We start from the raw sequence: 57,671 nt of genomic DNA on the forward strand, positions 1-57,671 counted from the left end.
GATTCAGGGGGCCAGTCTAGATACGTCTCCCGCCCCTTACAACGTCGCTGACATCTCAGCCGACCGGGAAAGTATCAACACCGTTAAAGTTGAACAAACTGCCAGGGTGATCTGCAATAAGGGTCATACTCCTTTAGCGATAAAACGAGGCGCAACCCACTCGCATAAAGGAATATGGTTATTCTGTATACGGTTCCTTAATCACCGGGCATGATGCTGGTTTCAATCTTATAAGCATCGATTTAATAAAGACTTAATCAAGTCTCAGCACATCATGAGCACGCACATAATAGTAACGGCTCTTACTAAGTCCCTCTGATTAATTAAAATTAGAAACTCAGCTCGTCATTGCCGGGTGAGGTCTGATTATCCACGTCAAACATTATTCGTCAACCTAAATAACCCATAGTAGAACCACGGTCACTCGCGATAAATTTAAACAAATTTAAGATAAAGATGCCGCCGCGCCCTACTCTTCCCTCATGGTATCTTATTGTTATTGAAGAAGTATGGCTATAATATGCGCCAGCAATCTTAATTTATTGTTTTCCAAAAAATTAAGATTACGTATCCAAAAACGAAACCAATAATTTTTTTTCGTTTAGGAAGCATTAAAAAACGCGTAATAATATATTCTTTAAGAACAGTTCTCATCTTAGAGATAAGATTACACTTTTAAGCGATAAATTATTTTTTCTGACTAGTACTATAGAAAATTACGTTTACACCAGGTACATTCCAGTCATTGACGCAATCCAGATATCTTGCTGTAAAAATTATGTTCCTTAACGTTATTATTGTAGGCATACGCGCCAGGTTACTGAACGGGATATCACCCCAGCCGGGATTCGCTTAACGGTATGGATAATCTGTTCTTGCTCATACAATCAGGTAAAATGAACATGTTAAATAAGATCTGTCTTTTCTTTTCAATTTTAATAATCCCGATGCTTACTGCTAATGCCTCACCTGCTTACAGCCTGTTGGATAAACCGGTTGCCGCAGCGCCTGCGGTTGTTGAGTTTTTTTCCTTTTATTGCCCCCCCTGCTATCAGCTGGTAGAAAACTATCCGGTCAGCAAACGTCTGAACCAGCTGCTTCCTGATGGCGTAACGGTCAAGAAATACCACGTTAGCGCTATGGGTAAAATGGGCAGTGCGCTGTCGGAGGCGTGGGCAATCGCCTCGGTGATGGGAATTGCGGAGGATATTGAAAAACCGCTTTATATCGCCGTTCAGCAACGTCATGCCATCAACAGTGTTGACGATATCAAAACCCTTTTCTCCACGGCCGGTATTACTCCAGAGCAGTATGAAAGTGCCCGTCACAGCGTTATCGTTAAGGCAATGGTTGAACAGCAGGAGAGTATGGCAGAGAACTTTTCGCTACAAGGCACGCCAACCTTCTACGTCAACGGGCGTTATAAGATCAACAACGGCGCCTTCCAGGCCGCCACGCCGGAACAGTACGTAGAAACGTTCGCTCAGCAAGTGATAAAATTACTTCATTAAATCCCCCTTAAATTGCCTCGCCTGCGCCTCCTGTGATTTTTTGGCCCCGGTAATCAACTGCACCGAAAAAGTTGGACGCTCAACTGACTAAGGTGCAGTTTTTTATGAGCGGTACTACGTTTTTACCTGAGCGTCGGCTTCAGTGAATACGCCTTACCTCACTTCTACCCTGACAATGACATCGACTCATCATCTTTCGCTTTCTTAAATTCACAATATATAAATCGCTATAACCAAACTCATCTTGCTTTCCATTTATGAAAAGATAATTTTAAGAAAAAAAAGTTGTGCAGCGTCCAAAATTTACTATAGGGTTCAGTCATGTCGATACCTGACATTGTCGCCACCTGTAATTCATTGCGGTATCTTTTTTATTGCAATGTAAAGTGAAGGCTATTGACATAATTTTCACACGGAATTTCGATTTACTAAAAATACGTAATAAAAAGGTTTTTATACGATGAGGAAATATTACCTCCTTCTTTCTCCCTTCCTTTTGGGATTATGGAGCACGGCCTCTATATCAAACGAGTATGATATCAGCGATCTCGATGTACCTACGGTCAATGCTTTATCCGCCTCCAGGATGAGCGGAAAGGATATCGCGGCGCGTCTCGCGCAAAACTACAATAACATTGTCGCAGACTGTGGGGCAGGAAAACCCGCTTACCTGTGTTCAGGCATTACATTAAGAGGAACCAGCCCCGCACTTGACCGCTTTGCGCTCGATCCCAGCCCTTCGTCGGTAAAATCTGGAGGCGTATCCTTCTCCTATTTGAGAAAGGATACGGCTTTCTGGAGGCTGGCATATCATTATCAGAATGGATACATCCTTTATAACAAGCAGGCGTTACCAGACGAGGTAACTTATAATCTACAGAATTTATGTTACTTCCCAGAAGATGGTGGAACCGATGTCAGATCGGATGCCGGGTGTGGTGCAACCCCAGATTTTCCTGATATAAGTGGCCCTTGTCAGGCCCAGGGAGTCACGACGGCAGAACAATGGATAGCGCATTTTAATATTGCCCCCGCCGGTTCAAATAAATGGCATCATCAATGCGGATTTGATATCCGCGAAACCGGTCAATATGACAGCGCGGCCAGTTTCTATCAGGGACTGCTCACGCGCAATATATTGCATAAAGGCGGTCTGGTTGAACAAAATGAAATAAGGATTGCAAGTTGGGATACGAAAGAACCAGGTTACCCTGAGAAGTTTCCCGTCCAGGCGTTCTTTTATATCTATACCGGCGAGGATTCCGCGAAAATAACGGGCTCAGTGGTAAAAGGCATTGATGGCGCACGCTACGATCAGTTCTTATTTTATCAGAGAACAAAGATCTGGGTACCAGTGATCCGAATCACCTTACCTCAGAACAAACCGGAAGAGGCAAAGTTCCAGTTTATAGAGTCAGAGCAGCGCGTTCCTGTACACCTAAATCTGGCGCCCATTATGTATTTACTGCAATAATCTTTTTTAACGTTGGTCGAATCAATTTCTATTAAAAAACATTCTTAATTTAATTACCCACCAGGTTTAAAACCAGACACAGACTCAGGGAATTTATCGCATGTTTAAAAAAAATCTTATCGTTTTATCACTCATGGCACTCCTCCTGCCTTCAGCTTATGCTGATACAATGTCAGACTATAAGTGTCTAAATTACCCAGGTGAACGGGACGCATTTACCCTGAAAAAAGTGGGTCTGGGGGTGTCGACAAGCGGTTCGGACTCGAATTTTATTACTTTCTGCTGGGGCACAAATCCTGATAGCTGGTGTTATGCCAGTGAGAATAAAATCGACACGGCGGCGGGAAAAGCCGACTATGCGACCTTGCTGTCGGCGCTGACAACGGGAAGAAAAATAGGTTTCTATTGCGAACCAGGGGGCTATGCAAAGAACATTCATATTCAGTAATCGTGTATGGCTGATATTTTAAAAATTAAAACTGAAATTTTAAACCAAATATTTATTTTATAAAAACATTTTTCTATACTGGAATTATTTTTATATGAAAAAAAGCATCATTCCCTTTTTCCTTGCTGCAATAGTTGCAGGCACAACATCTTTTGTCGCCTCTGCCACAACCGTTCAAAATTACAAATGCACTGATAGTAAATGGAATAAGGGCCCAATGAAGGTGGTATCGGTAGGGCTTGGGGTTACCGATGGAGCGGCAGATTGGGACTCAATCGTTTTTTGTACGTCGGGTTCAGTTGGATGTTATGCCAGCAGCAATTACATAAATAGTGATGCAGGTAAAGCAGATTATGCCGGACTGTTAACTGCGCTAACGTTAGGATTAAACGTCAGCTTTTATTGCGAATCGGGTGGATATGCCAAAAACATCCATATACTGAGATAATTTATTTTATCATATCTGATATAACGACAGGGAAATAACCTTCATTAAGGTTATTTCCTGACGATATCTCTGCCGATATCACTCCGTAGCTGCCGATCCTCCGACCTTCCCTGCCAGGGTTTCACCGTCCGCCAGCGGCGTTCATCAGCGCCGCATTTTTTCGCACGCTTAGATCAAATAAACGCAGAGGCCAAACCGGTGGCAAGCGCGACGGTCAAAATGACCCCGATAGCTATAGCTCCACCTCCAATGGCAGCCCCCGTTTTCACGGTGGAAATGTCCTTTTTCTCCAGCATGGCGATTTGAGATAAAGGGAGCGTTGCATTTTTGCCCACAATTTCCTGCGCGGTGATTTTTTCTATTGCCAGCTCACCCTTTCTGCCATCCTTCAGCCGATACTTAATTTTATCGCCGACATAGAGTGGTGGCTCGGTGAGAAAATAGTGGCTATGTAAAGTGGGTTCCTGCTCAACCTTAACTTTTTTATACGACGAGCAGCCGCTTAAAACCATAACGGCGACCATTAATAGCGTCATTGCTGATTTCATTAAATTTCTCACGGATAGATCTCCATCATTGATGATGTTATCGCTGGCCGGTAACGTGCCATATAAATTTAAGGAAGCTAACCGATTAATTGTGCTGAATACTAATTCTTAGAATTTAAACAACGCGTAAACAGCACTTTTTTCCAGCGGTACTCAGGCGGCGGGGTGCAGCATCCCGGCTGAATAATATCGCGACCGATAACCAGGTGAGACTAAAATAAACAATATTTTCAGCAGGTTATAAAGCTTAAAAAACACCGCAATCGACGCATTAAGACTAGTCAGAATCTCTTTCACCATCATGTTTAGCTGGCCATCCGCCACGCCATGTCGTTTTAAAGAGGTTTGATTCGCACTGAGGGGATCAACCGTTAAGGCTGAAAAAGGCGGACGGCTGCTGCAAGCTAATCTTTACTCATCCGTTGCAGGGTATTTTTACGCTCTTGCTCGATCAAAACCCTGAAACGGGAAGTTAACGCATTAAGCTGTAGCCGGGATAACCTTAATGCAGGCGCGTTACCGGTCTGTAAGGCTGTTTCCATCTGCTGAACCTGAGTTATGCCGGGCTGAAACCCGGCTAAGGCGAAGCTTCCCTTTTGTCGGTGCAAAACCTGAGCAAGGATTTCACGCTCTGCCATACCGGCCCGTGCTATCTGTTGACCATCATGCTCACAGCTACGCTGCAGCTCATCCAGCACCGCCATAATCATCTGCGGCTGCTGGCCCGTCATGGCCTTAATTTCCGCCATCTGAAGTCGTACCTGCTGCTGTTCGCTAAACAGCCTGCGTAAATCCTGCAACGCCAGGGGTTTAATCAGTACCGCATCCATACCGGCTTCAAGACAGCGCCGCTGTTCATCATTAAAGGCATTTGCCGTGCAGCCAATAATAACCTGATAATGTTCTCCCTGTTTCTCGCCTTCCCGGACGGCCTTCGCCAGCTGATAGCCGTTTACCACGGGCATTTGACAATCAGTTAAAACAAAGTCGAAAGATTGCGCTTGCAGTAACCGTTGCGCTTTTCTACCTTCATTGCAGGTAATAACCTGATGTCCCAACGTTTCCAGCTGAAGTTTCATCACCAGCAGATTTGCCGGCTGATCGTCCACAACCAGCACCCGAAGCGATTCCCCTGGCATCTCTGCGGCTGAACATTCGCTGGTGATGAGGGGCTCTGCTGCGCTGTCCAGTCGCAAACAAAAGGAGAAGCAGGCACCTTTGCCCACAGCGGATTCTATTTCTAATGCGCTATCCATCAACCTGAGCAGTTGGGTACAAATCGGCAGGCCTAAGCCGGTACTCGCCGGCGCCGCAGGGTCTAACTGAATGTAAGGTTGCAGAATTTTTTGCTGTTGATCTGCGGCAATACCCACGCCGCTGTCTTCGACCCGAAAGACCAGCGTGTCTTTCCCCTCTGTTGCCGGGCTTACCGTCACCTGGAGGCTGATGTTCCCGCATTCGGTGTATTTGATCGCATTGCTCAGGAGGTTGTTGAGAATTTGCGTCAATTTGGCGCCGTCGACGCTATAGGTATGCTGCCACACGGATTCAATATCGCTATCCAGCCGCAGCCCTTTCTGTTCAGCGAGGATAGTATAGGTTTCGATAATCTGCGTGAGTAAGGGATAGAGCGCGCAGCTTTGCAACTGTAACTGCATTTCTCCGGCTTCAATTTTAGAGATATCCAGCACATCGCCGACGATTTGCAGCAACTGACGGGATGCGGTGTAAGCCACATTCAGAGTTGAGTCTGACGCGGTATGCTTGCGTCCCTCCAGCTCAAGAATCCCCAAAATTGCATTCATAGGCGAGCGTATTTCATGACTCATTCGGGCCAGAAAATCACTCTTTTCCCGGCTGGCAGAGGTGGCCTGCTGCAATGCACCCGCCAGCTCACGCTCCAGACGCTTGCGCTCGCTGATATCGTACCAGCCAAGCAGGACGCCCTGAGGGACAAGCCGGCTGTCGCTATATGCAACCAGCCACTGCGCAATCTCTTTTTCCTGCCCCTGAATGACGATGGTGCGGTCGGAAAACTGTGGATGGAGGGTACTAATCGCCGTCACCCATTCCTGATGGTTTATTGCCGGGGAAATGGGGCTGTGCGCCATCAAATTTTCTAAGCGGCTTCCGACAATCTCGTCGGTCGTCAGTTGCAAAGCGCTTAAAAGCGCCTGATTACAATGGGTAATTTCGCCGAGAGGGTTAGATACCAGAAGCGGCGTGGGGACGCTGTTTAATAGCGTTTGCCAGTAGGTTAACGCTTCACGCAGCCCGCGCTCAGCGCGACGGCGACGCAGTATCTCCGAGAGTAAAAAGGCAACCAGAAACAGCGACAGTATACAGCTGACCACCACCAGGATATCGAACAGTTCGTCCGTGGCGCCCGCTTCAGGGTGCCCGTCGTCCAGCGCCGAGCTCAACAGCCAGCGGGTCACCACCGATGCGGCCAATCCGGGCGGCAAAGAAGCGATAACCTGATTAACCTGCTTCAGCAACGCTTCGTTACCCGGCGCCAGCCACAGCCTCTGAACGCTGCTTATCCCCGGCAACAGCTCGCTGGCTAGCTGGTCAGGATACAAATTATGCACCAGCATGTCCGCCAGCGCGGCGTCGCTGACAATTCCATCCGCCGCGCCGGCGTTCAGCAGTTCTAACGCCTCGCCGAGCGTTTGTTTTTCCTCAATCACCACCCCGGGCCATGCAAGGGTTAAGGCCCGGCGAACCGGACTGCTTCGCAACACCAATATACGCCGCTGGTTCAAATTAACCGGAGGCGACTGTCGTAAGGGCAGATGATTATTTCGCGTGATAAGCGCCCAGTGCTGGAGCAGTAAAGGATTGGAGATCAATACCCCGGCAGGCGGCGCGGTGAGCGGCGGAGGCAATACCATCGAAATTTTACCGTCATAGAGCATCTGGGTCAGCTGTGCCGTGCTGTCGGCTGGCTGCAATGAAAAATGCAGGGAGCCGTGGACTTCGAGGGTGCTTAACAGCTCAGGCAATGCGCCGCCAGGCTGCTGCAATACGTTAAAGTCACTGTACGGCAATTTATCATCAAGCAGACCGACGGTGATGTCATCCGCCGCTGACGCCCACGCCGGAAGTAATAAAGCGAATAACAGCAATAACTTCATGCCGTTATAAGCCAACATTTCTGAGATATTCAAAAAGTTCAAGGTCTGAACTGACGCCGATTTTATTCATCGCGCTTTTTTTCTGCGCGCTGATGGTCTGTTTCGTCCGGCTGAGCATGGCGGCAATGCTGTTAACGCTATGCCCCTGAAAAAGCAGCCGTACCACCTCAAGCTCGCGTGGGCTCATCAGCGATTTTTTCTGCGTTGTTGTTTCCGGGAGAGCGGCGTCACGCCCCTGAAATAAGCTTTGCAGGCAGTGAGTAAGCTCAGTCGCCAGGCTCTGCTTATTAATGACCGCATAAACACCCGCCGCTAAAATAGAATTCACCAGCCCCTGATTAGATAACACCGAGATGACAACGATCGGCAATGAGGGGTATTTACGCCGTAAGGTTGAAATCAGCCGCAAACCGTCAGATTGTTTCTCGCCGGGCATATTGAAATCCGTCAGCAAAACGTCAGGCGTTTGCTTTTCAAGGATCTTCAGCAGTTGATCCACATTCTGTGCTTCTCCGGTGATGGTATAGCTCTCGCTCAACGTGGAGGAAATTAGCGCCCGCAGGCCCATCAGAAACACCGGATGATCGTCAGCAATAAGGATCTTTTTAAACACGGAGCGGCCTCAAAAATGTAATAAGCTAAGTATAGAGCATCAGTATGCCAAGGGTGCCAACCTGCGGGTGCGCATAAACCAGATTGCAGCGTACCTGATGATATTGGCAATCCGCCAGCATTAACCTGAATACGCCTTTTCTGAAGGAAGCGGGCTCAGCGTGCTCCGTTGGCAGGCAGGCGGCAAAGTTTTCCCGGTCCTGCGGATGGATACGCGCCTGAAATAACGGCAATGTGAGAATTTGCGGCAGCGGGATGCCGAAAACTGATGTGCTATCCAACCAGATTAGTTCGGCCTCACCGGCTGATAGCTGGAAAAAAACCGGCTGTTGCGTCGTCAGCAAATTATCAAGTAATCCCAGCTGCTGCCGTATTTTCGCGTTCAATACCAACTGTTCTTTTTCACGCGTCGCCACAATCAGCCCCAGGGTAATCACCGCCAGCAGATAGAGCTGAGACGCCTGCACGCCTTGCTGATCGCCCGTCGCTAAGGGACCGTAACCATAAAATGTCGCCAGGCTGACCACAAGCGTCAGCCACATAAAATAGGCCGACAAGGCGCGCAGCGGCCACCAGGCGGTCAGGACGAGGGATATTCCCAGCACCAGATAGAGCTGAGCCTGACTGAGCAACGGGTCCCGCTGTAGCTCTGAGGGCAGAAAAAAAATTAAGGTCACTGATACCAGAGCCGCAGCGTGGGCATATGAAAACGATACTTTCTCTTCTTTGACAACGCGCCGGATGATAAAAAACGGTGCGCTGGACAAGCAGCCTGTTGCATTAGATAAAGCCCAGGTGAAAGAGTGGGACAGAATGACCGGATAATCCAGAAACAGCAATGCAAGCGCGCTCAGGATGCCTCCTAAAGCGCTGGCGAAATAGACGCCCGTTAATAGCAGGAGCGTTTCGCTACGGTAAGAGAGGTGATTGAGATAACGATGCACGCTATGCCACATCATGGCTAACGGGAAAAGAACGGCAAGATCAACCAGGGCAAACGTCAGCGCAATGTCGATGGTGCGGCCAAACAGCACGCTGACCAATATATGTAGCAGCGCTGCGCTTACGCCCCATATCGGCCAGTATATGCGAGGGCTGGTACACAGAATGCCCAATACCAGCCCGGCAGGTAGCCAGACAGCGCTGGATAAACTCCACGGGTCGCGGTTTTCCATGCTGATCGTTGCCAGCACAAAGTAGATAGCCACAAATGTCAGCCAATATCCCATACCTTTGCGCCAGTTGACCATCTTCGCTCCCATTGCTCATGCTGAGTACTGAATCGTTTTCTGATTATAAGAATCCGCGCACACGCTTTCAGAAGAGTGGGACTTTATCATGGGAGGGAGGCTATTTTCACCCAAAGGAGCTTATAGTGTAAATGTAGGCATTTATCGCTGTCATGCTGGTTTCGGATGGGGTCGCTGGGGGGAGAGTCGTCTGGCGAGCAGAGCCTCTGAAATGTCAGCCTCTTTCACCGTACACAAAGCCTCCCCATCCTGATATTGTCTACAGTGCCTTTTTACAGATAGTAAAAATTACTCATCAGCAACAGCACATCCATTGTTTCAGGCACGCTTTGCTCCATTTTTATATACTCAAATTGCACCTCTTCCGACGCTGACTGAGGCAATGTTATCCTGATAATCGGAACCCACACCCCGGTTTTCTGATAAAAGGAGCGTTGATCGTATTGAGCGCCCGGTAATCCCCACGCAATAGAGTCGGAAGCGCCTGTCGGCTTGCTTGAGGTATTAATATAAAAAAAAGCCTGCAAGGGGAAGTGTTGCGGATATCCTGCTTTTGTTTTATCCCACGTACTGATTCTTATTTCATTATTAAGTTCAAGCAAACCGTTCCCATGTAATTTATTACCTGCCAGGATAGCCTGATAAAATGTGTCGGCATTATTATATTCTCCCTGAAGCAGAAAACCACACTGATGTTGATGTCGGTGATAGCTTCCAGGAACAATGCTGTTGAAATGGGTGACCCATTTCCCCGCAGTGGTAATGCCTTGTAACTGACATGAACCACTCTCTTCCGGAAAAAAAGTGCTGGCCCCGCAGCCATTTCCCGGCCGGTGTGATGAAGCTGCATCTTCAGGGTAATAGCAGAGATAATCCATAGTATTGTTGATATTTTTTGGCGTATCGTCTTTATTGAACAGAACAAAGCCATTAAGATAATTAAATACCAGCCCTTTAAATTTCGCATCCTTCCTTAACCAGGAAAAAGATACGCCTCCTGAAGCAACCGACGATGGGCTTGGATCCCACGCATTATATCGGGCAGTGGGCTTTGTTGCCCTCAACGTAATTCCTGAGCAGAAATAGGCTGGCGTCCCTTCATTACAATGCGTCACAACATTGTTATAGTTTTTAGTCATCATTGAGGCAACATCGTTGCCATTACTTCTGACTGGAATTAACCCCTGAAGACGATAAGAATCCACTACGCTTACATCAGAGGAAACCGAAGCAGAGACTCCACTGCATAGTGAAATGCCTGAAAGAAGGATAATATATAATAACCTTACCATGAAAAACCTTATTTATAACATTATAAAATTCTTTAAATAATATGGCGACATTTTTCAATCTGAACCTACCACCATTCAGGCAACCACGGTTTACATTAACCAGCAGATTCGGCCCATTCAATCCCCAGTAAATAGGGGCCGCCCGGGCTAGTCTCGTCGACGCAAATATTCACTTTTTCCCCAGTCAATCTGGCTGTTTTCACCATATCAAACAGCATCGTCTGATTCCAGGGAGCGGTACTCCAGGTTAAACCTGAAGCATCGGTAAGAGTATTAAACTTGTTAGTGATTGTATTATAGTTATACTTCACTATTCTTACGTTTTCTCTCATTTTTCCAGGACCGTGTCTTGCACATGTTTGCCTCAGTGATTCTCCTGCCGATTCCACGGCAAATGAAGAACATGTAAAAAACAGCCCTGAAACTACAATAAGAGAAATTAACTTTTTCATTTTAATAAAACCCTTCACCTGGACACTCTGTAAATTCAATAAAACCAGGAAATAAAATTTATCCATAAATAAAAATTCATGGATACACGGTCATACTCAGATCGCTTCGAAAGCGTGAAAGAGCACAGCTGTATCAATTGTGGATAAAATGCAACTAGCGGGAGACACAGATCGTTGATAACATGTTAATATTGCATTCAATCACATTAACGTAAAAAATCATCTTCACCAGGCGTAATGGTAGGCACCGCATCCATTTTTATAAAATATTTTATTAAGTGAGGAAAATAAACTTAAAAAACCTTAAAAACTCTTAAATACAGGCTGGATAGCATTGATGAGCCGCAACATAACGCGCCTTCAGGGTGTCCGACGCTGCTCCGTTGATGTTATGTCGCAGGCGCTGCCAATCTTTGACTAAAATATCTGTCAGAAAAAGCGGGAACGGGCGAAGTGCGGTGAGGCGCAGCCGTTGCTATCATACATTCATGACGCAGATATCATCGCGAGCAGACGTTCAACGGCCAGGTGTGCTATATTTTTCCTGTTTCAGCTTATCCGTAGAGCATTAGCCAGCCACGGCGCATACCGTTGGCGCCAGCGTTGATGCAAGATAGGGTCTTTGAGAGAGTTGAGAGCGCAACGCGTATATTCAGGCATCCTGTTCTCCTGTCTCTGAGAGTTTACCCCCCACGTTTCCCTGGGTGGTTAAGTAAACTGGCATCGTTAATTTGCAACGCATTGCATATTATTCCATGCTATTTTTTTAAACTCATTTAAATTTATTATTTTTCAGAGGCCGTTAATGAAAAAGTCAGGATCAGAACGATATTATCTTGTGCTTTATTTGTCTGTCTGGTCCGTGCTGTACTTTGCGCTTGGTTACTTCTCATTATTGATTGACGATCCAGCCAGCAGGGTCGCACTCGTCTGGTTCCCAGCCGGTGTGGCGGTCAGCGCGTTTCTCTCCTCGCAAAGGAAACACTGGCTTTTGATCTATATTGTGCTTTTTCTGACCCGAACCCTGCTGGATGTGGCGGTGAGGCATTCCATCGGCACCTCATTTGCTATCTCGCTGGTGTCCCTGACCTGTGATTTGTCGGTGGCCTGGAGCGTCGTCCGCTTTGCTGGTCATGCGGATGACTTGAGAAAGGCGGTGGTCTGGCTGATTGCCGTTTGCGTATTCAGCGCCGTCGCGGCGCTAGCGGGAACCAGCTGGCTGTCGATGCAAAACGGCATTTCAATCGCCCATTCAATCAGCATCTGGTGGGCCGCCAACGTCGTCGGCAATATTATGGTGACGACCGTGCTGACGGGCCTGCTGCGAGGCGGCGGCCCGTCGCTGAAGCTGCGATGGCGCAGCGCGCTGGCTGGCGCGCTGTTAACGGCCGTCAGCACCGTGCTGATCTTTACCCTGCCGCCGTTCCGGGAAGACGAGGTGGGGCTGATATATACCCTTGCCTGTCTGCCGGTTTTAATCACGGTCATTATTCCGGTGATTAGCGGCAACCGGGCGGGCGCGCTGGTGTATACCCTCTTCTGTAGCATCGCGATTTATTTTTCCTGGCAGCAAATCGGGCCGTTTTTTATCAAGGGGCTAAGACACGGCGAGCCGCTGCTGGTCGCACAGTGTTATCTGGCCGGTACGGCGCTGCTGATGATTTTTATCCGCATTCAGACCGACAGCGTGCAGAAAGGTCAAGCCGCCGCGCGACATGCCGTCGGCGAAACGGCTTACTGCCTGGATACGACCACCGGCGTTATAAACTGGGACCCGATGACGCCGCCCGGCATGGAAAAAATCATTTCAGCCGTCGGCTCCCGCGAGGCGCTTTTCGCGCTGGTCAGCCCATCCGTTAAGGCGGATATTGCCTCCCGCTGGCAGTCGGCGCTGACAGCGAACAACATTGACGAGGAGTATCGTTTCCCGCTGCCACTCGCCGACGGCGAGGAGCTGGCAATTACCGAACGCAACCTGGTCTGTCTACCCGGCCCGCATGGCACCGTGCTCATCGGCTACTGGTCGCTGTCGCAGCCTCTGATAACCCTGAAAACCGGATAGAGAGGCTGATTATGCTACAGATCGCACTTCTGCTTATGGGATCCAACTTTGTTCGTCGCAACGCGCCGATGCTCTTTCTGTTCAGCCTGTTATGGTGCGCTGCGGGCACCATGGTCTTTACCGACGGCATGGTCGAGGAGAGCTATTTTCCGCTCCATGTATTTGGCTATTTTATGCTGGCGGAGAGCCTGCTCACCTTGATAAGCGCATCGGGCACTCACGGCGCCCGCCGCGCCATATTTTGCTTTAAGGGGGGCGTTTTTGGCTTTATCGCGCTGCTGATAGTGTCAGGCCAGCACAACAGTAACCTCCTGATGGCGATTATTTTTGGTTTTGCCTGCTTTATCACCGGCCTGTTTGTTATCGCCTCCGCCTGGATAGTGCGCTACCCACACTGGCGCCGGGCGATGTTCGGCGGCGTTTTACAGCTTATCTTCGCCATCTTTCTTTTCCTGCCCTATCCCGCCAGACATGACGGCACCGTGCCGCAATTTATCGGGATGCTGATGATGCTGAGCGGCGTACAGTGGGCTGTAATGGCGTTCAGACTGCGGCGAATGCGCGACGGTTACCGGATTTTTAATATGTTTGCGCCTAATGACTTGCTGACGCCGGACGAGGTTCCGCCTGAAGTCACCCAGCCGTTCACCGCGCAAGACGGACAGCGGCTGACCGTTCACGTCTGGACGCCGGTTGGCTCTGCGGAGGCCACGCCAATCCCCAGGCCGGTGTTAAACCGCTATATTGCGGCGGTAGACAGCAACGGGGTGATCTCTACAGGACATGCCGCGCTGGAAATGACGCCGGATATCTATATCAGCCTCTACCCTGCCGCTGATATTGACCGCTCACCGTCGGAGTTTTTCAACACCCTCAGAGCGGTCAGGGATAATGATGTCTCTGGCGAGTTTAAAAAAAGTTATTCTGTCGAAGCGGCGGAGTGGTGTGAGTCGGACCGGAAAGTGGTGTTTTTTGATTTCAGCCCGGCGTCGCTGGAACATTTCTGGCTGCGGTATCGTAAATATGAAATCTACAACCTCACCTGGCGCAACTGTTCGAGCAGCGTGGCCTACGCGCTGGAAGCGGCGCTGGATGGAGTTCGCGGCGAAAAAGCCAGCTGGAGCCACTTTCTGCGGCTGTTTTTTGTCCCCGAACTCTGGATAGCCGCGCAGCTGCGTAAGCGCGCCACCACCATGGCCTGGACGCCCGGCCTGCTGCTTGATTATTCTCGTGCGCTCCATGCCATTGTTCATCCCGTCAGGCTCAGCTGGTTTAAAAAAGGGTCTCAGCAATCATCAGCCAGCAAGGACCGCGTCAATGACCGCTGAGCACGACCTCTGGCTGGCGGAATACCAGCGGCTACCCAGCGTCACCCGCAGAGAAGACGGTTACCTCACGCTGCATAATATCCGCAACTTTCGCTACGGCCCGGACGGCAACCTGCGCCCGGACTGGTACGACCGAACCTTCCGCTTAAGCGATGTGCGGCAGGTCGATCTTATTTTGTCATACTGGGCCAGCCCGCATATTGCGCACGTTTTTCTCAGCTTTGGCCTGGCGGATGGCACCTGGATCGCTATTTCCGTCGAGACCCGCCGCCGGCTTTCGCAGCCCTGGTCCGTGCTCAGAGGGTTTCTTTTTCAATACCCGGTGATTTATATCGCTGCGGATGAGCGCGATGTGATTGGCGTCAGAGCCTCATTACGTCAGGAGCGGGTTTATGCCTACCCTCTGACGCTGGAACCGTCAGACGCCGCCTCGTTGCTGAATAATTATCTGGAGCGGATTGCACGTCTCCATCAGCACCCGGAGCGATATCACACGCTGTGGAATAACTGCACGACCAATATTCTGCGGCACGGGCGAACGCTCAGCCCGGCAATCCGCTATCACTGGCGAGTGTTGCTCAGTGGCCATGCCGACCGCTACTGTTACGATCATCAGCTACTGGATAACCGGCTTGCTTTCGACAAACTGAAAGAACAATGCCGGGTTAAGCTCGCCGACCCCGGCTCGCTGCGCGATAGCTTTTCTGCTGATATTCGTCAGCATCGCCTCACCACCCACGATGATCAGGAGTAGAAGCCATGCCCGTCAGATTATGGAAATGGATCGCGTTCAGTCTTCTTTTGGCGGCAATGTCCCCGCGCGCCGATGACTTTTCGCTGGGCGCGCAGGCGGGCGCCTACGGCACGGCCTATCATACCCGACATGCGGATTACTGGGGGCTTCCCTACATTGGCCTGAATGCGGGCCGCTTTTACATTGACGGGACGGAGGCCGGCTGGTGGCTGGCGAAGGATGACGCGTTCAGTTTTGCGGCCACGGCCTGGTATGCGGATACCCACTTTGATGCCGCCGATGGCGCAACGCCAGCATTAAGAGCAGTGGACAGCCGGCGCAGCACCATGATGGCGGGATTTTCCGCACAGTACATTACGCCGTGGGGCGCCCTTGCCGGCAAGATAGGCCATGATGCGCTGAATAACAGTAACGGCATCGCGGCCAACCTGTCCTGGATTTTAATGAAAGAGTTTGGCCAGTTCACGCTGGTCCCTGCCGTTGGCGCTGACTGGTGGAACGCCCGTCAGACGCGCTATTACTACGGCGTAAGCCGGCATGAAGCGGACAGAAGCCAGCTGCCGACCTATCGCCCCGGCTCGACGATCGTTCCCTTTATGCTGGTCGGCTTTAATTATGACTGGAAAAACAGCTGGAATACGTGGGGACAAGTTACGCAAAGGTTCTATCCCCATACGGTCACCGCCAGCCCGCTGGTAAACCGTCAGTCGGTTACCGAGCTGACGCTGGGTGTCAGCTACAGTTTCTGACCTGCCCTGATTAGTGCGATACCGATTTAGAGAACAATTGAATAACCACCACGCCGATAATAATCAGGGCGATTCCCATTATGGCTGGCAGATCCAACTTTTGCTGATATAACCACCAGGAGAGGAAAGAGACCAGGCAAATCCCCAGCCCTGCCCAAATGGCGTAGGCCACGCCCAGGTTCATGACCTTAACCACCTGCGACAATCCCCAGAAAGAAACCGCGTATCCGGCCACGACGCACAGCGATGGGATAAGGCGCGTAAAGCCGTCTGAGGCTTTGATCATTGTTGTTGCGAACGTTTCCGCAGCGATAGAAATAAACAGAATAATCCAGTTTTTTAACATAGCGTGTCCTGAAGGTATTTACTTGAAAAGAAGGAGATTAGCCTGGTTTCACAAGATTATGGATCATCAAAGGCAAAATGCCACGTTTCATTTGCCCGCCGCCGCGATGCGGCCCGACCCCGTAGCGTCATTCCAGCAAACGCCGAAAACAACGTCCCAGTATCTTGGGAGGAATTTTTCTCTGCCGTTATTTGGCGAGAAGGTAAATTCGCTAAAATAGATTTGGTCTTTAGTCAGGTACATATCAACACGACAATAATCAAATCCATGACTCAATTGCCTGGCTAAAAAAAGCATCCGGGAAAATTCGTCAGGACAGGGAATGCTCAGCGGCGTATTTTCACGCTCATTGATCTGAACAGGCTGAACATTCCAGTCCGCATCATAAATGTTCGTATACTGGTTACTGTCAGCGTCCCGGTACTCAACCTCGATATAGACAGGGTTTGCAGAAAAACAATGAATCCGGTAGATTTCAGAGTAAAACCCGAAGTACTCAGCCGAAGAGGTATCAATATACTCCTCGCACAAAATGCAGGGCTGTATGTTTTTATACTGCCACTCTCTGGTTTTATAATACATGTTCATGCGTAAATGACGCGACAGTTTTTCTTTGGCCTTATCCAGATCAAAGCTATTTTTGTCCGTACAAATAACATAGCTACCGCTGTCGTGATTACACTTAAGAACAAATTTATCCGGGAACTGATGCAGTGCGATATCATCCACATTATTAAAAACGCCGTACAGCGTGGGCAGAAGCCTGCCATCAATTTTCTCAACTCTGGTTCTTGCCTGTAACTTATCCGCCAGCCGGGTCATCTCCTGCTCGTCAACCGGCATGACCATGCGGCGAAAAATTTTCTCATTAAAAGTTATGGGGTTATATAAATCAGGGTAATAGCCAAAATCTCTTTTGAATTTATTCTCCCGATATTTTTTATTGCTTGTAAAATAAAAACGAGAAACGCGCAGGATATATTTAAGATAACCCAACTTTAACTTCCTCTAAAACAACAATAGAATTAACGAAGAAAATTATCTTTGCAGCATCAGATGAAAAATAAAAATATCAACGTGGGAAGGTTGTAAAGTAGATAATTTCATCATCAAGATGAGCATAGAGTTTTCTCAGATCGTTAAAGTAATCGCTCTGATTATCATGTTCATTAAGGCATTCTTTTATTTTATCGCGTAAATAGGTCAGTTCGCCGACCCCCAAAGTGACATCGCAGATCATATGCAAAAAGGTCAGCATCATTCCACACTCAATAAAACCATAATGGCTAAGTCTGTCAATCAGCGCCTGGCGACTTAAAGACTCGATAACACGCCTCTCTAGTTTCTGCTCATTGGTTCTGTTAAATTGTCTCATTCATTTTCCTTAAAAAGTGATATTTATAAGCGTTACCCCCTGCTGCATTGCTCGCAAATTATCCATGCTGGGTTTTAATCGTCAACTCAGCGCCATATTAAAAAACCTTAAACAAACCTTAAATTATGATAAATTAAGTATTGCCGCCCTATATGAATAAACCCAACCCGTTGTTTAAAAAGGGTTAAGAAAAAATCACCCCGCCCGTCCATCGCAATTTCTGACTAGTCAAACAAGCGATATCGTTCAGTTTTTCCACGGTCGTTTATGAATCATTTAAAATAGTGCCTTTATTTCATCTAAAAAAAACAAACGGCGACGTTAAAATGTCTCGCCAGCGCCAACGAAATAGCATCGTAAAGGCGTGTCTTTTCGTTGGTGTGTAAAACAGTGATGGTTGAAATAAGTCAAGAGAAAATGACGTTAGCTTCGTACGACATCGTACTACGATCGATGCTGCTGAACTGAACGTAGGGCCGGAGAAAAGGGATTTATTACGGCGGGATTAGGGATGCCGGTGAGGGTTCACCGGCGTGATTTTCAGTGTCGGAGACATCTACAGCGGATTAAACATACTCTGGAAATGGCCTTTGCAGACCGGATTCACATACCGCTGACATACCCTCCATCCACCGGCAGCGTAACGCCGGTGATGTACTGCGAGGCGTCACTACTTAAAAACACTACCGCGCCGACTAAATCCTCCGCCTCACCCCAGCGCTTCAGTGCGGTGCGCTGACGAATATGCTCAGCCGATGTTGGGTTATCCCACAGCGGACGCGTCATTTCAGTTCGGTGATAACCTGGCGCGACTGCGTTAACCCGCACGCCCAGCGGACCATAGCGATGCGCCAGGGCGCGCGTCAGACCAACCACCCCGCTTTTACTGGCGCAATAGGCTGGCACACCGGCATCAGCCAGATAGCTGAGCATCGAGGCAACGTTAACAATGGCGCCACGGCTCTCCTGCAGGCTGGGTAAGGCGGCCCCTGACAGGCGCATGACGCTGTTCAGGTTAACGTCCATCACCTGCTGAAATACCGCCTCCTCAAATTCCTCTTCCGGTCGGGCGATCCCTGCGGCATTAACCAGTATGTCCAACTGCGATAAACCGGCAAACAGCTCGCTGACCTGCCCGGCAGAAGCCACATCCAGCGAGCGAAAATCAATGGTGCGAACATCGTCACTGGCGCGTAACGCGGCCAGCTTGCTGGCCGAACTGCCGGTCGCAATAGTGGTGGCGCCCAGTTGGCTAAAGCCGCGCGCGATTTCGAGGCCAATGCCGCTGGTGCCGCCGGAAACAACCACCGTGCGTCCCGCAAACAGCCCTTCACGAAAGTCCTGTAAAAAAAGGTGCATGGCAAACTCCTCTCGCTTAACGTAATTCCCTGAGCACGACGACAACCTGTTCAACCGAAATGGGGAAAGGCTCGTTATAGATGATTTCGCCTTCGCGGCAGGCACGCTGCGCTATTTGCAGTAATTCAGCTTCGGTCGGCTCGATAATCCCCAGCTGTGCCAGTGAGGTCGGCAGCCCCACGCTTTGGCAAAAATTGAACACTTGCCGATAGACTGATTCTTCCGCCTGCTGCAACTTCAGCTCTGCCAGTACCCCCAGCGCAACCTTCTCGCCGTGCAGGTAATTATGCGTGGCGTGCAGCTCGCACAGGCCATGATGAATAGCATGGGCCCCCGCGACGCCGCCGGACTCGAAGCCCAGCCCGCTGAGCAAAATATTGGCCTCAACGATACGCTCTACTGATTCACCGGCCTGCTGCTGGCGGCACTCCTCTAACGCCGTGACGCCATAATCAAATAGCGTCTCAAGACACTGGCGCGCCAGCGCCCAGGCAATCGGTAAGCCATTTACGCCAAAAGAATTTTTGGCGTGGCTCTGGTGACAAGCCTCCGCCTCATAGAAGGTTGCCAGCGCGTCGCCCATGCCGGCCACCAAAAAGCGCGGGGGAGCCTCGGCGATCAATGCCGTGTCCACCAGTACTAAATCAGGATTGCGCGGCAGGAAGAGGTCGTAAGCCACGCTGCCATCGGGATGATAGACCACCGCCAGAGCGCTGCATGGTGCATCGGAAGCGGCAATCGTCGGCACAATAATGCTGGCGCAGGTCTGATGCCAGGCCACCGCCTTCGCGGTATCCAGCGTTTTACCGCCGCCCACGCCCACCACCACTTCCACGCCCTGCGCCGCCGCAATCTGCCGCAGGCGATCGATTTCCGCCTCGGTACAATCGCCGCCGTGCTGCTCCAGAACAAACGTCGTCAAAGACTGACAGGACGTTGAAAGAGGTTCGACGTAGCGTGAATAGATGCCGCGATCGACGATCAATAACGCGCGTTGTCCGAACAGCGCTATCTCTTCACCCAGCAGTGACAGGCTGCCAGCCCCTTGTAAATAGCGCCCCGGGAAACGAGCGCCGCTGAGTGTTCCCTGTACATGATTACCAACAGACATAGCCACCATCCGCTAAAACAATTGAACCGGTCATCAGGCTGGCCGCTTCGCTGGCCAGGAATAACACCACGGACGCCACTTCATCCGGGCGACCAAGACGCTGCATCGGCGTTCCACCTATCCAGTGACGATGCATCTCGGGATCTTCATTGACATAGGAGGTCATCTCCGTGGCGATATAGGTCGGCGCCACCGCATTAACCCGTACGCCGCGCCCGGCCCACTCAGCGGCCAGCGAGCGCGTTAAATGATGTACTGCCGCCTTCGAGGCGTTGTACTGTGACTGTTCCTGCGGCCGGTTAACGATATAGCCGGACATGGAACCGATGTTCACCACGGTGCCGCTTCCGGCTTCCAGCATCGCTTTGCCAAACGTACGGCAGCACCAGAAGACGCCATTCAGATTGACGTCAATCACCTTCAGCCAGTCGTCATCCTGCATAGTTTCCGCTGGCTCACAGATGGAGATACCGGCGTTATTCACCAGAATATCCACGCGGCCGTAGCGTGCGACCATCTCCTCACTGACCTGCTCGACCTGACGCGGCTTCGTGACGTCCAGCACGTAGCTGTCGACCTGATAGCCCTTGTCGCGCAGCTGCGTAGCGGCCTGCTGCACGCGCGCGTCATTAATATCGGTAATCGCCAGCCGCGCGCCGGCTTCCCCTAACGCCTCAGCGACCGCCAGACCAATTCCGCGCCCGGCACCGGTGATCACCGCCAGCCTGCCGCTTAAATCAAACTTTTGCAGATACATAATGCCTCTCTTATTAACGACCCTGACGGTCACAGCGCCAGGCGATCCAGTTCGCCGTACAGTGCCTGACTGTTGAAATAGATACGGTTAAACACCGGCTGCATTCGCTGATAGATTGCCTGCCAGGCCGGATCGGGCTGTACCTCCTCGCTGTAGCGCACAAAGTGGCTGGCAGCGGCGGCCGGACTGGAAAAATGGCCCACGGCTGCCGCTGCCAGCGCCGCACAGCCGATGACGCTGCACTCCGGTTCCTGCGGCACGACCAGCGGAATACCATAAATACTGGCTTTGATTTTCAGCCATAGCGCCGATTTAGCCCCGCCGCCTGAGGCCACAACGCGCTCAAGACGCTGCCCGGAAGCCTGCTCCATGATGTTGATATGCCGCGCCGCCGCAAAGGCGACGCCTTCCAGCACCGAACGGTGCAAATCAGCCAGGCGATGGTTTGCCGCAATACCGAAGTACTGGGCCCGCGCATTGCGGTATTGCCCCAGCCGCTCACCCGCCAGGTAGGGCAGGAAAAACAGCCCTTTCGATCCGGCAGGCGCCGTCTCAGCACAGGCGCTGACCTCGGCATAGCTCAGCGCGTTATCATGAAATGCTCGCCGCGCCCAACGCATACCGTCGCCGCCCGTTTCCAGCAGCACGAAGGCGCCCCAGTCGCCCAGGCAGGTGGCGACGTTGGAGATTTCCGCGTCCAGCAGCGGCTGCGGGGCAATCGCAGTAATAATGCAGGAAGTGCCGGTGACGTCTGACACCAGCCCCGGCCGGGAAACGCCCGATCCCAGCAGCGCCATCGGATAATCACCGCCACCGACCAGCACCGGCGTCCCAGCCTGTAGCCCGGTGTCACGGGCGACCTCGGGAAGCAACGTCCCCAGAATCTCCTGCGCATTAAGAATTGGCGGCAAAATTGCCGCGTTCAGTCCCAGACAGTCCAGCATATGCTGTGACCACTCGCCGCTTTTGGGATCCATCAGAAAACTACAGGAAGCTTCCGTTCTGTCCTGAGCGATTTCGCCCGTCAGTCGGAAGTTGATGTAATCTTTCGGCATCAGTACCGTGGCGGTTCGGGCCAGCGCCTGTGGTTGGTTATCCCGCAGCCACTGCAACTTAAAACCAGGCCAGGCAGGCGTTGCCGGGTTGCCGCTGTGGGATAAATAGCTTGCGGCGTCATACTGCTGCTCAAAAGCCTCAACCAGCGGGGCGCTGCGCTTATCGTTCCATAACATCACCGTCGGCGAGGCAAGCTCTCCGTTAGCCTCCAGCAGCACGGTGCCGTGCATCTGCCCACAGGCGCAGATCGCGGCAATCCGCTCGCGCGCCTGTGGATAACGCGCCAGTACCGCAGTAATACTCTCGGTGACGCCCTGCCACCACTCCAGCGGTGATTGCTCTGACCAGCCGTACTGCGGCACAATCTGCTCGTGCTCGCGGCTGGCGATGGCGAGGATCGTCCCTTCGCCATCCACCAGCGCCGACCGCACGCTGCCAGTGCCGACATCAATTGCGAGATAGAGATCTTTCATCTGCTCCTCCGCCCCTAGCGTTTCAGCCAGCCGGTCCCTTTTTGTAATAGCATGGCGATAACGATGATCACCCCCATGCAGACCTGCTGGTGATAGCCCGGCACGTTGATCAGGTTCATGATGTTGCCAATCACGCCAAACACCAGCACCCCCAGCAAGGTGTTAAATACGCCGCCACGACCACCGGCCAGACTCGCTCCGCCGATCACTACCGCGGCAATCACATCCAGCTCTGCGCCAACGCCCACCGTCGCCGAGCCAACGCCAGAACGGCTGGTAATAATCACGCCCGCCAGCGCGGCCAGCGCGCCGGAAATGGCATAGACCGCCAGCACATAGCGCGCCACCGGAATACCGGAAAGGTGCACGGCCTCTTCATTTGAGCCAATCGCTTTGACCAGGCGGCCAAACCTGGTCAGGTTCAGCAAAATGGCGGCCACGGCAAAAATCGCCAGCATCAGCACCACTGGCAGCGGCACCCCAAACCAGGCCGTGGTGCCGAAAGAGGTGATCGCTCCCCCCTGCTCGCCCATCATGATTGGCTGACCGTTAGAGACAATCAGCGCAATACCTCGCGCCACCGCCATCATCGCCAGCGTCATGACAAAAGGTTGCAGGCGCAGATAAGCCACCAGAAAGCCGCTGACGATGCCGCAAACCGCGCCAACCAGCAGCACAATGCCAATCGAAGCGCCCGCGCTATACTGCGAAACCACAATGGCCGACATCACGCTGCCGAGTGCCGCGATTGACCCGACCGACAGATCAATTCCTCGCGTCATAATCACCAGCAACATGCCAACTGCCATGATCCCGGTGCCGGAAACCTGACGCAGCACATTCATGATATTGCGTTCACTAAAGAACGAAGAAGAGAGCGAGGCGGCGCAGGCCACCAGGATCAGAAAAATGAGGGTGGTGCCGTAACGGCGAAAAAACTCACCGGCATCAAACTTGTTTTTACGCGTGGTGTTATTAACTGAAAGGGAGCTCATCAGGCATTCTCCGCATGTGAAAGTGAGGGGTGATTCATCATCGCCATGGAAAGCAGGTTCTCTTCGGAATAGTCGTCCGGCCACAGTTCACCGCAAATGGCGCCTTCCGACATCACCAGCACGCGATCGCACAGACCAAAAAGCTCATGGTGTTCAGAAGAGATGACCACAACCGCCATCCCCTCCTCGGCCAGCCGTTCAATTAACTGATAAATTTCACGTTTAGCGCCAACGTCAACGCCGCGCGTTGGTTCATCAAGGATGATCAGCTGGCCGCCATGGTTGAACCATTTAGCCAGCACAACCTTTTGCTGATTGCCGCCGGATAATGAGGAAACGGCCGCATCGACCCCGTTACTTTTCAAGCGCATTTTCTGGGCCAGCGTTTCCACCACTTTGCGTTCGCGTCCGCTCTGAATAAAACCCAGCGGAGCCAGCACGTCCTTACAGTTCGCCATGGTGACATTCGCGCGGATGGTCATATTCAGCACCACCCCCTGCCCTTTACGATCTTCAGGCACCAGCGCAATACCGGCGTTTACCGCCTGTTGAGGGGTACGTAGCCGCACTTTGTTGCCGTTCAGATAAAACTCGCCGCTGTCGCAATGGTCAGCGCCAAAGATCAGCCGGGCCACTTCGGTACGACCCGAGCCGACCAGGCCGCCAAGGCCCAGCACTTCTCCGGCTTTGACCGAGAAGCTGACGTTGCGCACTTTGTGGGAGTTGAGCTTATGGACGCGTAAGACTTCATGACCCGGTTCACGGGTCGTGCGTTCGCCGAACAGCTGATCGATCGGACGCCCTACCATCAGCCGGATGACTTCAGCAATCGGGCACTCCTGCGGAGTTTTAGTGGCAACCCACTGACCATCCTTGAGTACCGTCATTCGGTCAGCAATGCGATAGACCTCATCAAGGCGGTGCGAAATGTAGACAATGGCCACGCCGACGCTACGCAGATCGCTGATGATCTCCAGCAGGCGATCGGCGTCCTGCGTCGATAGCACCGCCGTCGGTTCGTCAAAAACGATAACGCGCGCGTTTTGGGATAAGGCCCGGGCAATTTCCACCACCTGCTGATGAGCCACGCTCAGGTTGCCCACCGTGGCAGCCGGATCGATCTCAAAGCCCAGACGCCGCAGGATGTTGCCCGCCCGCGCCCGCAGCTTCGACCACGAGATAAAAGCCGGCAGCGCATGCAGAAAAATGTTCTCTGCCACGGTCAGTTCCGGTGCCAGCGCCATCTCCTGATGAATAATAGTAATGCCGCGCGCCATCGCGTCACTGGGGCCTTTGATCTGGATTCGTTCACCGTTATCAAGCACCTCTCCGCTGTCCGGGGTGATTTCTCCGCCGAGCACGCGCATCAGGGTCGATTTTCCGGCGCCATTTTCGCCCAGCAAGGCGTGAACTTCCCCGCTGGCGAGCTGCAACTGGGCCTTGTTCAGGGCATGGATGCCGCCAAATGCTTTCGTAATGTCACGCAGCTCAATCAGTGACTGAACCATATGAAACTCCCCTGCTCAGTGCAGCAGCGGACGCCAGCCCGCTGCTGCGATAAAATCAGAAAATCGAATTCGGTTTGTAGAATTGATCGACGTTTTCTTTCGTCACTGCGGCTGGTTTGGTGTAGTAGACTTTCGGGAAATCGGCAGGGAGCTTGCCGCGCAGCGCCTCGATGGCATACTGCGCCGCCAGGGTGCCCGTCTGGTCCGGGTCGTTAAGACCGGTGACGCCATATTTGCCCTCTTTGATCAGACGGTATGCCTCTTTCTGACCATCCGATGCGGCGACCAGCGTCACTTTGTCCGCTTTGCCGGCCTGCTCCAGCGCCATGCGGGCGCCCAGCACCATGGAGTCGTTTTCGCCAAACACCACGTTGATATCAGGATGCGCCACCAGCAGATCTTCCATCGCCTTCAGGCCGCCTTCCTGCGTCCAGTCACCCCATCCCTGACCGACGATTTGAAAACCGGCGGTGCTGCTCTGCTGTAGCTGTGCTTCGGTCAGCCCCCGGATTACCCCCAGACGGCGTTCCTCTCCGACGACATTGCCCTTCGAACCTGAAATAAGCGCAATTTTCATCGCCTGGCCTTTCATCTTCTTAGCCAGCCAGCTCCCTATCAGGCGGCCGTTTTGATCGTTAGAGGATTGCACCAGCGTGACGTAATTGGCGCGTGGATTTAGCGCGCTATCGAACACCACGACTTTGATGCCCGCCGCACTGGCCGCATTGACAGCGGTCACCAGCCCCTCGGGATCTCTGGGGTCAATCACCAGCGCATTCACCCCGCGCGCCACCATATCTTCAACGTCGCTGATCTGCTTGGACATATCGTTCTGGCCATCGGCTGTGGTGATCTTGCACCCCATCTCTTTTGCTTTTTTGGAGGCAGCTTCCAGCGCGGCGGAGTAATAAGGCGCACCGAGAGTAAACATGGAAATTCCGACCAGACACTCATCGGCGGCACGGGCAGTACCGGCGAACAAACTGGTAAGGGCAAGGGCATAGCATGTAAGGCGATAGGGTATACGCATGATGTTCTCCTGGGCATTCCGGTAAAAGGCAAAACGGGAAACCTGTTGTTATGTAATAGCGACTCGACTGACCTGCCTTTTTGGTATTATTATTACCAAACACAAAAACATTAAAACCAATATTGATGGCTTTATGCACGACATCACAAAATTTTAACTTCACATAACATTTATTGTGTTTTTAAAATCCCCATAATGTATTTTTAATACCAAATAGAGATGAACAGGAGCGCAGCACGATGAAGATGTGTGAACCAGCCAGTTGCCAGGTCGACCTGGTCCGTGGGGTGATGAATAACGAGAGTGGGCACTATCAAAAACGCCTGTCAGACCTCGAAGGGCTGTATGCCGACAGCGCGGCCTTTGCCTTATCTGTCTCAGAACTCGGGGAGCAGGTGGTCTACGAAGTCACGGAACGTCGTCCAGAGGGAACGCAGGGCGATATGATTTTTGGCGTAACCCGCATGAGTCCGGGGAAAATAGGTAATGAGTACTACCTGACCCGCGGTCATATCCATGCTCAAGCCGACCGGCCGGAAATCTATTACGGCCAGAGCGGGCGCGGCATCATGCTGCTTGAGTCACCTGAGGGTGAAACCCGTACGGTAGAAATCACCCCGCAAAGCATCTGTTACGTGCCGCCTTACTGGATACACCGTTCAGTGAACGTCGGCGATGAAGATCTGATCATGGTGTTCGCTTATCCCGCGGATTCCGGGCAGGACTACGACATCATTGCCCGATCGGGCGGTATGCGTAAGCGCATTGTCGACGATGGTCGGGGGGGATGGCAGGCCGTGGATAACCAGCACTACCAACCGCGTTCACAGCAGCAAGTGTCCCATCTCTTCCAACCTACTCTTTGATGGATAACCACCATGAATAATCCATTCTCAACCTTTGAACAGACTGGCGTAATCCCGGTCATTGCCATTGATCGTGTCGAAGATGCCATACCGCTGGCGGATGCACTGCTGGAAGGAGGCCTGCCGCTGGCGGAGATCACTTTCCGCACCGCAGCGGCAGCGGAAGTGATTGCGCGTATCCGTCAGCAGCGCCCGGAAATCCTGGTCGGTGCCGGAACGCTACTGGATGCCGAATCGGTGGCGATTGCCAGTCAGAGTGGCGCGGCATTTGGCCTGGCACCCGGGACCGATCCTCGGGTGCTGGAGGCAGCGCAGCAGCAGGGGATGCCTTTTGCCCCAGGTATTATGACCCCCAGCGATTTGTCGCTGACGCTTCCTTTTGCCACGAAAGTTGCCAAATTCTTTCCGGCCGGGATCATTGGCGGCCCCAGCGCCCTGCAGGGGATCAGCGCCCCGTTCTCTCACCTGGGCATCCGTTTTATCCCTACCGGCGGGATCGGTGAACAAACGCTCGCAGACTGGCTGCGTTTGCCGATGGTACTGGCCGTCGGGGGAAGCTGGATTGCGCGTAGCGAAGACATCCGCGCCGGAAATTTCCGTCAGATAACCCGCAATGCTCAGGCCGCACGCGCCATCGTGGCACAGGTCAGGGAGGCGTCCGCATGACCACATTCGTAGCCGCTACGCAGCCAACGCTCTATTTTATCGGCGTCACCACCGGCAGTAGCTCAATCATGAAGGTGTTTCCCGCCTGGGCGGACTATCTGCGGCTGAACAATGCGCAGATAAAAGGGATCGATTTTCCCCTGAATGCTTCGCCGGAAGCCTATCGCGAAGCGGTGGAATTTATCAAACAGGACCCGCTGTCGCTGGGTGCGCTGGTGACCACGCATAAAATCGATCTGTTTAACAGCTGTCGCGATCTGTTTGATGAGATCGATCCGCTGGCCGCCTTGCTGGGAGAAACCAGCTGCCTGGCTAAGCATAAAGGTAAGCTACACAGCTATGCGAAAGATCCCATCTCCTCGGGTCTGACGCTGGAAGGCTTTTTACCAACAGAGCATTTTGCCAGTCAGACGCGTGACGTGCTGATTTTCGGCGCTGGCGGCGCCTGCATCGCCATTAGCTGGTATCTGATGCACAGCGCACGCGGCAAAAATGTTCCGCGACGCATTATCGTCAGCGATCGCAGCCCACAGCGGCTGGACGAACTGTCGCGATTGCATCAGCAGTTTAACGCTGAATTTCCTGTCAGCTATCACCAGGCTGACAGCGCTGCCGACAACGATGCGCTACTCGCCAACTTGCCAGCAGGATCGCTGGCGATCAACGCCACTGGCCTGGGTAAAGATGCGCCCGGATCGCCGCTGAGCGCGCAGGCACGCTTCCCTGAGCGTGCCATCGTCTGGGAACTCAACTATCGCGGCGAGCTGCTGTTTTTACACCAGGCTGAAGCGCAGCAGGCCGCAAGCCGGTTACAGATTGAGAATGGCTGGCACTACTTTATTCATGGCTGGACCCAGGCGATCGCCGAAGTCTTTGACCTGCCCGCCTCAGCGGTACAGGGCCCCGCTATCGATGCCCTGTCGCGGCTGGCCGGGCGCGCATCAGGCCTGACTCCCCTGGAGAAACAATCATGAATCGCATCCTTGTGACGCCGCGCTCCCTGACCAGCGGCGGCCATCCCCTGCTGTCGCAACTGACCGATGCCGGTTATGAAGTGGTGTTTTCCACCCCCGGCAAACTGCCCGATGAAGCTGAGCTGTTAAATAAGCTGCCGGGGTGCGTGGGCTGGCTGGCTGGCGTGGAACCTGTTTCTGCCCAGGTGATCGATGTCGCCAGACAGCTTAAGGTGATCAGCCGTAACGGCGTCGGCGTGGACAACTTACCGCTACCGGTTCTGCAACAGCGAGGAATCCGCATCTGTACCGCTGAAGGCGCTAACGCCTCTGGCGTCGCGGAGCTGGCGATTGGCCTGATGTTTGCCGGGTTACGCCATATTCATACCACCAGCAGCGGCATCAAAACCGGCCAGTGGCCGCGTCATCAGGGCCATGAAATTCGGGGACAGGTGCTGGGCGTGCTCGGCTGTGGAGCGATCGGTCGGGAAGTGGCCCGCCTCGCCTGTGCGCTGGGCTGTAAGGTACTGGGTTTCGATCCGCTCCGGCCCACTCTGGACTTACCGCCAGCCCAGTTCCAGTGGGCTACGCTCGATGAGATCTACGCTCAGGCCACGTTAATCACCCTGCACTGCCCGCCGCCACGAGATGGATCGCCCTTAATCACTGCCGATGTGCTGGCCCGGATGCGCGACGGCACTATACTGGTCAATACCGCCCGCGCGGCGCTGGTGGATGATGAGGCGATTATTTCCGCGCTGGACAGCGGCAAGCTCACCGCTTACGCCACCGATGTGTTCAGGCAGGAGCCGCCGCAATCTCTGGCGCTGGCCGGACACCCTGGCGTTATTGCCACCAGCCATATTGGCGGTTTCACCCTCCAGAGCGTCGATCGCGCCACCGAAATGGCCGTCGCCAACTTGCTCAACGTGCTGCGGCAGGAGGAATAATGCCGGTTACCTGTCGCGCCGCAACGTTCACCACCTCGCTAGTCACGCAGCTCGCCACGCCGCCAGTGAAAGAGGGGATCGATCTTTACTGGCTGGGACAGGCCGGTTTTGTCTTGCGTAGCCAACAGCATTGTCTGGTTATCGATCCCTATTTATCCGATTATCTAGCCCATAAATATCAGGGCCGTCCATTGCCGCATCAACGGATGATGGCGGCGCCGATCGAGGCTGGCGAACTCGGAATGACTTCGCTGGTGATGGTGACGCATCATCACAGCGACCATATGGACCCCGACACGCTTCCCCCTTTACTTGCCGCCGCGCCAGCTGCGGTGGTAGTGGTTCCCCGGGCTTCACGAGCGCTGGCCGCCCAGCGCAGCGGTCTGCCCGACGCTGCGCTATGTACGCTTGATGCCGGAGAGTGCATAACCCCCCTCCCCGGCGTTACCCTCACCGCAACGCGGGCCAGCCATGAAACGCTGGAGCGGGATCAACAGGGGAATCATCGCTTTTTGGGCTATGTGATTGAGACCGCAGGCATCCGTATTTTTCACTCCGGAGATACCATTCCTTTTGCCGGACAGGTTGAAGAGCTGCGCGCCCTGAATATCGATCTGGCGCTGCTGCCGGTCAACGGACGCCGTGCCGAGCTCAGCGCGCAGGGCGTACCGGGTAATCTGACGCTTGAAGAAGCATGCCAACTTTGCCAGCAGTGTGACATCCGTTATATGATCGCCCATCACTACGGGTTGTTTGATTTTAATAGCGCCGATCCAGGGGATATCGATCGCTACGCCAGTCAGACTGCCACGCCAACGATTCTGCGTGCCAGATTGCAAACGCAGTACCATATTCAAGATGAGCCATGAGGCTCAGGGACAGATTAATGGCACAAGACCACAGCCTTGTACGGGAACCGATGCAAAACATATTGGAAATCATCCGTACTTTGCGCCCGGAACTGAGAAAATCTGACCGTAAAGTCGCCGATGTGGTTCTGGACGATCCCCGCCTGATGCTCAATGATACGGTCGCTGAGCTGGCGGGCAGAGCAGAGGTGAGTCAGCCGACGGTACTGCGCTTTTGTAATGCTATCGGCTGCAACGGATACCCTGATTTTAAGCTGCGGCTGGCACAAAGCCTTGCGCTGGGAATGCCAGCCACCCACTCAGAACTTGAGGGCAGCGACACGCCCGACAAAGTGGTTGAGAAGATCTTCGATTACACGCTCACCAGCCTGGACTGGGCGCGTTACCATCTGGATAACCAAGCCGTCAGCGAGGCCATTGATTTACTGGCGCAGGCTAAGCGTATTGAGTTCTTTGGTTTTGGCGCGTCCGGTATTGTCGCCCGTGACGGGCAGCAGAAATTCCCGCTGTTTGGCGTGCCCTGCGGCGCTGAAGTGGATTTTCACCAGCAAATTATGGTGGCGTCGATGCTGCAACCAGGCGATGCCTGCGTGCTGATTTCCAATACCGGCACCACCCGTTCGCTGGTGGATGTGGCCCGCACGGCAAAAGAGAAAGGCGCACAGGTATTAGGTATTGTCGGCTCGGCGCAGGCTCCGCTACGGCCCTATTGCGATGTGTCGCTGGTGGTTGAAACGCTGGAAAACACCAGCCTGTACACGCCGATGACCTCACGTATTGCCACCCTGGTGGTGATTGATGTGCTCTCCACGGCTGTTGCGCTACGCCGCGATAACAACCATCAGCAGACATTTATTGATATGAAGCAGCGGCTGAACGAAGCACGCTTCAAATAAGCCCGGCGTTACCCCGGCGAGCCGGAGGACGAACCAGCGTCTCTCTCTGCCGCCTCGCCCTGCTCCTGCCTGAGTAAGAAATAGCGTTTTTGCAACTGCTCAAGGGCCATTTCCACCTGCCGCTGCTCAATATCCGAGGCGCTGGCGGCATAGCGACGCAGCTGTTCCTCTGCCGGTATGGCGCGGTTGAAGGCCTGAGTCGTGGAATACACGACCGATTTCAGCTCGCTGACCGTCATGTATTTGCCTCGTTGTTCATCCAGCCCGCTTAATTTGCGGGATAATTGCTGTAGCTTTTCCATTCCCTGATGCCAGCCGTTCATTGCCTCCAAGGGTAACGCAGACGTAGTCAGTTTCTGCTGCCACGCCTGCGTCAGCTGCCGTGTCGCGGCGTCTTCCGGCAGGAGCGCCGCCGCCTGCCGCACCAGTTGCTGGCCGTAGTTGAGAGGCCAGTCCTGCGGCAGACTTTGCAAGCGGGTTAGCTGCTGCTGCGTGTCGCTGATGACCGTTGCCGGAACGGCAAGACTTTGGCGAAATATCCGTAGCTCGGCTGACGATAAAGGGGCTGGAAAGGGAGCGACGGAGGCTTCAAGCCGCGAGACCAAAGGGTGCGGGCGATGCAGAAAGTGCCCGCCCGACAATGCCGCGCCGCCAGTAATCAGCATGGCGAACATTCCTGCCACGAACGGTTTCCAGCCGCTTGCCGGCGCAGCTTTATCCGTCACCACCTCCACATTGCGCTGGCTTTCGGGCGGCACCACATAGACCCATTTGGTGGCGTTTACCGGGTCGTTGTTCGCTGCGGTCGGGGCAGTGGATAAACCTTCAACGCCGATGCCCGTCGTCCGCGCCCTGTCGACAGGCAGCACAATAGCAGGGACGGCCGCACCGTCGCTGTTTTCCAGCCGGACTGCGCTGTTATGCATCAGAGTCCGCAGAGTGTCAAACTGACTCAGGTGCTTCAGCTCCAGGCGCTGTAACGCCGCCGCCAGGCTGGTAAACTGCTGCTCCGCCAGGTACAGCTGGCCGAGGTCGCTGTAGCTCAGCGGCAAAGTGCGCATCATCTGCTGTATGCGCTGACTCAGACCGCCGAGGATTTCCATCCGGGCGTGTACCGGCTGCGGCCACAGCCCTGACCACTGGTGGCCAATCAGCGCCTCCAGAATAGCCAGCCCCTCATTCAGGCCACACAGCCCGGCCAGCTGCATACGAGCCAGCGTATACCAGGCCGCGCTCTGAAGCTCCACGCCGTTTTGCTCAAACAGCGACAGGCAAAGTTTTTCTGCGTAGCGCCAGTTCACGTCCGGGCGGGCAGGATGGGAGAGTTTAGACAGCTCATCGCGCAGGGCAGCATAATCCGGCAGCGGGCGCGGGTCGGCACCGGTTTTAAGATAGCGTTCAGATAAATGCGTCATGGAGATAGCTCGAACAGTGGAAACAATATCGTTGGCCGTCAGTCAGTGCGCTGATGCCCGGCCCGCAAGGAAGTGCTGCTGTTTCATATGTCTGATAAGCACCCGCCCTTCCGGCATAAATTCGGTACCATAGCGCACCAGGCCAATGCCCTTCAGTTCAGCGTCAATGGCGTAGCGCAGCTCTCCGGGGATAGTCTGCTCCAGCATCACCACCCTGATACTCTTCAGGCGCGGTTCATATTTCAGCAACACCGTAGAAAGCGTGCCCATTAATTGATGTGACGTGCCGGGAAGCCCCTGCAAGATTTTCGCCATATCCGGCAGGCCGTAGTCCGGCAGATGCGCCAGCGTACCGGCCCGACAGTTGAGAATACGCTGCATATTATCCAGCACGGAGAGGATCGCCTGGTTCTGCTCGCTAAGCAGGTGCAGATCCAGGCCACCATTGAAATTGCCATACAACATTTCATAAAGGGATGGACGCGGCATTGGAGTAATCCTTTACGGGTTTCAACGTCAGGCGGTTATCACCCACCTGAACTGTGACAGAGAAAAATCAATAAGAAATACTTACCCTGCCAGACAAAATCCCGGCCTGCGGCGGACCACGCAAAGCGAAGGCCGGGGTCAAAAGCGAGCGCATTCCTTTCACTGGCGAGCATGACACGGCATTTTCAGGCACTCACTCGCGAAGGGTAATTCCGGATGAGTGGCTGGCGAGAGAGTGTAAAAACCTTATAAAGGTAATTGGAAATTAAAAGATGTAACAAAAAAACACAAAAAACAGGCTTAACAAAATAACAACATCACCATGATTTATAATCATTTTATATCAAAATCCCGCCAGGCCGCACGGAGCAAGGACGCACAGCAACCGGGTAATTTAACTTGAGAGCGATCGTCAGCTGGAAAACGACATTTTGTGAAAAATACCTCTTTTTCTCTTTTATAGAAAAATGAGATCTCGGTGGGGTTTACGCGTCGACCGCAGAGGAAAACATTAATCGTTTTCATGTTATGGCCAACGCCGTGGTGTTTTAAATGGTGATAGCTTGTGTAGTCACCAAAGCTGCCGACAAGATTGAAGCGGCTTTGCGGGTTCGCCGCTGAGAGTTCGGCTAGTCTGACACACCCCTGGCGAAAAAAGTGCCGCTTAGGGGGATTGGCAGGAACTCACGGAAGAGGTCCTGCAACGTCTTCTCAGGGTCCACGTCGGCGAAGCGCTCCGGGTAGAGGGTTTTAGCGATAAACTCGGTTGCCACAACGTGCCACGGGCTGAGATAGAAGTTTTGCCAGAGCACTGCCGAATGGCCGTTGTGCAAGGCCTGCAGCTCACGCAGTCCGTTCTGCTTAGCAGTCAACTCCGCCAGGCTTTTCTGCACCATCGCCGGGGAAATGGCTGGCCCCAGCAGCAAATCGTTTTGATCCCCAGGGTTGCCCGCGCCGGTGGCGATGTAAACATCCGGCTGTGCGGCAATCACCGTCTCTTCGCTCAGGCGACCAAATACGCCCTTGACCGCCTGGCTGGCAATATTATCCCCACCGGCAAAGGTCAGCAGCTCACCGAGGCTCCCTTTAACAGCGGTCACGCAGCATTCGTTACGACGTCCAAGGTGCAGGTGCAGCAACACCCTGGGCTTCGGCCCGCTGTAGGAAGCCAGCCGCTGGTGAATAACCTGCATATGCGTATCATAGAAGCGGGTAAAAGCCTGCGCCCGCGCCTGCTGATTCAGCACATCCCCAAAAATCTGCACGCTCCGCGTGGTATTTTGCAGCAGATGCACGCGCAGATCGATCTTCACCACCGGAATATGCGCGGCTTTCAGCAGGGTTAGCAGCCGTAAGTCCGCATCGTCATAGCGCGCCAGGCTCGGCAGGATCACCACGTCCGGCTTCAGCGCCATCACCTTTTCCGGGTTCATATCATTAGTGCCGCCGATGCCCAGCGACGGGATAGTCAGCATTTGCGGGAACTGTTTGGCGAAAATATCCCAAGTCTGCTGGTCGTATTTCTTTAAATCCAGCGGCCAGCCGACGATGTTTTTAAACGGATTGTCGGGCTCAAGCATGGCCAGCGTATACAGCATCCGGCTTTCACCCAGTACGATGCGCTGTGGCCGATCGGGGATCGTTACCTGTTGGCCATCAATATCCGTTATCGTACGCGCCGCCGACGCTGCCATGCTAAGCACCATAAGCAGCCCGAGCATCATCTTCAGAAGCAGTCCACGGGCAGCGGGCGGGCGCGAGGTTTTTTGTAAGCGAACGGGATTAGAATTCAACACTTGCCTGTACCATCAGATTGCGGGTTTCGCCCTCACGCACGCGCAGATTGCCGCCGCCGGAGGTGTAATAGTGCTTATTGAACAGGTTATTCAGTTCAGCCTGAGCGCATGACGCTTATAAATATCATCAAATACAGGGGGTTACTTCCCCCAGACCGGGTTGGATATAAAGGCGGCCTCAATGTAATTGATAATCATTCAAACATGAAATAATGTAGTAGTAAACATAAAGAAAGCAATAAAAACCACCAAAAACTACAGTTCTCGCCAGCAAAAAAACACGAAAAGCAAAAAAATAAAAAAACTAAAAATCAAAAATTTAAAAAAATAATCATTATTGAAATCGAAGCCTCCTCCTCACCAAAGCCAATCATAAAATGTGTAGTAGTAAGATTTAATTGCTACATTATGCTTATGCAAACATCCCACGGATAAGAGCGAATATGTTAAACAATTCATTTAAATCCAGCGAACGAGTTAAGCAAAATGGCAGCGACTAAGATAAAAAATCGTATTGATTTCTTTGGCGAGCGTTATCGGGCACGGGCGTCATCACTTTCACCACGTCTGCAAACCGTGGTGCGTTATATTCATGAAAACCGTGAGGCCGCGCTGGAGTCCACCGCGATGGAAATGGCCGCCGCTACCGGTACTTCAGATGCTACGGTGGTGCGGGCCGTGCAGGCATTAGGTTTTACCGGGCTGCGGGATCTGAAAAAAACGCTGGCGGCCTGGTTTGGCCCGGCGCTGAATTCAGAAGAAAAGATGATAGCGACCGTCAGCGATCTGGCCTGCGATATCCATTCAGGCATTGATTTCGTCATCAGCGGGCACAGACATGCCTGCGATACTCTCTCCGCCCCCCACAACCGTCAGGCTATTTCTGAAGCGGTAGCCCTGCTGGTTGAGGCCCGCCAGATTGCGCTTTTCGGCATTAACGCTTCCGGGATTCTGGCTGATTACAGCAGCCGCCTGTTTAGCCGCATTGGCATTCCGGCGGTGGCTCTGAATCGCTCCGGCATCGCGCTCGCCGAACAGCTGATAACCCTGCAACGGGGCGACGTGCTGATCATGATGGCGCAGAAATCGGCGCACCGCGAAGGGACGACGGCGCTGCGCGAAGCGAAACGCCTCGGTATGCCGGTCATTCTGCTGACTAATGCCACCGACTCCTTTTTCGCAAGGCAGGCCGACGTGACGATCAACGTGCCGCGTGGCGAAGAGAATGGCCGGATGCCGCTGCACGGCGCGGTACTGCTGTGCCTTGAAATGCTGATCCTCTCGGTCGCTTCAGCGACCTCCACACGGACGATGAAAACCATGAAGCGCATACAGGACCTTAACCGGGGGTTGAAAACCTCATCTAAGAAAATCTAAGCTGATGCCGCAGCGCAAGACTGCGGCACAAGGTCAGGCTTGCAGGCGCTCGCCCGCCGCGCCCGCGCAGGCTGTATTACCACCAGATCTCCATCTGGGCGCCAAACGAAACCTCATCATTATTTCCCCGGCTGAAAGTATGCAGGCTGGAGTCGCTATAGGCCAGATCGGGGCTATAGCCGCTGTCGTCCTGGCTGGCATATCCCCACTTCTCATGCCATTTTGCCCAGCTGGCGAAGACGCGCAGCGCAGGACGCGCCCAGATACTGTCGCCAGCCTGCCACTGCTGGGCCAGCGTCACCTTGTACTGGCTGTTACGCTGACCGGTAAGCTGCGACTTCACGTTATCGTACCCCACTTCCAGCAGCGTGCTCATTATCGGCGTCCATTTGTACATTGGCCGCGCGCCCAGGGTGAACCAACTGGTGCCGTTATGATTATCACGATCGAGATCCTGATACATCGCCACGTACATCAGTCCCCAGCTGTCGTTGAAATCAACCGCGCCATAGTCCAGCACCCGGATCAGGCGGCCATTATTATCGATGGTTGCTCCCTGGCTGCGGCCGTTATTCAGCGTGGTCATAGCGTCCGTTGCGTACTGCACGGCAAACTTGTTAGAACCGTTCTGCATAATTTGTATATGCTCAGCGGTTAGCATCCAGCCATCCTTGCTTGCGCCCTCAGCCAGATGAAACCCCTGCTCTGGATTGGCCCGGCCGTAGTCCACTCCAAGCTCCAGCGTGCCCCCCGCATTGACGTTCAGATCCGCCAGACGGATATCGAAAACATCATTAATAGTCGGGCGTTCCTGCCATTCGTTGTTCAGATAGCCCAGCGAACCGCCGGACTCACCGTTGCGCGTGGCCGCCAACGAAAGCTTACCGAAGCCCAGATCAATATTTTCCAGACCGGCACCCGGCCCGGAGATATCCCAGTAGTAGAAGTCGATCATATGCACGTCATGCCGCTGATAGAAGCGCTTGCCCGCCCAGAGAATCGCGCCCGGCAGCGCATCGATCAGGTTGACGCCAGTGACGTTCACCTCACGGAACCCTGGCGTAACGGCTTCAAAATCAGAGCGCTGTGAAACCGCATACGCCAGCGTGGTGTCGAAATAAAAGCTTTTATCGCCCTCTTTCCAGGCCTGCTGGCCCAGCTTAAGCTCCGCGTAGGTTTCGCATTCATTGCCAAGGCGATACTTGCTGGACGCGCCGGTTGCCTGAAAGCACTGCTGCTCCCCGCCGCTGCCCGCCCACCCGATCCCCGAGCGGGCGTAGCCATGAAAATCCACCGCCATTACCGAAGGGGAAAGAAGCGCAGCGGCAGCCGCCAGCGTAAGTGGGACGGGGCGCAATGAGGAAAAAACGCGACGGCCGGTGTTGCTGAGTTGAATCCTTTTCATTATTTTCTCCAGATAAATACCACGATAAAAAACTACTCTTCGAGCCACCACCAGGCAGCCTCGAACGGCCTTAGCGTGCAGGCCTGCGGATGCGTTGCCGTGTCGGGGTAATTGCCGATCAATAACTGCCAGTGCGGAGAGAGAGGAATGGCTTGCGCCTGCCAGCGCTGCGGTTCCCGGCTCAGGTTAGCGACCACCAGCAGGCGCTGCCCCTGCCAGCCGCGCTGATAGCACCACAGTGCCGGATCTGTCGGCGCCAAATCCTGATAATCGCCAAGCGTCAGCAGAGGGTACTGCTTGCGCAGAGTAATCAGCCGACGGTAGGTATGAAATACGGAGTGGGGATCTTGCAGCGCGGCGCGGGCGTTCACCTGCGGATAATTATCCGCACAGCCGATCCACGGCGTGGCGATACTGAATCCCGCATGATCTGTGCTATTCCACTGCATCGGCGTGCGGCCGTTATCACGAGATTTACTGGCCAGAATAGCCATGATCTCGGCATCACCGACGCCAGCCTGGCGCAACTTAGCGTAGATATTCAGGCTCTCCACATCGCGGTACTGTTCGATGCGGCTGAAGCCTGGATTGGTCATGCCCAGCTCTTCGCCCTGATAGATGTAGGGCGTTCCCTGCATACCGTGGAGCGCCAGCGCCAGCATTTTGGCGGCGGGCTCGCGCAGCTCAGCCTCGTCGCCAAAGCGGGAAACGCTGCGCGGCTGATCGTGGTTACACCAGAACAGGGCGTTCCAGGCCCGGTTGTGCATCCCCTGCTGCCAGCAGCGGAAAATGCGCTTCAGCGCCACGAAATCCGGCGCGGCCAGCGTCCATTTGTCGCCACCGGGGTAATCCACCTTCAGGTGATGAAAGTTAAAGGACATCGACAGCTCGCTGCCATCTTTGGCGGCATAGCGCTGGCAGTGTTCAAGCGTGGTGGAGGACATCTCGCCCACGGTCATCAGCCCAAGCGGCTGGAACACCTCGCGGCTCATCTCGCGGAAATAGTCGTGAATGCGCGGGCCATCGGTGTAGAAACGGCGGCCGTCGCCCTGCTCATCGTCCGGCAGCCCCTCATGCCGGGACACCAGGTTAATGACGTCAAGACGCAGACCATCAACGCCAATACCGGCCCAGAAGCGGCAGATTTTTTTCAGTTCCTCACGTACCGGAGGGTGATCCCAGTTGAGATCGGCCTGCTCAACGGCGAACAGATGCAGATAATATTTTCCTGCCGACGGATGCCACTGCCAGGCCGGCCCGCCAAACTTGGACTGCCAGTTGTTAGGCAGTTCTCCTCCCTGCTGCCCTTCACGCCAGATATAAAAGGGGTGATAAGGACTGGCCGGATCGGCAGCCGCTTTAAACCAGGGATGTTCTGTAGAGGTATGGTTAAACACCATATCCATTACGATGCGGATTTTCCGCCGATGGGCTTCGGCCACCAGCCTTATGAAATCCGCCATCGAACCGTAGGCCGGATCGATGGCGCAGTAGTCAGCCACGTCGTAACCGTTATCAACCTGGGGAGAAACATAGATCGGCGTCAGCCAGATCGCATTGACACCCAGCAGCTGAAGATAATCCAGCCGACGGATGATGCCATTAATATCGCCGGTGCCGCTGCCGGTACTGTCCTGGAAGCTCTTAGGATAGATCTGGTAGATGACGCCATTTTGCCACCAGGGGATAGGATGACTCATTACGGTTGCCTTTTTAAAGTTGTCACGGGCCCGGAATGCCGGGCCAAAAGGTACGATTGATTAAGGAAGGGTCAGACCGGCAGCTCGCCGCGACGGGCTTTATGCCGGTAAACAAACAGGGTCAGCAGCAGCGGGACGACCGTCGCGACCAGCATTGCCAGTGAATAGATCGGCCAGAACTGGGGCTGGATCGACAGGATGCCGGGCACTCCGCCCACGCCGATACCGTTCGCCAGCACGCCGCTCAGGCCACAAATCAGCCCGGCAAGCGACGAACCGACCATTGCGCAGAGCATGGGAAAGCGGTATTTCAGGTTGATGCCGTACATAGCTGGCTCGGTCACTCCCAGATAGGCGGAGATCGCGGCAGGGACGGAGATTTCCCGTTCGTTAGCCTTGCGGCTGATGATAATGATGGCGAGCACCGCAGAAGCCTGGGCGATATTGGACAGGGCAATCAGCGGCCATACCGGCGTGCCCCCGAGGTGTTGGATCATCTGCATATCAATCGCCAGCGTGGTCTGGTGCACGCCGGTGATCACCAGCGGCGCATACAGGAAGCCGAACAGCGCGGCCCCGACCGGCGCCAGGCTGCCGGTCATCACCAGCTTCACCACCCAGGCTACGCCGTCGCCTGTCATGCGGCCGAAAGGACCGATCAGCGTATGAGCAAGGAACACGGCGAGCAGCAGCGAAAGCAGGGGAACGATCACCAGATAGAGGTAAGCAGGGATCAATTTCTTAAGACGAGTTTCAATCCAGGCAAGCGCCATGCCGGCCATTATTGAAGGAATGACCTGTGCCTGGTAGCCCACTTTCTCAATGGTAAACCAGCCAAATTGCCAGACCTCCGGAACCTGCTGCCCCAGCAGATAGGCGTTCATCAGCTGTGGCGAGACGAGCGTGATACCCAACACCATGCCCAATACGGGCGTGCCGCCCATTTTTTTCACCGTAGACCAGCAAACGGCCACCGGCAGGAACATAAAAATCGCCTCCCCCAGCAGCCACAGGAAGTCATACAGGTTTTGCCAGGCGGGATGCATCTGGGCCAGCGTCTGCCCGTTGGAGATCGGGACATCGCCAATAACGTTGCGAAAGCCCAGGATCAGGCCTCCGCTAATCAGCGCCGGTAGCAGGGGGAAAAAAATCTCCGCAAAATGGGAGATGGCCCGCTCGCTCCAGCGCATATTTTGCCGGGCGGCGGCCTTACTCTGTTCCTTATCGCTTTGATTCACCTTCGCCGTGGCAATTAAGACCTTGTAGTAGTCATCGACGTCAGTGCCGATAACCACCTGAAACTGACCGGCGTTGGTAAAGCACCCTTTCACCATTGGCAGGGTTTCAATATCATGCGGATTAGCCAGTTGGCTGTCGTTGAGGACAAAACGTAAACGGGTTACGCAATGGCTGACGGTAGCGATGTTTTCCCTGCCGCCCACCAGGGCGATCAGGCGGTCGATATCCTGCTGTTTAACTTTGCTCATAGAAAATCCTTTTATTTCCCTTTTAATTTCAATCCATTATCTTGAAATCCAGTAAAAAACTTGAGCAAACGCCGCGCTGAATAAGCCCAATATCAAGATTGGCTGGAGCTTAGCCACTCTCCGTTTTCATTGAAACGGGAACGTTCCCATTCTGGAGTGGCGATCACAAAACGTTCGATTAAGGCTGGAGAATTGCAGGGGATTTGAGAGACGGCTTAGAAGTTAACGTCAGGAAAGAGTACAGGGGATCAGAATATGCCGGATGCCGGATTGACCACTGAGTTGAGCCAGCAGTTGTTGCGTAGCCTGCCGTCCCGCCTGGTCGTAGCCGAACTCCACCGACAGCGTGGCGGGAAACAGAAAGCTTAGCAGCGGCGTATTGCCAACCGCGCCAATCTGGATATGGCTGATAGTCTGCTGCTGTAGGTATTTTATGGCGCCGAGCGCCAGGCTGTCCGAGGCGCAGACCAGCGCTGTGGTGTCAGCGGCGATAACGCTGGCGACACGATCAAACCCGTTCTGATAGCTAAGTTCCCCCAGCACCGCCAGCGGGCCGATCGCCAGTCGCTGACAGGCGTCAAGATAGGCCCGATAGCGGCACGCGCCGGTGGTCTCATCACTTTGCTCCACGCCAAGATAGCTGATGTGCCGGTGCCCCTGCTGATACAGGCTATCCATCAGCAAATTGACCGCGCCAGTATCGTCGTAGCAGACGGATGAGAACCCCGGATAGTGGCGAACCATCACCACCATTTTCTCCTGCCAGGCCGCTAACATAGCCTGCGACAATCCATTGAAACCAAACAGGATGATGCCATCAACATGGCGCTGAGCCAGCATATGTAAATGCTCTTCCACCAGTCGCGTATCGAACTGACTCTCCATCACAATCGGGTCATAGCCCTGCTGATACAGCAGCGGCAGCATGGTCCGTACCGCCTGATTTTCGGCGGGTGAATCCAGCCGCGTGACGATAATGCCAACCACTTTATCGCTCTGGCCACGCATCGCCCGTGCGGATTTTGACGGCATAAAACCCTGTTGCCGAATCACCGCCTCGACTTTTTCGCGTGTTTTTTGGCTCACGCTGCCTTCACCATTCATCACGCGTGAGACCGTTGATTTCCCTACCCCGCTGAGACGGGCAATATCCTTAATGGTCAGGCGATTATGCATGGCTGATAGTCTTGAGTGTCCGCAACAGATGCTGCTCAGAGTAGCTTATCTGCCGTCAAAATCCTGCAAAAATCATGTTTAACCGCCTGACAAAGCATTGCTGCGCTCTGCCTGCGAAACAGAAGAGTGAGGCACACATCAATTTTATGCATAAAACTCATGATTTTACTGAAGGTCCCCCGGTTATCCTGTTATTATCAATGGACAGAAATTCGGTATTAAATATCAAATTATATTATTAAAATATTTTTAAATAGCTTACCTGGTTAACGTTAATATGGCATGGCCGTAATATCATCCAGCCAAAGGCAGAATTTTTTAACTTTTTCAGCAAAACAGAAATAAATCCCCTGAAAAAAACGCTAACTCAAGGCCAGTCATTAATAAACAAGCGCTCTTTTACAAAAATTCAAACCGTAAACCAGTGAGGTTAATCTCTTACCCGCCAGCTAAATTTCACCGCAAGCCAGAGCAAAATGACGTGAATGCATTATCCTTACTTAATGTCCAGACAACGGCTTAACCTGTAAATCACCGTCAAGGGCATTGAGCAACATATAATATGAATTAAACAATTTTCACCCAAATACTGGCGCCTGCTTTTCAGCCATTTTTTATGACGGAAGCGATCAAATGCAGCCCGAATATTATTATGTCACGCAGCAAACGGACAAAACTAACAACTACTTACTTCACCGCGCTGGTTGCGTTACCCTGCCGGGAAAAGAGACGCTGACCTTTATCGGCAGCCTCTATAACGCGGTTCAGGCTCTGACGGTGGCGCAGATGCGCGTAGGCAAGAATGTCAAAGCCTGCTATCACTGTTGTTCCCCGCATAATGACGCCAGGCAGCAGCCCAAAAAAATGCAGTACCGCCACCACTCGGATAACTGACTGCCGGAGAACTGCAATGCAGGACGCTCTCCCTTCAATACCTCACAGGGGGCTCTCGCCCCTGTCTGATTTTGTTATCCATCTCGCCGTTTCATCCTGTTTTTGTCATACACTCTGAGTGAAAAGGCATTCAGCTAAGGAGCAACAAAATGAGGTCAGCAAAGCACAGAATTGCGGTGATCCCCGGTGATGGTATTGGTAAAGAAGTCATGCCGGAGGGCGTGAAAGCGATCAACGCGGCGGCCCGCCAGTTTGGCATCAGCATTGAATGGGAATGGTTTGATTTCGCCAGCGCGGAATACTATCAGCAGCATGGGAAAATGCTGCCGGACGACTGGTTTGACACGCTGAAATCCTTTGACGCGATCTACTTCGGCGCGGTTGGCTGGCCGGAGGTTATACCCGATCATCTTTCGCTATGGGGATCGCTGCTGCAATTCCGCCGTCAATTCGACCAGTACGTTAATCTGCGTCCGGTCAGACTACTGGACGGCGTCAAAGCGCCGCTGGCCGACCGCAAGCCTGGAGATATCGATTTTTACGTCGTGCGTGAAAACACCGAGGGGGAGTATTCCAGCGTCGGCGGCACCATGTTCCCCGGAACCGAGCGAGAGATTGTCATCCAGGAAACGGTGATGACCCGCACCGGCACCGATCGCATTCTGAAGTTTGCTTATGAACTGGCGCAGAAGCGGCCCAAAAAGCACCTGACCTCAGCGACCAAATCCAACGGTATCGCCATTACTATGCCCTGGTGGGACAGTCGCGTGGAAGAGATGAGCGGAAAGTACCCGGAAGTGCGGGTGGACAAATACCATATTGATATCCTGACCGCCCATTTTGTCCTGCATCCTGACCGCTTCGACGTAGTGGTAGCCAGCAATTTGTTTGGCGATATTCTGTCCGATCTCGGCCCGGCCTGTACCGGTACCATTGGCATTGCCCCCTCCGCCAATATCAACCCTGAGCGGACCTTCCCCAGCCTGTTCGAACCGGTACACGGCTCTGCCCCCGATATTGCCGGGAAAAATATCGCTAACCCGGTAGGCCAGATTTGGTGCGGAGCCATGATGCTGGAACACCTCGGTCATGCTGAGGCTGCCGAAGCGGTGGTCCGGGCTATTGAGCAGGTTTTGGCGTCAGCCGATAAGAGAGCCGAACTGACGCCTGATATGGGCGGCAGCGGCAATACTCAGGCTCTGGGTTCCGCCATTGCCGCCCTGCTCCAGCCCTGACGTTGGCGGCGCTAAAGGCGAAGCAGCCGAAAACGCGCCGCCATGGAAGATGTCTTCTCTGTAACATCTTCAACAAATGTCACACTTTAGCGGGCGGATATGCATCTTTCGGGTCGTGATTTAGCCCATTATCTCTATCATGAGTCCGGATAACGACTAAAAATAATGCGATTGCCCGGTAATGAAATTAAGAGATTTTGCAGAAGAAGAAAAACTTTTTGTTCGCAGGGCATTAATCGCCTTTGGGGTAGTACTGGCGGGCTTTATCACTCTGGTTTTTAATCTGTACCATTTGCAGATTAAGCAAAATCAGTACTATCAGACTCGCTCGAATCAAAATGACATCAAAATGATCCCTATCGCCCCCACGCGAGGGATTATCTACGATCGCAACGGCATTCCGCTGGTGAAAAACGTCACCTGGTATGACATCGAAATTTTGCCCTACAAGGTGCAGAATATGAAAGCGCTGCTGGCAGAGCTGGCGCCGATCGTTGACCTCTCCCCTGACGACATTGATACCTTTACCCGTTCGCTGCACGCTAACAGCCGTTACAAGCCGGTAGTGTTGAAAACCGAGCTGACGGATGAGGAAGTGGCCCGCTTTTCCGTCAACCAGTATCGCTTCACCGGCGTGGACGTGAGCAGCTATGAAGATCGCCAGTATCCCTATGGCCCCGACCTGGCCCACGTAATCGGCTACGTGTCGAAAATCAACGATAACGACTACAAACGGCTGGATAAAGAAGGCATTGGCGAGAACTACGCCGCCGATCACAACATTGGCAAACAGGGCATTGAGGGCTATTACGAAGCGGTTCTGCACGGCAAAACGGGCTACCAGGAAGTGGAGGTCGATAATCACGGGCGGGTCATTCGCGTACTGAAGGAAGTGCCCCCTGTCGCGGGCAAAAACCTCTACCTGACGCTGGACCTGCACCTTCAGCAATACGTTGAATCCCAGCTGGTAGGGCAGCGCGCGGCGGTAATGATCGAAAATCCGCATGATGGCGGCGTATTGGCGATGGTGTCCAGCCCCAGCTATGATCCCAATCCGTTCGTGAAAGGGATTAGCTATAAGGCTTATAAAGAGCTGTTAGAGAACAAGGACCTGCCGCTGATTAACCGCGTCACTCAGGGCCTGTATCCTCCGGCGTCTACCGTAAAACCCTATATGGCGATGTCCGCCCTGCTGACCCATGTGATCACCCCACAAACCACCTTCTTTGGTGCCCCAACCTGGACCCTGCCGGGCACCGATCGCAAATATCGCGACTGGAAAAAATCGGGCCACGGGATGCTGGATGTGAACCGTGCGATTGAGGAGTCGGCCGATACCTTCTTCTACCAGGTGGCCTATATGATGGGCATTGACCGTATTCATACCATGCTGAGTCAGTTCGGCTATGGAAAATCAACCGGCATCGATCTGCATGAGGAGTACAGCGGCCTGCTGCCCAGCCGCGAATGGAAGCAGAAAGTGCATAAGAAGGGCTGGTATCAGGGCGATACGGTTTCCGTCGGCATCGGCCAGGGCTACTGGATTGCCACGCCAATTCAGATGGTGAAGGCGCTGGCTACGCTGCTTAATAATGGACGAGTGATCCAGCCGCACCTGCTTTACGAGCAAAAGCAGGGAAAAAACGTCACGCCGTGGAAACAAACGCTGCCGCCCCAGCAGATTGGCGATGCGGCCTCGCCTTACTGGAGCCTGGTACGCCACGCAATGTTTGGCATGGCCAACGCGCCAAACGGCACCGGCTATAAATACTTCCACACCGCGCCTTATGGCATTGCGGCGAAAAGCGGTACCTCGCAGGTGTTTGGCCTGAAGCAAAACCAGGTTTATAACGCCAAAATGATCCCGATTCGCCTGCGCGACCATATTTTTTATACGGCCTTTGCACCCTTTAACGATCCGAAGGTGGCGATGGCGATTATTCTGGAAAACGGCGGCATCAACGGCGTGACCGCCGCTCCGCTGGCGAGGAATATTCTGGACCACATCTTCCTGCCGCCGGACGTGGCGCCAATGCCGGTAACGGCCGATCCCACCAGCAACGCCACCGCCCGGTAGCGCAGCTGATTATTTTGAGTGCGGAATCCCCCTTCCGCCACTCGCTCTCCCTGGCCTTCCCCGATATATCGCCAGACAAATTCTTTGCTAAAGACCGCGTTACCTCTTGCCGATAAACGACAATGAGGTAATGTCTTATCCTCGTGAGGCCAGCATTTAATGGCGACTGAATTGAATTTGCTGGAACGTAAATGACTAACGAGCATGGCTTAGGGCTTCGACGCCACTTTATACGTAATGTTCTCACGCCCATGATTGCCGTAGTGCTTATCACCTTCCTTGCCTGCGGGTTTACCGCCTGGTGGGTGACGACACAGAGCAATGCTAAAGCGCTGGAAAAGCAGCAGCAGGTCATTGAGAACATTTTTTCTCAGCATCTGGCGGACTATCTTCAACAGCATAAAAATCTGCTGGGATGGCCCGGTCTGCTTGCGCAGCTTAGCGCCGGTAACCCTTTTGGCTACTGGCTGAATACCCTTGTCGGTGACGATGAGGTGTACTTGCTCGATGCGAACAACCAGCCGCTCTCAGCCTGGCAGGCCGGAAAGCCGATCGCGCCCGTTAGCTACTTCGACGTTCAGCGACAGCTGGCCCCCTGGGTGGCGGAGCTGGGTCACCTTTCCCGCAGCGCTGATTTCGCTGCGTTTACCGGTGACGTGGCCCGCATCAACGGCCGCGTGGCGGAAATTGCCCTTGGCGAAGTGCCGGAAAATCGAGGTAATAAGCTGATTTTTATTCGCTATCTGCATTACAGCTTCCTCGATTTCCTGGAACATCGTGGCGTTGTCAGCGCCTTCCGCTTTGTTCCCAGCGTCCCGGATCAAGCCAACAGCGCCGGTTTTCTGCTGCGATCCCATCTGAATATTCCGGTCAGCTATGTTTCCTGGCAGCCGATGCGGCCGGGCAGCCAGATGCTGATGGTGACGGCTCCGCTGGTGCTGCTGGCGATGCTGGTCATCACCCTGATGTGCATAAAAATGACGCGACGGCTGTGGTTCTCTTCGCTAAGTCTTTCGCAATCGATGGCAAAGCTGGAAACCAGCGAAGCCCATGCTCAGAAGCTGGCGATGCAGGATCTACTCACCGGTCTGCCTAACCGCACGGCGATGAGGGATCAGCTCATGCAGCGGTTAGACAGCCCGCCAACAGAGGGGGAAAGTCTCGCGCTGCTGCTGCTGGATCTCGACCGCTTCAAAATGGTCAACGACACTTATGGTCACCATACCGGCGACGAGCTGCTTATTGAAGTAGCCCGGCGGCTGAAGGCGCTGCTACGGCCGGAAGATATCGTCGGGCGGCTGGGCGGCGATGAATTTATAGTGTTGCTCAATCCGTTGCATAACGTTCAGCAAATCACTCAGCTCTGCCAGCAGATTATTTCCCAACTAACGGCTCCGATCACCCTACAGGGCAACCGCATGTGGATCGGCGTCAGCATCGGCGTCGCCCTCTCCCCACTGCACGGTACTGAACGGCAGGAACTGATGCGCAAGGCCGATATCGCGCTCTATGCCGCCAAGTCTGAAGGACGCGGGCGTTACCAGATGTATGTCCCGGTGCTGGGCGAAGCCCTGATTAAGCGCCAGCAGCTGGCTGAAGCCCTGCGGTTAGCGCTGGAAACGGCTCAGGGCCTGGCGCTCTGGTATCAGCCGATTATGGATATCAGCGGCACAAAAATGCGTGGCATTGAGGCATTGCTGCGCTGGCAGCATCCAACGCTTGGCCCCGTTTCCCCGGCGGATTTTATTCCGGTAGCCGAAGAGACCGGGTTGATTATCCCGTTGGGAGACTGGGTGTTACAGCAGGCCTGCGGCATGGCGAAAAACTGCCCGCACCTGAGAATGTCGGTCAACGTTTCTCCCCTGCAATTCCTGGCGGGGAACTTTATCGAGCGTCTCAGGGAGATTGTGCAGCAGGCCGGCGTGGATCCAAAGCAAATTGAGCTGGAGATCACCGAAGGGGTGATGCTGGAGGATCATCAGCAGGCGTTGCGTACCATCCAGACCTTACGTTCGGCAGGGTTCAGAATTGCGCTCGACGACTTCGGCACCGGCTATTCAAGTCTCAACTACCTCACACAGTTCCCCGTGGACACGCTCAAAATTGACCGCAGCTTTATCCAACTGCTCGGCATTCAGGAACAGGCGGATACCATCGTCTCTTCGGTGATCAAACTGGGCCACTCGCTGGGGCTGTCGGTTACGGCAGAAGGGGTGGAGACGGAACAGCAGCGCCAGGCGTTATCCGCTGCGGGCTGCGACAAACTGCAAGGCTTTCTGCTCAGCCGCCCCCAGCCAGCCGAAGTCCTGTTTGCGGGCCACGCCGTATAGTTTTTGGCTCGCGGCCTGAAGCCGCTCAGGTGCTGGCCGGCTAGCGGCGCAGCACAATCTGCGGGACGCCGTCCTGGCTATGATGATGAACGTGAAGGTCAGCCTGGTACCAGCGCGTCAGCGTCTCCTCCGTCATCACCCCGGCTGGCGCGCCTCCCGCGACCAGCCGCCCCTGATGCAGCAGCAGCATACTGTCGGACCACAGCGCCGCAAGGTTCAAATCGTGCAGAACGCAGCAGACCGTCAGTTGTCCCTGCCGGGTGAGCTGATGCAGAAGCCGTAGCGCATGCTGCTGATGGTACAAATCCAGCGCGGAGGTGGGTTCATCCAGAAACAGCCAGCCGCGCGGTCCGCCGTCATGCCAGAGCTGGACCAGCGCCCGCGCCAGCTGAACTCGCTGCTGTTCACCGCCGGAAAGGTGCCGGTAGTCGCGGTTTGCCAGCATATCGCTGCCGGTCAACGCCATCACCTCGTCCACCACGGCACTTTTTTTCGAACCGTGCCAGGGCGCGCGTCCCATCGCCACCACATCTCTGACCGGCAAAGGAAACTCAACGTGGCTTTGCTGACGCATCACCGCGCGGCGCTGGGCGAGGTGCTCCCGCGACCAGCTTGCCAGCGGTTTGCCCTCCAGCAGGCAAACGCCTGAGGCCGGAGAGAGATAGCCAGTCAGTAGCCGCAGCAGCGTGGACTTGCCCGCGCCGTTAGGGCCAATCAGCGACACCATCTCACCGGCGCGCAGCGTCAGCGAAACATCATCAATCAGCAGCCGCTGGCCGACGCGCCAGCTGAGGTTTTTCCCCTCAAGCAGATTAGTCATAGCGGCCCTCCCGGCGGCGCAAAATCAGCCACAGGAACCAGGGCGCGCCCAGCAGGCTGGTCAACAGCCCCACCGGCATTTCGGCCGGGGCCACCAGCGTGCGGGCCAGGGTGTCGGCAACCAGCATCAGGATCGCCCCGGCCAGCCCTGCGCCGGGCAAAAGCCAGCGGTGATCGCCGCCAAGACACATTCTTATCAGGTGCGGCACCACCAGCCCGACAAAGCCGATGACCCCGCTGACGGCTACCGATGCCGCGACAATCAGCGCGCTGAGCACCAGCAAAACTCGCTGAGTGCGTTTCACATCCACACCCAGATAGTGAGCCTCTTCATCGCCGAGTTGCAGTAAATTCAGCCTGCGCGCCTGCCACTGGATAGCCAGCATGGCGGGCAAAATGACCACCGCGCTGGCCAGCACCGTCGACCATTGCGCCTGCCCCAGCGATCCCATTCCCCACAAGGAGAGCAGGCGGAGCTGCTGATCGTTGCTAATCCATGAAAGCACGCCAACCGCCGCGCCGCACACCGCGTTGATCGCAATGCCCACCAGCAGCAGCCTTGACAGCGTGCTGCTGCCGTAGCGGCTGAGCACAAAGATTGCCGCCGTCACCGCCAGGCTACCCGCAAAGGCCGCGAGCATGGGCCACCAAAGCGCCAGCACTGCGGGTAACGTCAGCGGGATAACCACGGAAATCGCCACCATTAACGCCGCGCCGCTGCTGATCCCCAGCAGCCCTGGGTCGGCCAGCGGATTGCGGAACAATCCCTGCATCACCGCGCCAGAGAGGGCCAGCGCCGAGCCCACCAGCACCGCCAGCAGCACCCGGGGCAGGCGGATGTTCCACCAGATTTGCCAGATCATGCTGTCATGGGGCGCCTGCCAGACCATTGGCAAAGAGAGGCGCATCGCGCCAATGTTGGCCGCCAGCAGCACCATCCCCACCATCAGAACCGCCATCAGCAGCAGGCTGCGCTGAACGTTGACCACTTTCATTTCGCCAGGGCTTCCGCCGCTTTACGCAGTTTGGCGATCGCCCCTGGCGTTTGCAGACCGAAGCCCAGCAGCGCCATTTCATCGACCACCAGCAGGTTTTGCTGCTTACCGGCTGGGGTCAGCGCCAGGCCAGGTAACTTCCAGAGGTTCTCTTCCCCACCCATTGAGCTCAGACCGGATTCGCCAATCACCACCAGCTGCGGCGCGCTGGCGACGATGCCTTCCTGCGTCAGCGGCTGATAGTGTGGGATGTTGCCGAGCGCGTTTTGCAGCCCGGCGCCGCGAATGGCGCCGTCCGCGGCCGTATCGCTGCCCGCGCCCATCGCTCGCATCCCGCTGTGGTTGAGAATATAAAGCACCTTCACCGGCAGCGGTTTATCGGAGACGCCCGCCAGCTGATTATTCAGGCTGGTTTCCAGCGCTTTGCCCTGCTCTTCACGGTGCAGCGCGGCGGCGATGGTGGCGATTTTCTGTGGGATAGCGCTCAGCTCTGGCTTACCGGTCACGGTAATCACCTTAACGCCAGCCTGTTCTACCTGCTGCAACGCAAGCGAAGGTTTAGACAGCTCGCTGGCAATCACCAGCGTCGGCTTCATCGCGAGTATCCCTTCAGCGTTCAGCTGGCGCATATAGCCCACGTTGGGCAGTTTGGTTGCCACGGCAGGTTGCAGGCTGGTGGTATCGCGGGCGACCAGGCTTTGCTGCGCATTCAGCGCATAAATGATCTCCGTGACGTCGCCGCCGATAGACACCACCCGCTCTGCGGCCAGCAGTGAAAACGGCAGCGCCAGCAGCGCAATCAGCCAGCGTTTCATGCCGCTACTCCTGCGGTCAGGACCGCAAGCTGTTCGCGCCAGCGGCTCTGCTCCGGTTCGCCTTCGGTACGCTGGCCATAGAGCTGAGCGATTTGCGTGCCGTCAGCGGCAAACAGCTCAAGGCTGGTAACCATGCCGTTGGCGGTCGGCTTACGGGTGATCCAGCTCTCGCTGATGGTGTTTTCCATCAGATGCAGGGTGAAGGCGGGATTGAAGATATTGACCCAGTTCTCCATCGGCACCAGCTTTTCGACCGCGCCGGTGAAAATCTGCACGCAGCCGCGATTGCCGATGAAAATCATGATTTCATTACCGTCCGCCTGCGCCAGCTTCAGCAGTTCGCTCAGCGAGCCGTTATCCACTTTCAGCGCCAGGTCGCTGGCCACCGAGCGGAACGCCTGCTGGCGGGAGATATTGTGACGCTTTAGCAGCCCAAAGAACTGATGAACATCAGTCATTGCCCGCCACTCCTGCTCGATGGCCGCAGCATCAGGCTGGCTGGCGTAGTTCACCGGCTCGGCTGGCGTGACGATCAGCTCTGGCGTTTCTGCCAGGGAGAAGGCGGCAATCAGCGCGTGCCACTGCGGCATAAGGGTATTCGGCGTGGCGTAAATTTTCAGCACGGCATCACCAGCGCCATCAAAAATCTGAATGCTGTTCCGGTCGCCGCGCTCGCTTTTCTCTACCAGCGAAAAAGCGCTCTTCCACTGCGAAGGGAACAGCCGCTGATCCAGCGCGCGCGGGTTGAGAATCAGCCCCGCATGGTCGCCAAGGTGCAGATTCTGGTAACGCCCAACCTGCTCGTGCACGGCATAGGCATTGCGGGTGATGGATTTCGTTTCGCCAACGGCTTCCAGCGCCGGGAGCAGTTCGCTGAAGTCTGGTCGCAGCGCGACCGCATCATTCAGGGTTCTGGCGTGGGTCAGCTCGGCTTCGCTGATGCCCATAAGATCGGCGAGATCGCGGGCATATTTTTTGGGGTGTTCGGTTTTTAAGGTCTGATAACGCTGATAAAGAGTTGTCATATCCATTCGCTCTCCTTTAAGCCCTGCATCAGCAGGGCTACGGGGTAATAAGATCGGGCCGATTAGAAATCGATATTCACACCCAGCTGGTAAGTTCTGCCCGGCATCACCGCCAGCGCTTTGTCGTAAGCGTCCTGGTTAGTGCTCTCGGTCAGCTCGCGGCTGCTGAGGTAATCCCAGTATTTGCGGTCGGTCAGGTTATAGATCCCGCCGCTGAGCTTAACGTTTTTCGCCACCTGCCAGTAAGCGGTCATATCCACCATACCGTAGCCCGGTACGCGCATATATTCTTCCGTGGAGTCCGTTAACGAAGTGCCCGCATTGTTGGTGTAGCTTTCACGATTGGTAGCGGTAGCCTTTTTACCCTTGACGAAGGTCGCGGTAACGGCAGCGCCATAGCGTTTTGCCGGATCGTCCCAGGCAACGCCAACGATCGCTTTCATCGGCGCAACGCTGTCGAGGTCCTGATAGCTGTCGCCGGAGTAGTTGGACTTCGCTTTGCCTTCACTGTAGCCCAGCGCAAAGGTCGCGCTCAGGCCGTTCACCTGCTCAAACCAGGTGCCAAAGTTGAGCTTTGTCGAGACTTCGCCGCCATAGATATAGGCCTTATCGCGGTTTTCCGCCTGATAAACAGTGTAGATATTTGACGGCACGTTGGTAAAGCGCGCCGGGCTGCCCGCACGGGTGTAGCGAGTGTAGGCGATAAAGTTTTTATAGGTGTTGTAGAACAGCGAGGTCTTCAGCGATACGCCGTCCACTACCTGCCCCTTCATGCCCCATTCCAGGTTGTTGCTGGTTTCGGTTTTCAGATCGCTGTTACCGATCAGCGCATACTGCTGCGTGCCGGCATAGCTTGAACCCAGGTTCCAGGAGCCGTAGAGCTGGCTGGCGTTAGGGAACTGCGCCCCGCGCTTGTACTGAATATAGGTCATCAGCGACGGCGTAATGTCGTAGTTGAAACTCAGCGATGGCAGGACCTGAGTATCCGAGTTCTCCTTTCCGTACAGCGTATTCAGTTCGGACTCATCCAGCACGGTGCTGCCGGTGGTCAGGCTGGAGAGATTTTCAGGCTTGGTGCTCTGATGCGCCACGCGCACGCCCGGCACGACATAAAAACCGTGGCCGTCGAGATCGAACTGAATGTTGTCCTGCACGAATCCGCCAAGCGCATAGCTGCGGCTGTCGGCTTCGGGCTGCATAATCGCGCTATAGACGCTGGGCGTAGGCTCTTCGCGGAACGGACGCTGAGTCTCCGTCACGCGTCCGTTAAGCCCGCCGCTCAGCTCGTGGCGTCCCAGAGTCTTGATCAGCTGCGTCTCGAAGCCCCAGGTGTCGACGTCGTAATTGGAATAGACTCGCTCCATGCTGCCGGTGCTGGTCGGCATCCAGGTGTTATCGTGCGCCTGGGTTTGCTGGTAGTAAACCTTGCTGGTCAGACTGTCGATAAACTCGTTAGCGGGCGTCCATTCATCCTTGAGGCTCACGCCCCAGCGGCGGGTATTACTCTGCTGCTGTGAGGTTCCTAAAATGTCGCTGCCAGCACTGTTCCATGTGTCGTAGTGGGTGTGGTTGGTTTTGTCGTAATAATCTACGGTGCCGGTCAGCTTGTGCTCGTCATTCGGCTGCCAGATGCCCGAAGCCATCAGCGCGTTGGAGTGCCAGTTAGCCGGATAAGCATCTACCGTGTCGCTGTTGTTGCGGGTTTGCTGGCCGTCGCGTCGGCTGTAAACGAAGACGCCGCGTAGCGTTTCATCGCCTGCGGCAGCGGTAATGCCGTTATGCCAGCTGCGGTTGGCCGAATCGTAATCCGACTGATAGCCGAAATAAGTCGATTTGTAAGGTGAAAGGTAGTCATCCGCCGATTTCGGCAGGAAGGATACCGCACCGCCAATGGAGGTATTAGCCGTCGAGGTCGACGTCGCCCCGGATTCAATATCGACCTGGCCGTACATATACGGGTCGATGTAATCGCGGCCAATGCCGAAGGTATTCAGCCCGGCGCGGCTGACGTAGCTACGGCCGGTGGCATCAGGTTGCGGAATGCCGTCGACGTCCAGCCCGACGCGGTTACTCTCAAGGCCACGGATGTTGTAGCCGGTATAGCCGCTGCGGTCGAAGCCGCTTTTCCCTGATGACGACCCGCCGCTAACGCCCGTGGCGCTGATCAGCGGTTCATAGCGCATCACCGATCCAAAATCGTTGGTGCCCTTTTTCTGCATGTCGGCGGCGGTGATGGTGGTTTTGCTGCCAGCCTTCTTTTCAGGCTCCGGCGCGGTAACCGTCATAACGGCTTCCGACTGGCTGCTTTTCTTTTCTGAAATAGCCAGCGGCGTGCCTTTAGCGGCAGTAGCGGGAAGAGGTGTGGATGTGGTGGTTTCAGCCGCGATGCTGAAACCGGTCGTGACCAGCGTGCCAAGCAGCACGGATTTCTGGATAAACCCCTGAGAACTGAAAGATTTGCGCATTTAGTAAGCCTTTATTCTTTATTAGTATCGACTCATACATTGCTGCCGCAGACGAAGAAGGCTGCGAAAAAAGAGCAGGCGATCCGGCACTATGTAGGTCATTCCATGACATTTATCAAATGCGAATGATAATGAGATCGATTACCTATATCAACAATCTCCACGATTAATTCACAATGTTAAAAAATCGTCAACTTCAGCCGGCTTGACAGTGGGATAAAAGACGCCCGAAGATAGCGATCCCTTTCCCGTCGGGTTCTGACCATGAAAACCTCTCCTGCCGTGACCATTCACTACTGTTCTCAATGCAACTGGCTGCTGCGTGCGGGCTGGATGGCGCAAGAATTACTGCATACTTTCAGCACCGATTTAGCCTCAGTCACGCTGGTGCCGGGCACCGGCGGCATTTACCAGATTAAGGTTGATGACGAAATCATCTGGGATCGCAAAACGGACGGCGGCTTCCCGGAGGTGAAAGAATTGAAGCAGCGCGTGCGGAATATCTGTTTTCCCGAGCGGGATTTGGGGCATATCGATAAGAAATAGCACGGCACGCGTGGCGTTGCCCCGATCGCGCGCCCCTTGTGCCCTCCTCCTGCTTCGCTGTAAACTCCATTCCGCGCCGAAAACTGTGACGAAGCGCAAAAAAACAGGCCGAAAACAGGCCTGATAAAACAATTTATCGCTCTTACCTGCCCTGCCTGAAACCTGCGCCCCTGCCACTTTCCGTGCCTGGGTCCCTGAATCGCTCACTATTAAGTGCAATGTTCTATGGAAACTGTTCGTTCTGCTTCACCGACTGCGCGCGCCGTCGGCCCGCTACTTTTTTGCCTGGCACTGGGGGCATTTGCCATCGGTCTGAGTGAGTTCGTGATCATGGGGCTGCTGCCGCAGGTCGCCAGCGCCATGCAGGTCAGCCTCGCGCAGGGCAGTAAATTTATCAGCTATTACGCGCTTGGCGTGGTCGTGGGCGCGCCGCTGTTCTCGCTGAGTACTGCGCGTCTGTGCCGCAAGCATCAGCTGATGATTTTCATCTCGCTGTTTCTGCTTGGGAATGTCAGCAGTATGCTGGCGAGCAATGCGCAGATGCTGGTCATCTCGCGTTTCCTCAGCGGCCTGCCGCACGGCGCCTTCCTGGGCGTGGCTGCGCTGGCGGCCGCTTCGTTAGTGGAAGAAAATCGGCGCGGACAGGCGGTCGGGAAAGTGATGCTGGGCCTGACGCTGGCCTCGCTGCTGGGCAATCCCGCCGCGACAATGCTGGGCGAGCACCTGGACTGGCGCTGGGCGTTTGCCTGCGTGTCGCTGCTGTCGCTGATTGATGCCGTGCTCATCTTCAGGCTCTTCCCGGTGGAGCAAGAGGAGCAGCAAAGCTCCCCGCTGAAGGAGATCCGTGGGCTGGCGAACATCCGCCTGTGGCTGACGCTGGGTATCGCCGCCATCGGCTTTGGCGGGATGTTTGCGGTGATCAGCTACATCACCCCGATCCTGACGCTGGCCGCCCATCTCTCAACCTTCTGGCTGCCGTTCGTGCTGTTCGCTTTTGGCCTGGGAATGGTGCTGGGGAATCTGGCGGGCGGCAGGCTGGCCGACCGCAAAATTATGCTGTCAATCTTCTGCATTCTGGCATGGAGCGTCGTCGTCCTGTCGCTCTTCCCGCTGCTGGTCGGCTCGGCCTCCGGCCTGATGCTTGGCGCTTTCCTGGTGGGCACCAACCTGGCGCTGTGCGCCCCGCTTCAGGTTCGCCTGATGCAGGTGGCTGGCAGCGCCCAGACGCTGGCCGCCACGCTGAACCATTCGGCATTTAACATTGCCAATGCGCTCGGCGCCTTCCTTGGGGCTTATGTGGTTCAGCAGGGTTATCCGATGACCCAAACCGCCAGCTACGGCGCAATCCTGCCGGTAATGGGCATGGTAATCTTTATTTTCTCCCTGCTGAAGGAAGTCGCCGACCGCAAAAACACCAGCATCAGCTCAACCGATCTGATTTGATTTCCGCCATGGCGGGTTTGCATCTTAAGGCGGCATAAATAGTCAGCGTGGCAATGAGCAGCGCCAGCGTACTGCCCATAAATACCCCTTTAGCACCGGTCACGTTAAAGATCACTCCGCCTGCCGCTGCGCCAATGGTGATCGCTAACTGAATCGAGGCGACCAGCAGCCCCCCGCCGCTTTCCGCCTCGTCCGGCATGGTTCGGGTGATCCAGGTTGACCAGCCGACCGGCACCGCGCCGAAGGCCATGCCCCACAGCGCCACCAGCACCGCATCCGCCAGCGGAGCCGATCCCATCGCCACCAGCCCAATGCCCATCAGTCCCATCGCCAGCGGCGTGGCGATCAGCGTGCGGTGCAGGTTACGCTCCAGCAGCACGCCCGCAATCAGCGTTCCGGCGAAGTTTGCCCCGCCAAAGCCGAGCAAAATGGCCGAGAGTCCGTTTACCCCTACGCCGGTTACGCTTTCCAGGAAAGGCCGCAGATAGGTGAAGAAGGCAAAGTGGCCGGAAAACAGCAAAATGATCGCCAGCAGCGCCGTTTGCATACGTGGGCGACGCATCACAGAAAATAGCGAACTGCCCTGCGATGACGGGTTCGGCGGCATTTTCGGCAGCGCGGCGCCCTGCCAGATCAGCCCCAGCAGGCCAATAGCGGCGGCGGCGACAAATACGTTGCGCCAGCCGATCAGATGGCCGAAATAGCTGCCCATCGGCGCGGCAACGATGGTGGCAACCGACACGCCGCTGAATACGATCGACAGCGCGCGCGGGATCATCGCTTCCGGCACCAGTCGCATGGTGGTGGCGGCGGCCAGCGTCCAGAAGCCGCCGATCGAAATGCCCAGCAGCACGCGGCCCAGCAGAATAAACGTCAGGTTCGGCGCAAAGGCTACCAGCAGGTTAGA

General features: G+C 54.5%; 50 protein-coding genes (1 of these 50 running past the window's edge). 21 read left to right on the forward strand and 29 right to left on the reverse strand.

Annotation, left to right across the window (positions count from 1 at the left end):
* Nucleotides 1-947 precede the first annotated feature (947 nt).
* From NG99_RS20015 to NG99_RS29380, 4 genes are all read left to right on the forward strand, one after another.
* Nucleotides 948-1,511: a DsbA family protein gene (locus tag NG99_RS20015; RefSeq protein ID WP_198138815.1), complete on the forward strand. Its 564-nt coding sequence runs from the start codon at nt 948-950 to the stop codon at nt 1,509-1,511.
* A gap of 460 nt (nt 1,512-1,971) precedes the next feature.
* Complete coding sequence (locus NG99_RS20020; RefSeq protein ID WP_052130801.1) at nt 1,972-2,985, forward strand: hypothetical protein; 1,014 nt, start codon at nt 1,972-1,974, stop codon at nt 2,983-2,985.
* Between the two features lie 100 nt (nt 2,986-3,085).
* Entirely contained in the window at nt 3,086-3,433 is a 348-nt protein-coding gene (locus NG99_RS20025; RefSeq protein WP_034896863.1) for a hypothetical protein, read from the forward strand.
* A gap of 94 nt (nt 3,434-3,527) precedes the next feature.
* A complete protein-coding gene (locus tag NG99_RS29380) occupies nt 3,528-3,881 on the forward strand; it encodes a hypothetical protein (RefSeq protein ID WP_157032663.1) in 354 nt (117 codons plus the stop codon).
* Between the two features lie 173 nt (nt 3,882-4,054).
* On the opposite strand, the gene NG99_RS20030 is transcribed toward NG99_RS29380, so the two are convergent.
* From NG99_RS20030 to NG99_RS20055, 6 genes are all read right to left on the reverse strand, one after another.
* Nucleotides 4,055-4,429 (reverse strand): hypothetical protein, encoded by a 375-nt coding sequence (locus NG99_RS20030; protein ID WP_052130802.1) that lies wholly within the window; start codon nt 4,427-4,429, stop codon nt 4,055-4,057.
* Nucleotides 4,430-4,833: 404 nt separating this feature from the next.
* Nucleotides 4,834-7,599 (reverse strand): ATP-binding protein, encoded by a 2,766-nt coding sequence (locus NG99_RS20035; RefSeq protein ID WP_232298350.1) that lies wholly within the window; start codon nt 7,597-7,599, stop codon nt 4,834-4,836.
* Nucleotides 7,571-8,179, reverse strand: a complete 609-nt coding sequence (locus tag NG99_RS20040; RefSeq protein ID WP_034896871.1) for a response regulator transcription factor — start codon at nt 8,177-8,179, stop codon at nt 7,571-7,573. The genes NG99_RS20035 and NG99_RS20040 overlap by 29 nt, the downstream gene beginning before the upstream one ends.
* Before the next feature lie 25 nt (nt 8,180-8,204).
* Nucleotides 8,205-9,428 carry an MASE1 domain-containing protein gene (locus tag NG99_RS20045; protein ID WP_034896874.1) on the reverse strand — a complete coding sequence of 408 codons (1,224 nt, stop codon included), beginning with the start codon at nt 9,426-9,428 and terminating at the stop codon, nt 8,205-8,207.
* A gap of 272 nt (nt 9,429-9,700) precedes the next feature.
* The gene (locus NG99_RS29385; RefSeq protein ID WP_157032664.1) at nt 9,701-10,720 is read right to left on the reverse strand and encodes a hypothetical protein; all 1,020 of its coding nucleotides are present in this window, start codon (nt 10,718-10,720) and stop codon (nt 9,701-9,703) included.
* 95 nt (nt 10,721-10,815) lie between these two features.
* A complete protein-coding gene (locus tag NG99_RS20055) occupies nt 10,816-11,238 on the reverse strand; it encodes a hypothetical protein (protein ID WP_034896877.1) in 423 nt (140 codons plus the stop codon).
* A 739-nt stretch (nt 11,239-11,977) separates the two neighbouring features.
* Between NG99_RS20055 and NG99_RS20060 the strand changes: the two genes are divergently transcribed.
* The 4 genes from NG99_RS20060 to NG99_RS20075 are packed head-to-tail and all read left to right on the forward strand — an operon-like array spanning nt 11,978 to nt 16,065.
* Nucleotides 11,978-13,234, forward strand: coding sequence for an MASE1 domain-containing protein (locus NG99_RS20060; protein ID WP_034896880.1), 1,257 nt, complete (start codon nt 11,978-11,980; stop codon nt 13,232-13,234).
* An 11-nt stretch (nt 13,235-13,245) separates the two neighbouring features.
* A complete protein-coding gene (locus NG99_RS20065; protein WP_034896883.1) occupies nt 13,246-14,562 on the forward strand; it encodes an HdeD family acid-resistance protein in 1,317 nt (438 codons plus the stop codon).
* On the forward strand, nt 14,552-15,316 hold the full coding sequence (locus NG99_RS20070; RefSeq protein WP_034896885.1) for an Lnb N-terminal periplasmic domain-containing protein: 765 nt from the start codon (nt 14,552-14,554) through the stop codon (nt 15,314-15,316). Before NG99_RS20065 ends, NG99_RS20070 begins: the two co-directional genes overlap by 11 nt.
* 5 nt (nt 15,317-15,321) lie before the next feature.
* On the forward strand, nt 15,322-16,065 hold the full coding sequence (locus tag NG99_RS20075; RefSeq protein WP_034896887.1) for a MipA/OmpV family protein: 744 nt from the start codon (nt 15,322-15,324) through the stop codon (nt 16,063-16,065).
* A 10-nt stretch (nt 16,066-16,075) separates the two neighbouring features.
* Here the strand turns inward: NG99_RS20075 and NG99_RS20080 are convergent, their stop codons facing one another.
* From NG99_RS20080 to NG99_RS20125, 10 genes are all read right to left on the reverse strand, one after another.
* Nucleotides 16,076-16,411 carry a DMT family transporter gene (locus NG99_RS20080; RefSeq protein WP_034896889.1) on the reverse strand — a complete coding sequence of 112 codons (336 nt, stop codon included), beginning with the start codon at nt 16,409-16,411 and terminating at the stop codon, nt 16,076-16,078.
* Between the two features lie 87 nt (nt 16,412-16,498).
* The gene (locus tag NG99_RS20085; RefSeq protein ID WP_052130805.1) at nt 16,499-17,407 is read right to left on the reverse strand and encodes an ATP-grasp fold amidoligase family protein; all 909 of its coding nucleotides are present in this window, start codon (nt 17,405-17,407) and stop codon (nt 16,499-16,501) included.
* A gap of 76 nt (nt 17,408-17,483) precedes the next feature.
* Nucleotides 17,484-17,786: a hypothetical protein gene (locus NG99_RS20090; RefSeq protein WP_052130806.1), complete on the reverse strand. Its 303-nt coding sequence runs from the start codon at nt 17,784-17,786 to the stop codon at nt 17,484-17,486.
* Nucleotides 17,787-18,389: 603 nt separating this feature from the next.
* Nucleotides 18,390-19,145: an SDR family NAD(P)-dependent oxidoreductase gene (locus NG99_RS20095; protein WP_034896891.1), complete on the reverse strand. Its 756-nt coding sequence runs from the start codon at nt 19,143-19,145 to the stop codon at nt 18,390-18,392.
* A gap of 16 nt (nt 19,146-19,161) precedes the next feature.
* A complete protein-coding gene (locus NG99_RS20100; protein WP_034896894.1) occupies nt 19,162-20,256 on the reverse strand; it encodes a glycerol dehydrogenase in 1,095 nt (364 codons plus the stop codon).
* Nucleotides 20,243-21,013, reverse strand: a complete 771-nt coding sequence (locus NG99_RS20105; protein ID WP_034896896.1) for an SDR family NAD(P)-dependent oxidoreductase — start codon at nt 21,011-21,013, stop codon at nt 20,243-20,245. The genes NG99_RS20100 and NG99_RS20105 overlap by 14 nt, the downstream gene beginning before the upstream one ends.
* A gap of 29 nt (nt 21,014-21,042) precedes the next feature.
* Nucleotides 21,043-22,542: a xylulokinase gene (locus NG99_RS20110; RefSeq protein ID WP_034896898.1), complete on the reverse strand. Its 1,500-nt coding sequence runs from the start codon at nt 22,540-22,542 to the stop codon at nt 21,043-21,045.
* Nucleotides 22,543-22,556: 14 nt separating this feature from the next.
* A complete protein-coding gene (locus NG99_RS20115; RefSeq protein WP_034896900.1) occupies nt 22,557-23,537 on the reverse strand; it encodes an ABC transporter permease in 981 nt (326 codons plus the stop codon).
* Nucleotides 23,537-25,045 carry a sugar ABC transporter ATP-binding protein gene (locus tag NG99_RS20120; RefSeq protein ID WP_034896902.1) on the reverse strand — a complete coding sequence of 503 codons (1,509 nt, stop codon included), beginning with the start codon at nt 25,043-25,045 and terminating at the stop codon, nt 23,537-23,539. Before NG99_RS20120 ends, NG99_RS20115 begins: the two co-directional genes overlap by 1 nt.
* 55 nt (nt 25,046-25,100) lie before the next feature.
* Entirely contained in the window at nt 25,101-26,075 is a 975-nt protein-coding gene (locus NG99_RS20125; RefSeq protein WP_034896904.1) for a sugar ABC transporter substrate-binding protein, read from the reverse strand.
* Between the two features lie 239 nt (nt 26,076-26,314).
* On the opposite strand from NG99_RS20125, the gene NG99_RS20130 reads away from it, so the two are divergent.
* Genes NG99_RS20130 through NG99_RS20155 form a run of 6 tightly spaced genes read left to right on the forward strand, consistent with a single transcriptional unit; the run spans nt 26,315 to nt 31,275 of the window.
* Nucleotides 26,315-26,941: a glucose-6-phosphate isomerase gene (locus NG99_RS20130; RefSeq protein ID WP_034896906.1), complete on the forward strand. Its 627-nt coding sequence runs from the start codon at nt 26,315-26,317 to the stop codon at nt 26,939-26,941.
* A 12-nt stretch (nt 26,942-26,953) separates the two neighbouring features.
* On the forward strand, nt 26,954-27,607 hold the full coding sequence (eda, locus tag NG99_RS20135; RefSeq protein ID WP_034896908.1) for a bifunctional 4-hydroxy-2-oxoglutarate aldolase/2-dehydro-3-deoxy-phosphogluconate aldolase: 654 nt from the start codon (nt 26,954-26,956) through the stop codon (nt 27,605-27,607).
* Entirely contained in the window at nt 27,604-28,581 is a 978-nt protein-coding gene (locus tag NG99_RS20140) for a shikimate dehydrogenase family protein (RefSeq protein ID WP_034896911.1), read from the forward strand. The genes eda and NG99_RS20140 overlap by 4 nt, the downstream gene beginning before the upstream one ends.
* A complete protein-coding gene (locus NG99_RS20145) occupies nt 28,578-29,510 on the forward strand; it encodes a phosphoglycerate dehydrogenase (protein WP_034896914.1) in 933 nt (310 codons plus the stop codon). Before NG99_RS20140 ends, NG99_RS20145 begins: the two co-directional genes overlap by 4 nt.
* Complete coding sequence (locus tag NG99_RS20150) at nt 29,510-30,379, forward strand: MBL fold metallo-hydrolase (protein WP_034896917.1); 870 nt, start codon at nt 29,510-29,512, stop codon at nt 30,377-30,379. Before NG99_RS20145 ends, NG99_RS20150 begins: the two co-directional genes overlap by 1 nt.
* Before the next feature lie 50 nt (nt 30,380-30,429).
* Nucleotides 30,430-31,275 carry an SIS domain-containing protein gene (locus NG99_RS20155; protein WP_034896971.1) on the forward strand — a complete coding sequence of 282 codons (846 nt, stop codon included), beginning with the start codon at nt 30,430-30,432 and terminating at the stop codon, nt 31,273-31,275.
* Between the two features lie 8 nt (nt 31,276-31,283).
* On the opposite strand, the gene NG99_RS20160 is transcribed toward NG99_RS20155, so the two are convergent.
* The 3 genes from NG99_RS20160 to NG99_RS20170 all read right to left on the reverse strand — a co-directional run bounded on the left by NG99_RS20160 (nt 31,284) and on the right by NG99_RS20170 (nt 34,975).
* Nucleotides 31,284-32,690 carry a VasL domain-containing protein gene (locus NG99_RS20160; protein ID WP_034896918.1) on the reverse strand — a complete coding sequence of 469 codons (1,407 nt, stop codon included), beginning with the start codon at nt 32,688-32,690 and terminating at the stop codon, nt 31,284-31,286.
* A gap of 42 nt (nt 32,691-32,732) precedes the next feature.
* Nucleotides 32,733-33,179 carry a type VI secretion system baseplate subunit TssE gene (tssE, locus tag NG99_RS20165; protein ID WP_034896920.1) on the reverse strand — a complete coding sequence of 149 codons (447 nt, stop codon included), beginning with the start codon at nt 33,177-33,179 and terminating at the stop codon, nt 32,733-32,735.
* Nucleotides 33,180-33,808: 629 nt separating this feature from the next.
* Complete coding sequence (locus NG99_RS20170; protein WP_408606421.1) at nt 33,809-34,975, reverse strand: ABC transporter substrate-binding protein; 1,167 nt, start codon at nt 34,973-34,975, stop codon at nt 33,809-33,811.
* A 486-nt stretch (nt 34,976-35,461) separates the two neighbouring features.
* On the opposite strand from NG99_RS20170, the gene NG99_RS20175 reads away from it, so the two are divergent.
* Nucleotides 35,462-36,352 (forward strand): MurR/RpiR family transcriptional regulator, encoded by an 891-nt coding sequence (locus NG99_RS20175; protein ID WP_034896922.1) that lies wholly within the window; start codon nt 35,462-35,464, stop codon nt 36,350-36,352.
* Between the two features lie 76 nt (nt 36,353-36,428).
* Here the strand turns inward: NG99_RS20175 and NG99_RS20180 are convergent, their stop codons facing one another.
* The 4 genes from NG99_RS20180 to treR all read right to left on the reverse strand — a co-directional run bounded on the left by NG99_RS20180 (nt 36,429) and on the right by treR (nt 42,120).
* Entirely contained in the window at nt 36,429-37,757 is a 1,329-nt protein-coding gene (locus tag NG99_RS20180) for a maltoporin (protein ID WP_052130808.1), read from the reverse strand.
* A 32-nt stretch (nt 37,758-37,789) separates the two neighbouring features.
* Nucleotides 37,790-39,457, reverse strand: coding sequence for an alpha,alpha-phosphotrehalase (gene treC / locus NG99_RS20185; protein WP_034896925.1), 1,668 nt, complete (start codon nt 39,455-39,457; stop codon nt 37,790-37,792).
* Between the two features lie 71 nt (nt 39,458-39,528).
* On the reverse strand, nt 39,529-40,944 hold the full coding sequence (gene treB, locus NG99_RS20190) for a PTS trehalose transporter subunit IIBC (protein WP_034896928.1): 1,416 nt from the start codon (nt 40,942-40,944) through the stop codon (nt 39,529-39,531).
* A gap of 228 nt (nt 40,945-41,172) precedes the next feature.
* Nucleotides 41,173-42,120: a trehalose operon repressor TreR gene (gene treR / locus NG99_RS20195; RefSeq protein WP_034896931.1), complete on the reverse strand. Its 948-nt coding sequence runs from the start codon at nt 42,118-42,120 to the stop codon at nt 41,173-41,175.
* A gap of 633 nt (nt 42,121-42,753) precedes the next feature.
* Between treR and NG99_RS20200 the strand changes: the two genes are divergently transcribed.
* From NG99_RS20200 to NG99_RS20215, 4 genes are all read left to right on the forward strand, one after another.
* Entirely contained in the window at nt 42,754-43,014 is a 261-nt protein-coding gene (locus NG99_RS20200) for a hypothetical protein (protein ID WP_052130809.1), read from the forward strand.
* 149 nt (nt 43,015-43,163) lie between these two features.
* On the forward strand, nt 43,164-44,249 hold the full coding sequence (locus tag NG99_RS20205) for a tartrate dehydrogenase (protein ID WP_034896933.1): 1,086 nt from the start codon (nt 43,164-43,166) through the stop codon (nt 44,247-44,249).
* Between the two features lie 181 nt (nt 44,250-44,430).
* Complete coding sequence (mrdA, locus tag NG99_RS20210) at nt 44,431-46,326, forward strand: penicillin-binding protein 2 (RefSeq protein WP_034896935.1); 1,896 nt, start codon at nt 44,431-44,433, stop codon at nt 46,324-46,326.
* Nucleotides 46,327-46,517: 191 nt separating this feature from the next.
* On the forward strand, nt 46,518-48,656 hold the full coding sequence (locus NG99_RS20215; RefSeq protein WP_034896939.1) for a putative bifunctional diguanylate cyclase/phosphodiesterase: 2,139 nt from the start codon (nt 46,518-46,520) through the stop codon (nt 48,654-48,656).
* Between the two features lie 40 nt (nt 48,657-48,696).
* Here NG99_RS20215 and NG99_RS20220 read toward each other — a convergent pair whose 3' ends face one another.
* From NG99_RS20220 to NG99_RS20240, 5 genes are all read right to left on the reverse strand, one after another.
* Nucleotides 48,697-49,476 (reverse strand): heme ABC transporter ATP-binding protein, encoded by a 780-nt coding sequence (locus tag NG99_RS20220; protein ID WP_034896942.1) that lies wholly within the window; start codon nt 49,474-49,476, stop codon nt 48,697-48,699.
* A complete protein-coding gene (locus tag NG99_RS20225; protein WP_408606422.1) occupies nt 49,469-50,434 on the reverse strand; it encodes a FecCD family ABC transporter permease in 966 nt (321 codons plus the stop codon). The genes NG99_RS20220 and NG99_RS20225 overlap by 8 nt, the downstream gene beginning before the upstream one ends.
* A 32-nt stretch (nt 50,435-50,466) precedes the next feature.
* Nucleotides 50,467-51,285: a heme/hemin ABC transporter substrate-binding protein gene (locus tag NG99_RS20230; RefSeq protein WP_034896947.1), complete on the reverse strand. Its 819-nt coding sequence runs from the start codon at nt 51,283-51,285 to the stop codon at nt 50,467-50,469.
* The gene (locus NG99_RS20235) at nt 51,282-52,310 is read right to left on the reverse strand and encodes a hemin-degrading factor (RefSeq protein ID WP_034896980.1); all 1,029 of its coding nucleotides are present in this window, start codon (nt 52,308-52,310) and stop codon (nt 51,282-51,284) included. Before NG99_RS20235 ends, NG99_RS20230 begins: the two co-directional genes overlap by 4 nt.
* Before the next feature lie 62 nt (nt 52,311-52,372).
* Nucleotides 52,373-54,775 (reverse strand): TonB-dependent receptor domain-containing protein, encoded by a 2,403-nt coding sequence (locus NG99_RS20240; protein ID WP_034896950.1) that lies wholly within the window; start codon nt 54,773-54,775, stop codon nt 52,373-52,375.
* 264 nt (nt 54,776-55,039) lie between these two features.
* On the opposite strand from NG99_RS20240, the gene NG99_RS20245 reads away from it, so the two are divergent.
* Together NG99_RS20245 and NG99_RS20250 are read left to right on the forward strand one after the other, a co-directional pair.
* Nucleotides 55,040-55,321 (forward strand): SelT/SelW/SelH family protein, encoded by a 282-nt coding sequence (locus tag NG99_RS20245; protein WP_034896952.1) that lies wholly within the window; start codon nt 55,040-55,042, stop codon nt 55,319-55,321.
* A 225-nt stretch (nt 55,322-55,546) separates the two neighbouring features.
* A complete protein-coding gene (locus NG99_RS20250; RefSeq protein ID WP_034896954.1) occupies nt 55,547-56,764 on the forward strand; it encodes an MFS transporter in 1,218 nt (405 codons plus the stop codon).
* Here the strand turns inward: NG99_RS20250 and NG99_RS20255 are convergent.
* Nucleotides 56,742-57,671: the 3' portion of an MFS transporter gene (locus NG99_RS20255; RefSeq protein ID WP_034896956.1), read on the reverse strand. It continues 282 nt past the right edge of the window; the window shows 930 of its 1,212 coding nt (coding positions 283-1,212); its start codon lies off the right edge, out of view — the gene reads right to left on this strand; it ends in the stop codon at nt 56,742-56,744. The two genes, NG99_RS20250 and NG99_RS20255, sit on opposite strands and share 23 nt — an antisense overlap.

Source organism: Erwinia typographi (genome assembly GCF_000773975.1).
Taxonomy (GTDB): domain Bacteria; phylum Pseudomonadota; class Gammaproteobacteria; order Enterobacterales; family Enterobacteriaceae; genus Erwinia; species Erwinia typographi.

What these genes read in the sequence shown, in the direction of transcription:
- NG99_RS20015 (WP_198138815.1), top strand. Translation starts at nt 948, where the DNA reads ATGCTTACTGCTAATGCCTCACCTGCTTACAGCCTGTTGGATAAACCG.
- NG99_RS20020 (WP_052130801.1), top strand. Translation starts at nt 1,972, where the DNA reads ATGAGGAAATATTACCTCCTTCTTTCTCCCTTCCTTTTGGGATTATGG.
- NG99_RS20025 (WP_034896863.1), top strand. Translation starts at nt 3,086, where the DNA reads ATGTTTAAAAAAAATCTTATCGTTTTATCACTCATGGCACTCCTCCTG.
- NG99_RS29380 (WP_157032663.1), top strand. Translation starts at nt 3,528, where the DNA reads ATGAAAAAAAGCATCATTCCCTTTTTCCTTGCTGCAATAGTTGCAGGC.
- NG99_RS20030 (WP_052130802.1), bottom strand. Translation starts at nt 4,429, where the DNA reads ATGAAATCAGCAATGACGCTATTAATGGTCGCCGTTATGGTTTTAAGC.
- NG99_RS20045 (WP_034896874.1), bottom strand. Translation starts at nt 9,428, where the DNA reads ATGGTCAACTGGCGCAAAGGTATGGGATATTGGCTGACATTTGTGGCT.
- NG99_RS29385 (WP_157032664.1), bottom strand. Translation starts at nt 10,720, where the DNA reads ATGGTAAGGTTATTATATATTATCCTTCTTTCAGGCATTTCACTATGC.
- NG99_RS20055 (WP_034896877.1), bottom strand. Translation starts at nt 11,238, where the DNA reads ATGGATAAATTTTATTTCCTGGTTTTATTGAATTTACAGAGTGTCCAG.
- NG99_RS20060 (WP_034896880.1), top strand. Translation starts at nt 11,978, where the DNA reads ATGAAAAAGTCAGGATCAGAACGATATTATCTTGTGCTTTATTTGTCT.
- NG99_RS20065 (WP_034896883.1), top strand. Translation starts at nt 13,246, where the DNA reads ATGCTACAGATCGCACTTCTGCTTATGGGATCCAACTTTGTTCGTCGC.
- NG99_RS20070 (WP_034896885.1), top strand. Translation starts at nt 14,552, where the DNA reads ATGACCGCTGAGCACGACCTCTGGCTGGCGGAATACCAGCGGCTACCC.
- NG99_RS20075 (WP_034896887.1), top strand. Translation starts at nt 15,322, where the DNA reads ATGCCCGTCAGATTATGGAAATGGATCGCGTTCAGTCTTCTTTTGGCG.
- NG99_RS20080 (WP_034896889.1), bottom strand. Translation starts at nt 16,411, where the DNA reads ATGTTAAAAAACTGGATTATTCTGTTTATTTCTATCGCTGCGGAAACG.
- NG99_RS20090 (WP_052130806.1), bottom strand. Translation starts at nt 17,786, where the DNA reads ATGAGACAATTTAACAGAACCAATGAGCAGAAACTAGAGAGGCGTGTT.
- NG99_RS20095 (WP_034896891.1), bottom strand. Translation starts at nt 19,145, where the DNA reads ATGCACCTTTTTTTACAGGACTTTCGTGAAGGGCTGTTTGCGGGACGC.
- NG99_RS20100 (WP_034896894.1), bottom strand. Translation starts at nt 20,256, where the DNA reads ATGTCTGTTGGTAATCATGTACAGGGAACACTCAGCGGCGCTCGTTTC.
- NG99_RS20105 (WP_034896896.1), bottom strand. Translation starts at nt 21,013, where the DNA reads ATGTATCTGCAAAAGTTTGATTTAAGCGGCAGGCTGGCGGTGATCACC.
- NG99_RS20110 (WP_034896898.1), bottom strand. Translation starts at nt 22,542, where the DNA reads ATGAAAGATCTCTATCTCGCAATTGATGTCGGCACTGGCAGCGTGCGG.
- NG99_RS20115 (WP_034896900.1), bottom strand. Translation starts at nt 23,537, where the DNA reads ATGAGCTCCCTTTCAGTTAATAACACCACGCGTAAAAACAAGTTTGAT.
- NG99_RS20120 (WP_034896902.1), bottom strand. Translation starts at nt 25,045, where the DNA reads ATGGTTCAGTCACTGATTGAGCTGCGTGACATTACGAAAGCATTTGGC.
- NG99_RS20125 (WP_034896904.1), bottom strand. Translation starts at nt 26,075, where the DNA reads ATGCGTATACCCTATCGCCTTACATGCTATGCCCTTGCCCTTACCAGT.
- NG99_RS20130 (WP_034896906.1), top strand. Translation starts at nt 26,315, where the DNA reads ATGAAGATGTGTGAACCAGCCAGTTGCCAGGTCGACCTGGTCCGTGGG.
- eda (WP_034896908.1), top strand. Translation starts at nt 26,954, where the DNA reads ATGAATAATCCATTCTCAACCTTTGAACAGACTGGCGTAATCCCGGTC.
- NG99_RS20140 (WP_034896911.1), top strand. Translation starts at nt 27,604, where the DNA reads ATGACCACATTCGTAGCCGCTACGCAGCCAACGCTCTATTTTATCGGC.
- NG99_RS20145 (WP_034896914.1), top strand. Translation starts at nt 28,578, where the DNA reads ATGAATCGCATCCTTGTGACGCCGCGCTCCCTGACCAGCGGCGGCCAT.
- NG99_RS20150 (WP_034896917.1), top strand. Translation starts at nt 29,510, where the DNA reads ATGCCGGTTACCTGTCGCGCCGCAACGTTCACCACCTCGCTAGTCACG.
- NG99_RS20155 (WP_034896971.1), top strand. Translation starts at nt 30,430, where the DNA reads ATGCAAAACATATTGGAAATCATCCGTACTTTGCGCCCGGAACTGAGA.
- NG99_RS20160 (WP_034896918.1), bottom strand. Translation starts at nt 32,690, where the DNA reads ATGACGCATTTATCTGAACGCTATCTTAAAACCGGTGCCGACCCGCGC.
- tssE (WP_034896920.1), bottom strand. Translation starts at nt 33,179, where the DNA reads ATGCCGCGTCCATCCCTTTATGAAATGTTGTATGGCAATTTCAATGGT.
- NG99_RS20175 (WP_034896922.1), top strand. Translation starts at nt 35,462, where the DNA reads ATGGCAGCGACTAAGATAAAAAATCGTATTGATTTCTTTGGCGAGCGT.
- NG99_RS20180 (WP_052130808.1), bottom strand. Translation starts at nt 37,757, where the DNA reads ATGAAAAGGATTCAACTCAGCAACACCGGCCGTCGCGTTTTTTCCTCA.
- treC (WP_034896925.1), bottom strand. Translation starts at nt 39,457, where the DNA reads ATGAGTCATCCTATCCCCTGGTGGCAAAATGGCGTCATCTACCAGATC.
- treB (WP_034896928.1), bottom strand. Translation starts at nt 40,944, where the DNA reads ATGAGCAAAGTTAAACAGCAGGATATCGACCGCCTGATCGCCCTGGTG.
- treR (WP_034896931.1), bottom strand. Translation starts at nt 42,120, where the DNA reads ATGCATAATCGCCTGACCATTAAGGATATTGCCCGTCTCAGCGGGGTA.
- NG99_RS20200 (WP_052130809.1), top strand. Translation starts at nt 42,754, where the DNA reads ATGCAGCCCGAATATTATTATGTCACGCAGCAAACGGACAAAACTAAC.
- NG99_RS20205 (WP_034896933.1), top strand. Translation starts at nt 43,164, where the DNA reads ATGAGGTCAGCAAAGCACAGAATTGCGGTGATCCCCGGTGATGGTATT.
- mrdA (WP_034896935.1), top strand. Translation starts at nt 44,431, where the DNA reads ATGAAATTAAGAGATTTTGCAGAAGAAGAAAAACTTTTTGTTCGCAGG.
- NG99_RS20215 (WP_034896939.1), top strand. Translation starts at nt 46,518, where the DNA reads ATGACTAACGAGCATGGCTTAGGGCTTCGACGCCACTTTATACGTAAT.
- NG99_RS20220 (WP_034896942.1), bottom strand. Translation starts at nt 49,476, where the DNA reads ATGACTAATCTGCTTGAGGGGAAAAACCTCAGCTGGCGCGTCGGCCAG.
- NG99_RS20225 (WP_408606422.1), bottom strand. Translation starts at nt 50,434, where the DNA reads ATGGCGGTTCTGATGGTGGGGATGGTGCTGCTGGCGGCCAACATTGGC.
- NG99_RS20230 (WP_034896947.1), bottom strand. Translation starts at nt 51,285, where the DNA reads ATGAAACGCTGGCTGATTGCGCTGCTGGCGCTGCCGTTTTCACTGCTG.
- NG99_RS20235 (WP_034896980.1), bottom strand. Translation starts at nt 52,310, where the DNA reads ATGACAACTCTTTATCAGCGTTATCAGACCTTAAAAACCGAACACCCC.
- NG99_RS20240 (WP_034896950.1), bottom strand. Translation starts at nt 54,775, where the DNA reads ATGCGCAAATCTTTCAGTTCTCAGGGGTTTATCCAGAAATCCGTGCTG.
- NG99_RS20245 (WP_034896952.1), top strand. Translation starts at nt 55,040, where the DNA reads ATGAAAACCTCTCCTGCCGTGACCATTCACTACTGTTCTCAATGCAAC.
- NG99_RS20250 (WP_034896954.1), top strand. Translation starts at nt 55,547, where the DNA reads ATGGAAACTGTTCGTTCTGCTTCACCGACTGCGCGCGCCGTCGGCCCG.